Genomic DNA, 52,223 nt, shown 5'->3' on the forward strand with positions numbered 1-52,223 from the left:
ATCGGCGTGAGCCTGATGGCGACCCTCCGCTACGACACTCCGTTCACCCTGGTGGCCGTGTACATGTTCGTCCTCGGCGCCGGCCTCGGCATGGTCATGCAGAACCTGACTCTCATCGTGCAGAACGACACGGCTCCGCAGCAGCTGGGCGCGGCCTCGTCGAACGTCAACTTCTTCCGCACGATCGCCGGCACCATCGGCGTGACCGTCATGGGATCGCTGCTGTCGACGAGTGTGGCCGACTTCATGAAGGACGGCCTGAAGGGCTTCGTCCCGACCACGCCCGACGAGATCAGTGCCCTGGAGCGCCTGGGCTCCGGAGACGTGCCGAAGGTGGGCGAGCTGCCCGACACGATCCGCACGATCGTCGAGAGCGCCTACGGGCACGGCATCGCGGACGCGTTCATCCTCGCCATCCCGCTGGCCGTGATCGCGATCATCGCGATCGCGTTCATCAAGAACAAGCCGCTGTCCACCAAGAACGCCGCGGAGCAGCTGCGCGAGCAGGCCGAGGAGTCCGTCATCGAGGTCTCCGAGGCCGAGGTCGGCGCCAACCTCTCGACGGGGACGATCCGCACCGGGCAGGCCGGACCGGCGACCACCACCGGGTCGGTGAGCGTGCTCGAGCGCGACGATCGGAAGCAGGAGCGCTGACATGATCGCGTCCGAGGCGGTCGGCACCCCCGACGTCGACACGGCCCTCAGCGACCTCCAGGCGCATCTCAACCTGATCTTCGCGCGGACCCGGTCGCTGTGGAAGGAATCGGCGTCCCGGGTCCACCCGGAGCTGCAGGTGGCGGGGTACAAGCTGCTCACCTTCATCGAGCGGGCGGGCGCGGCCAGCGCGCACGAGCTCGCCGAGCGGTTCGAGATGGACAAGTCCGTCGTCAGTCGCCAGGTGCGGATGCTGGAGGACCTGGGTCTGATCGCCTCCGTGCCGGACGAGCGCGACGGCCGGCTCCGGGTGCTCACCGCGACGCCCGCCGCGTGCACCGCTCTCACCGAGGTCCGGCAAGAATACGGCACCCGGCTCCGCGCCGTGATCGACGAGCTCACTCCCGCCGAGATCGACGCCGCGTCCAAGGTGTTCCGGCTCCTTGCCGAGATCTGAACCCGGCTCCGCGACCGCCTGCGGTCGCGGGGCTTCGCCGTACACTGGCGATATGAGCGCCTCGTCCGACGATCCCGCCGACGACGCTCCCCTCGACGATCTCGACCAGGCGGTCGCCCGCGTCGAGCATGAGCTCGGCCGTCTGTTCGCCCGCATCCGCGTCGGGTGGCGCGAGGCTGCCGCCACCGTGCATCCGGACCTCCAGCCGCTCGGGTACCAGGTGCTGACCTCGATCCTCGCCGGACGGGCGACCTCGGCGGGAGCTCTCATCGAGCGCCTGCAGACGGACAAATCCGCCGTGAGCCGGCAGGTGCGTCAGCTCGAGCAGCTCGGGCTCGTCGAGAGCATCCCCGATCCCGAGGACCGCCGCGCCAGGGTGCTGGTGGCGACCCCGCTGGCCGAGGAGCGCGTCGCTCTCGCCCGCTCCCGGTACGAGGGGCGCATCGGCGAGCGCCTGCGCGGCTGGACGGCCGCCGACCTCGACCACTTCGCGAACCTCGTCGCCGATCTGGGCGGTTGATACACCGGAACACCTGGTCGATTCACGGGAATACAGCGGCCGGCCGCGTCCTTGGTCCCTCTGTGACTCTCTACGACTCCGCCGACTTCGGCTCGCTGCACCTGTCCAACCGCGTCGTCATGGCGCCGCTCACCCGCACGCGTGCGGACGCCGACGGCGTGCCGACCGCGATCATCGAGGAGTACTACCGTCAGCGTGCGGGGCAGGGGCTCATCATCTCCGAGGGCGTCTGGCCCGTCCTCGAGGGCAAGTCGTACCCCGGGCAGCCGGGAATCGTGACCCCCGCGCAGATCGACGGATGGCGTCGTGTGGCCGACGCCGTGCACGCCGAGGGCGGCACCATCGTCATGCAGCTCATGCACGGCGGCCGTGTCGGGCACCCGGACATCTCGGGCGAGCCCCGCGTCGTCGCGCCGAGCGCCCTGGCGGCACCAGGGCAGACGCGCACCCTCAAGGGCAAGGCCGACCTGCCCGTCGCGCACGCCCTCACCCTCGACGAGATCCCGGTGGTCGTCGAGCAGTTCGTCCGGGCTGCGCGCAACGCGATCGCGGCCGGCTTCGACGGCGTCGAGGTGCACGGCGCCAACGGCTACCTCGTCCACGAGTTCCTGTCTCCCGTGTCCAACGTCCGCGACGACCAGTACGGCGGCTCGCCGGAGAACCGTGCGCGCTTCGCGGTCGAGGTGACCTCGGCGGTCGCGGCAGCCGTGGGTGCCGACCGCACCGGGATCCGCCTCTCGCCGGCCCACGGCATCCAGGGCGTCATCGAGGACGACGCCGCCGACGTGCTCGCGACCTACACCGCGCTCGCCGAAGGGCTCGCGCCTCTGGGGCTGGCCTTCGTCGATGTGCTGCACCCCGAGCCCGCCGGAGAGCTCGTCCAGGCCATCCGCCGGGCGGCGGGCGCTCCGCTCATCGTCAACACCGGCTTCGGCGTCGAGACCACCCGTGCGACGGCCGAGGAGCTGGTGGCCGAGGACTGGGCGGACGCGGTCGCGGCCGGGCGTCCCGTCATCGCCAACCCCGACCTCGTGGAGCGCTGGCGGACCGGGGCCGAGCTGAACGAACCGCGCCCGGAGCTGTTCTACGGTTCGACCGCCGAGGGCTACATCGACTACCCCTCGCTGGAGGTCGCGCGCTCCGGCGATTGATGCGGAGCGCCCGCTGTCACACGACGATGTCGTCGGCCGTGTGCAGCGGGCGCCATCCGGTCTCGCGGATCCCGCGTCGGGGGAGGACGTCGGCGTCGGGCAGCGGGCCGAGGTCGACTCCGGTGAGGGCGGTGATCTCGGAGACCGGCACCTGGAACGTGCGGAAGGCTCCGAGCGACGCGACGGCGAGGGCACCCTCCCGGGTGTCGACGAGTTCGGTCTGATCGAGGAGGAACGCGGCGGCGGCGAGTCGGCCCTCGGCATTCCAGGCCGCGATCTTCCAGTACCGGAGGGGGACGCGGATGCCGCGGTACGGGGGGTCGGTGTCGTCGAGCACGGGGGCGGTGAACACCGTGAGGCGCTGCGCGGTGGTCTCCGCATACGCGAGCACGTGATCCTCCAGTCCGAGCCAGAGGTCTTTCGACTGGTTGAACACGGCGGCCTGCGGGGCGGCGTTGGGGTACGTGAAGGTCGCCTCCATGGCCGCGCGGGCGTCGGCGAGCTCGCCCCAGCCCGGATCGCGGCGGCGCACGAGATGCCCGCGGTCGAGGTCGTTCCGGGCGTACACGGCGGGCCCCGCCTGCTCCTCCGCCGGTACCCGGGGATCGAGGCGCCACTCACCTGTCCGGGGGAGGTCCCGCAGGCGGGCGCCGTCGATGGTGACGGCCGTCACCGCGGCGAGCCGCCGCTCAGGGTCCAGCAGCACCGTGAACCGCGGAGCCGGCAGGGTGCGCACCGCCATCGGAGGCACGGGGAGCGGGAGCGGGATGCCGAGGAACCCGGGGTCGTAGCCGTCCGTCATGCCCCCATCGTGCCCCGGCCCGCCGACATCGGGGGGCCGTATCTCAGGCGGACCCGTTGTCCTCGGCGCGCCGTGCCGCGGCCTCCCGCACGCGGCGGCGGATGCGCAGCGCAATGAACACCAGGAGCAGCAGGATGAGCAGGCCGACGACCACGTCGGAGATCACACCGCTCCACTGCTCGAGGATCGGCCGGATGGCGGGGCCGAAGGCGAAGCCGAGGCCGATCCAGATGCCGTTCCAGACCGCCGAGCCGACCAGGGTGTACATCGTGAACTTCCACAGGGCCATGCGCTCGATCCCTGCCGGGATCGAGATGAAGGAGCGCACGAGAGGCACGCAGCGGCCGAACAGCACCGCGCCGCCGCCCCAGCGCGCGAAGAACGCCTCCGCCTTGTCGAAGTCGTCGTGGTCGAGGAGCGGGATGCGTCCGACGATGCGCCGGGTGCGGTCCCGGCCGACCGCGGCGCCGAGCGCGTACCAGAGCCACGCACCGACGAGCCCGCCGATGGTGGCTGCGGCCCAGGCGCCCCAGGCGTTCATCCGGCCGTCGTAGGCGAGGAAGCCCGCCGCGGGCAGGATCGCCTCGGACGGGATCGGGGGGACGAACGTCTCGATGAGCACCGCGAGACCGACACCGACCTCGCCGAGGGTCTCGATGAGGCTGAGCACCCAGCCGATGAAGCCGTCGTAGCCGGGGGCGGAAGCGGCGAGGGGCAGGGTGCCGGGGGTCATCGTGTCCTCTGTCGGGGGATCGCGGTGATCGTGCGGAGAGCGGGTCCATCGGAGCGGACGTCGCCTCTGCACGGTATCGCCCTTCCCTGGACTCCGCCTGCGTGCGCAGGGAGCGGGAGGAGCCGGCATTGTCAAGGTGCTCGCCGCCGCCGGACGGTGCGGAGATCATGGAACCCCATCGACCGAGGAGGCAGCATGACCGATCCGCGACAGGACGAGACGACCGGATTCCACGGGGAGCCCCCGACCGCGAACAACGGCGACGGCGACGCGCCGGAGGTCGACGTGACCGATCTGGAGCCGGAGGAGATCGAGGACGGCGTGGAGGTCGACGACCGTCCCTGAGCGGTAGGGGAGATTTTGACATAGGTCAAAATCTCCCCTACCGTCGAGTCATGGGCACGGCGGAGAGCAGAGACGGCGAGACCGATGCGATCAGCGGTGTCACCGCCGCGGAGATCTCCGAGAGCGTGCGCGACCTCGTCGAGCGGGGGACGCTCGTCGCCGGAGACCGTCTGCCGCCGGTCCGCACTCTCGCCGAGAGGCTGGGCGTGAATCGCAACACCGTGCTCGCCGCCTATCGCGCACTCGTCACCGCCCGCATCGCGACCACCGGCGGGCGCACCGGGACGACCGTGCTCGGCCCTGCAGCCACGCCGGATGAGGGCTTCACGCCCGGAACGGCACTCCGCGACATCGCCAACGGCAACCCGCAGGCCGCCTTGCTCCCCGACCTCGTCGCCGCTCTCGCGACCGTGCGTCCCCATCCCGTCCTCTACGGCGAATCCGTCATCGATGCCGAGCTCGCCGAGTGGGCGACACGATGGATCGCGGAGGATCAGCCTCGTCCCTTCCGGCTCTCGGTCACCGCGGGCGCGGTCGACGCGGTGGAGCGCCTGCTCGCCCAGACGCTCGTGCACGGCGACCGGGTGGGCCTGGAGGATCCGTGCTTCCTGTCCAGCATCCAGACCGCGCGGTTGGCCGGCTACACCCCGGTCGCGATACCGGTCGACGAGGAGGGGATGACGGTGGAGGGCGTCCGTGAGGCCCTGGAGAGCGGCGTGCGCGCGATCGTCTGCACGCCTCGCGCCCACAACCCCACCGGGGCCAGCATCACTCCCTCCCGCGCCGAGGAGCTCCGCGAGGTGCTCGCTCCGCACCCCCACGTGCTGGTGATCGAGGACGACCACTTCTCGCTGCTCTCCCCGACCCCGTACGCCACCATCATCGGGCCGGCCCAGGAACGCTGGGCGCTGGTGCGGTCGGTCTCCAAGTTCCTCGGCCCTGACATGCGGTTGGCCCTCACGGCGTCCGATCCGGTCACCGCTGAGCGCCTTGCCCTCAGGCTCAGTCCCGGCACCATGTGGGTGAGCCATGTCATGCAGCAGCTCGCGGCGACGATGCTGCGCGACGAGGGAGTGCACCGGCTGGTCGCGGAGGCAGGCGCCCGGTACGCCGCGCGCAACAGGTCCTTCGCCGCGCTCGCGTCCGCTCGAGGGCTGGACGTCGCTGCGGAGAGCGGGTTGAACGTGTGGGTCGACGTCCGCGAGGATGCGGGGGTCGTCGCCGCGCGGCTCGCGCACCGCGGATGGCTCGTGCGACCAGGGTCGGAGTTCGCGCTGGAGGACGAATCCGCCAGTGGACACCATCTGCGGCTGACCGTGCACGACCTCGATGACGCCGACCTGCGACGCCTGGCCGACGACGTGGCCGCCGCCTCCGGCCCGGCACCGGCCGAGGGGGACGGATGACGACCGGAGATGCCGGGACCGCGTTCCGGGTCGGGCGATCCTCGCGTCTCGACGGCGTGCTCTACGACCTGCGGGGCCCGGTCGCCGCGCGTGCCGCCGAGCTGGAGTCCCGCGGAGAACGGATCCTGCGCCTGAACATCGGCAACCCGGCGCCGTTCGGGTTCGAGGCGCCGCCGGTGATCGTGGAAGCTCTCCGCGAGGCGCTCCCGCATGCCCACGGATACTCGGAATCCCCGGGGCTGCCGGAGACGAGGGAGGCGATCCGCGCGCACTACGCGCGGCGGGCAGGGTTCCCGTCCCTCGGAATCGAGGCGGTGACCGTCGGCAACGGCGTGTCCGAGCTGGTGGGCCTCACGCTGCAGGCGCTGCTGGAGCCGGGCGACGAAGTCCTGATCCCGAGTCCCGACTATCCGCTGTGGACCGCATCGACCGTCCTCGCCGGGGGTGAGCCCGTGCATTACCCCTGTGTGGAGGAGGCAGGGTGGCTTCCGGACCTCGACGCCATGGCGGCTGCGATCGGCCCCCGGACCGTCGCTGTCGTCGTCATCAATCCGAACAACCCGACCGGCGCCGTGTACCCCAGGGAGACGCTGGAGGGCATCGCGGAGCTGGCCCGTCGCCACGGTCTGCTGCTGCTCTCGGACGAGATCTACGACCGGGTCGTGTACCCCGGATTCACGCACGTCTCCACTGCCCAGGTCGCCCCCGATGTGCCCTGCGTCACCTTCGCCGGACTGTCCAAGACCCATCGCGTCGCCGGGTACCGGGCCGCCTGGGCGCTGACGACCGGGTTCGCTGCGGACGATCCGTTCCTCTCCGGTCTGCGGCTGCTCGCGTCGATGCGGATGTGCGCGTCCGTGCCCGCGCAGCATGCGATCACGGCGGCTCTGGAGCACGACACGTCGCTCGATGCGCTCGTCTCGGCGGACGGGCGGCTGACGGCGCAACGCGACGCCGCCACGGCGGCGCTCCGCGCGATCCCCGGCGTCGACGTTCACGAGGCGGGCGGGGGGCTCTACCTCTTCCCCCGCCTCGACCCTGAGGTGTACGGCATCCGTGACGACGAGCGCCTGGTCCTCGACTTCCTCGATGCGGAACGCATCCTCCTAGTGCACGGTCGCGCCTTCAACGGCGCCGACACCGACCACGTGCGCATCGCCTTCCTGCCCGAGACGGAGACCCTGGTCGATGCGGTGCAGCGCTTCGGCCGCTTCCTGCAGGGGTACTCGCCGCCCGGCGCGTGAGGACACCTGACCCGGTGGAGTGACCGAGTGGCCAGGTCGCGGTCCGCAAGACCGTGTACGCAGGTTCGATTCCTGCCTCCACCTCCGATCCGGCTCTCGACGAGCCGTTCCCGACGAAGGGCATCTCCATGCAGAAGGACTTCATCCCGGCCGCCGCGCCGCTCATCGGCGACGACGAGGTGGCAGCCGTCGAACGGGTGCTCCGCAGCGGGATGCTCGCGCAGGGCCCCGAGGTGGCGGCGTTCGAGCGCGAGTTCGCGACCCGGTTCGTGGAGGGGCGCACCACCGTCGCGGTCAATTCCGGGACGAGCGGGCAGCTCCTGGGGCTGCTCGCCGCCGGTGTGGGGCCGGGCGACGAGGTGATCGTGCCGTCCTTCACCTTCGCGGCGGTCGCGAACTCCGTGGTGCTGGCCGGAGCGACGCCGGTGTTCGTCGACATCGAACCGACGCACTTCACGCTGGATCCGACCCGGGTCCGTGCCGCGGTCACCGCCCGCACGAAGGGCGTCATGCCCGTGCATCTGTACGGGCACCCGTTCCTCGTGGACGGTATCGAGGAGGTCGCCAACGACCACGGTCTCGCCATCTACGAAGATGCTGCGCAGGCCCACGGCGCGGCGTGGCGAGGAAGGCCGGCGGGGACCATCGGCACGTTCGGCATGTTCAGCCTCTATCCGACGAAGAACATGACGGCGATCGAGGGCGGCATGGTGTCCTGTGCGGACGAGCAGGTGGCGCGCCGTATCCGTCTGCTCCGCAACCAGGGCATGGAGACGCAGTACGCGAACGAGGTCGTCGGCTACAACAACCGGATGAGCGAGGTGCATGCCGCGGTTGGTCGGGTGCAGCTCGGGCGGGTCGCCGCCTGGACCCGGCGGCGACAGGGGAACGCCGCGTTCCTCGACGCCGCGCTCGCCGGCATCGACGGGCTCACGGTGCCCGCGGTCGCGGAGGGCGCCGAGCACGTCTACCACCAGTACACGGTGCGGATCGCGGCGGGGGAGCGCGACCGGGTACGCGACGCTCTCCGCGATGAGCACGGGGTGGGTTCCGGCGTCTACTACCCGATCCCGAACCATCGGCTGCCCTCGCTGGCGCGCTTCGCTCCGACCGATGAGCTGCCGGAGACGGAACGCGCGGCGCAGGAGGTGCTCTCCCTCCCCGTGCACCCTTCGCTCACGGCCGGCGATCTCGACCGGATCGTGACGGGGGTCGCGGCGGTGATGTCGGCCGGCGGCTGACTTCAGGCGGCGAGGCCGAGCCAGGCGCGCGGCGAGCGGCCGAGACGCTGGGTGAACGCACGGGAGAAGGCAGAGGCGCTCGCATAGCCGAGGTCGGCGGCGACAGCGCTCACCGACATCCCCGCGCGGAGCTGCTCCTGAGCGATCGTGAGGCGCCACTCCGTGAGGTAGTCCCCTGGGGCGCGGCCCACGACGTCCTTGAAGCGCGCCGCGAAGGCGCTGCGCGACATCGTTGCGGTCCGCGCGAGGGAGTCGAGCGTCCACGGTTCGCCGGGCGCCTCGTGCATCGCCACGAGGGCCGGGGCGAGGCGCTCGTCGGCCAGGCCGGGCAGCAGCCCCGGCGGCAGGGCCAGATCACCGGAGTGATCGAGCATCCAGCGCAGGAGCTGGATGAGGACGACCTCGAACATGCGGTCGGCCAGGAGGGGGCGCCCGCAGCGCACGTTGTCGACCTCGGCGAACAGGAGGTCGAGTGCTGGGCCGAGGGTGGACACCTCGTCGAGCGGAAGGACGATCACGGACGGGAGGGTGCGGACGAGCGGATGCGTCGCTCCGCCGTCGAAGTCGATCGTCGCGCAGGCGAAGTCGGACTCCTCGGTCGGGGCGTTGAGGAAGGTGTGATCGATGGGGCGGGGGAAGAACAGCAGGCTGGGGCGGGTGATCGTCTCGCGCTCGATGCGGCCGTCCGGGCGCTGGTGCGTCACCTCCATCTCGCCGCGACGCAGCACGTGAAGGAAACCGTGGCCCGCACTCGCGGCGAAGACCGTGGTCCCGCACAGGGGTCCGGTGTGGAACAGGCGGCTGCGCACCCGGAAGCGGTCGAGCAGCGGGGTGAGGCGGTCAAGCGGCGGCATGCTTCCATTCTTCTGGACGATATGTCACGAACGCAAGATCAAATGATGCGTATCGTACTGCGCGGCGAGCAAGACTGAAGGGGAAGCCGAATCCGGCCCGTCCCGAAACACAAAGGAGCAACCCATGCCCAACGTCCCTCTCGTCGACCGTGAGACCGCCACCGGCCCCGTCAAGGAGCAGCTGGAGCAGATCGGCTCCGCCTTCGGCGCCGTCCCCGCCATGTTCCGCGCGGTCGCGAACTCGCCCGCCGCGCTCACCAGCATGTGGAGCGCTTTCGGCGCTTACGGTGGGGGCACGCTCGGCGCGGCCCTCAGTGAGCAGATCGCGGTCGCGGTCGCGAACCGCAACTCCTGCGGCTACTGCCTCGCGGCGCACACCGCGCTCGGCAAGAAGGCGGGCCTCACGACCGAGGCGCTCGCCGAGGCTCAGGCCGGCAACTCCGACGACCCCCGCACGGCGGCACTGCTGGCCTTCGCGCTCAAGCTCGTCGAGGAGCGGGGTCAGGTGACCTCGGCCGACGTCGACGCCCTCCGCGCGCACGGCTGGAACGACGAGCAGATCGTCGAGACCATCGGCCAGGTCGCGCTGAACCTCTTCACGAACTACGTGAACATCGCGCTCGACGTGCCGATCGACTTCCCGACGGTGCCGCTGCGTCGCGCCGCCTGAGGTCGAGGGGAGCAGAGGCCGGATTCGCTGGGGGTCCGGCCTCTTCCGCTGCCCGGGCGTTCGCGCTAGACCTCGACCGCATCCAGCCAGTCGGTGAGGACGCGGGTGGCGAGAGTCTCGAGCCGCGGGCCGAGCGTGCGTGCCTGTTCGCGGATCGATCGCGGGTCGATGCCGTGGTGATGCAGTTCGTGGGCGTGGCCGATGAGCCAGCGCTCGATGGCGCGGTGGTCGGCTTCCAGGTGGAACTGGAGGCCGAGAGTGCGTCCCACCGCGAAGGCCTGATGCGGGAAGCCGGGCGTGTGCGCCAGGGACTGCGCGCCGGCGGGGATCGTGAACTCGTCCCCGTGCCAGTGGAGCACGGGCTCGCCGTCGAGAGGGGCCAGGACGGACTCCCGGCCCTCGGGGGTCAATGCGAGCGGGCCGAAGCCGATCTCGACCGCCCCGGTCGGCCGGACCTCTGCGCCCAGGGACTCGGCCAGGAGCTGCGCGCCGAGGCAGACACCGAGTGTGGTGCCGCCGCTGTCGAGTCGCGCCGCGACGGCGGTCTTCGAGGAGCGCAGGAACGGGTAGCGATCGTCGTCGTACACCCCGATCGGTCCGCCGAGGACGATGAGCAGGTCGGCCCCGGCGACGGCGTCCGCGTCGAGCTCGTCGATGCCGGCATCGAGAAGGGTGGTCTCGTAGCCGCGCTCCGCCAGCAGGGGAGCGAGGATGCCGAGGTCTTCGAAGGGGACGTGGCGGACGGCGAGGGCCGTCCGGGGGGTGCGGGACGCGGACATGCACTCTCCTCGGTTAGATTTGACCTATGCCAAAAATAGCACACGAGGTTCAGGGTGCCGAGGTGATCGTGCGCACGGCGGGGATCCTGTTCGACTGCGACGGCGTGCTGGTGGATTCCGTCCCCTCGGCGGCGATCGCGTGGGGCGCCTGGGCCCGTCGGTATGCCCCGGGATTCGACTTCCTCCGAGACGCCCCGCACGGCATGCGACCGAGTGAGGTGGTCGCGACGCTCGTCGAGCCGGAGCGGGCGGACGAGGCGACGGCCGACCTCCTCGCGCGTGAGCTCGCCGTCGCGTCGGCGACGGCGGGGATCCCCGGGGCGGCCGCTCTGCTCGTCGCGCTGCCGGGTGACCTGTGGGCGGTCGCGACGAGCAGCAACAGGACCGTCGCGACCGCGCGGATGCGCGGAGCGGGCATCCCGGCGCCCGCCCTGCTCGTCGCCGCCGAAGACGTGGACCGCGGCAAACCCGCGCCCGACCCCTACCTCCGAGCCGCGCTCCTGCTCGGGCGGGACCCGGGGGACTGCGTGGTCTTCGAGGACTCGGCGCCGGGGATCCATGCGGCGAGGGCAGCCGGAGCAGGGCTCGTGGTCGGGGTGGGCGCAGCCTCTGCGTCGGCGCACCCCGACCTGATCGTGCGCGACCTCTCCCGGGTGCGTTGGAGCGGCGGAGCGCTGCGTCTCCCGGTGCTCAACGGAGCGCGCTGAGGGCCTCGTCGATCACGTCCACCGCGACGTCGAGCTGCTCGTCCGTCGTCGTGAGGGTCGGCAGGAAGCGGATCACGTTGCCGTCGCTGCCGGCGGTGAGCAGCAGGATCCCGCGCTGGGCGGCGAACTCCGCGACCATGGACGCGGCCCCGGCCAGCGGTCGTGTCGTGCCAGGGGTGCTCAGTTCGAAGGCCTGCATGGCGCCGATCCCGCGGACGTCGCCGATCACGGCGTGGCGGGCGCGCAGCCCCTCGAGTCGCGCGGACAGGTGGGCGCCGATCCGACGGGCGTCCGCGAAGAACGTCCCGTGCTCGAGCTCGTCGAACACCGCGAGGGCGGCGGCGATCGAGACCGGGTTTCCGCCGAACGTGCCGCCGAGGCCGCCCGGGTCGGGCGCGTCCATGATCTCGGCGCGGCCGGTCACTCCCGCCAGGGGCAGCCCGCCGGCGATGCCTTTCGCCGTGAGCACGAGGTCCGGAACGAGGCCGAAGTGCGTGCTCGCGAACCATGTCCCGGTGCGCCCGAGGCCCGTCTGGATCTCGTCGGCGATGAACACGACACCGTTGCGGGTGCACCACTCCTGCAGGGTCGACAGGTAACCCGCGGCAGGGACGACGAAGCCGCCCTCGCCCTGGATGGGCTCGGCGATGACGGCGGCGAGGTCGTGGACGCCGATGCGCTGTTCGAGATGGGCGATCGTGCGCGCCGCGGCCTCGGTACCGTCGAGTCCGTCCCGGTAGGGGTAAGAGTTGGGGACGCGATGGATGTCGGGGGCGAACGGACCGAACCCGGTCCCGTACGGCGCCGCCTTGTGGTTCATCGCGAGCGCGAGGTTGGTGCGCCCGTGGAACGCGTGGTCCAGGGCAGCGACGACGCGACGCCCGGTGTGCCGTCGGGCGATCTTCACCGCGTTCTCGACGGCTTCCGCGCCGGAGTTCGCGAAGGCCGTGCGGGTCTCGTGGGTGCCGGGGACCTTCTCCGCGAGCAGCTCGGCGAGGCGCACGTACCCCTCGTAGGGGGTGACGGTGAAGAGCGTGTGCGTGACCCGGTCGAGCTGCTCCGCCGCGGCGGTGACGGCGGCGAGGTTGGTGTGGCCGATCGTCGTCACGCCGATGCCGCTGCCGAGGTCGAGGAAGCGGTTGCCGTCGACGTCGGTGACCCAGGGTCCGTCGGCGTGCTCGATGTAGACGGGGAGCACGCTGCCGACCCCGCGGGGGACGACGCGTTGCCGGCGCTCGTGCAGCGCGCGACTCCGCGGCCCTGGCACCTCGGTGCGCAGGCGCGGAGCCGTCAGTGCGGTGTCGGAGAACAGGCCGGGTGCGGACATGGGCGGCTCCTTCGTGAGGGGGCGTCGGCGGGCGCGCGACGTGGTCCCGAAGCTATGTTAGATTTTGACCTATGTCAAAGTTCGAACCCGCGGAGGACGGTGCTGACCGCTACCCGACGGCGTTCACCGTCGCCGACTTCCAGGCCAACGTCGCGGCGGTACGTGCGCGCATCGACGCCGCCGCCGAGCGGGCGGGACGCGAACCCGGTGCGGTGCATCTGCTCCCGGTGAGCAAGACCGTCCCGACCGATCGCGTGCGGGTGGCGATCGGCGCCGGCCTGCGTCGGCTCGGCGAGAACAAGGTGCAGGAGGCGGTACGCAAGAACCGGGAGACGGCTGACCTGGACGTCGACTGGGTGGTCATCGGCCACCTGCAGACGAACAAGGCGAGAGACGTCGTCTCCTTCGCCGCCGAGTTCCAGGCGCTCGACCGGCTCCGGGTCGCGGAGGCCCTCGACCGGCGTCTGCAGGCCGCGGGGCGCAGTCTCGACGTGTACGTGCAGGTGAACACCTCGGCGGAGGACTCGAAGTTCGGGATGCCGCCCGAGGAGCTCCCGGGCTTCCTGAAGGCCCTGCCGACGTACGGCGCCCTTCGCGTCCGCGGTCTGATGACCCTGGCGCTGCTCACACCGGACGACGCCCGGGTGCGCGAGTGCTTCGCGCTGCTGCGCACCCTCCGCGACAGGGCCCGCGAAGAGACTCCCGAACTCATCGGCGACGGCGCGGTGTCGATGGGAATGTCCGGCGACTACGAGATCGCCGTCGAGGAGGGGGCGACGTGCGTGCGGGTCGGGCAGGCGATCTTCGGCGCGCGATCCGTCCCCGACAGCCACTACTGGCCGGAGGGCTGACCGCCGCTCAGTCCTCGGTGCGGAACCCTGCCGCCTTGTGCGTGCCGTCGCAGAACGGCTTGAGCGCGGAGAGACCGCAGCGACAAAGGGCCACCGTGCGTCGGCGCGGGTCGATCACCGTGCCGTCGCTCGCGTGCAACTCGATCTCGCCCCGCACGAGCAGGGGGCCGTCCGGGTACGCCGTGACGGTCACCGGCTCCTCGCGACCGCTCATGCCGTCGTCCTCTCCCGCAGTGCCGAGCGGCCCTCGGTCCAGGCGTCCAGGGTGTGGGCTCCGGCCCAGCCGTCGACCGTGAGGCACGCGGCCGCGCCGAACAGGATGTCCGCCAGCAGTTCCGGACGGTCCTCGGCGAGGCTGCCCGCGAGGTCACGGGCGGCGATCTGCTCGTGCACCGCGTCGGCCTCCACATGCTCTTCGAAGTACGCGGCGACCTCGTCGGCGAACCCCAGCCGGTGCAGGCCGTCGGCGTAGAACCGGCAGGGGATCGACGAGGTCATCTCGTACGCGGCGAGGTGGCCGACGATCGCGCCGACGAGCCGGCGGTTGAGCCCGAACAGGCTCATCATGTTGTGCGAGGCGAGCGTGATCGCCGGGGCGTCGTCGACATAGGCGCCGTACGTGTCGTCGAGTCCCGCGGCGCGCAGGGCCCGCGCATAGAGCTCTGCATGCACCCGCTGGGGGCGCCCACCGCCGTACTCGTCGGACTGGATCTCCACGAGCGCGGCCTTGGGACGGCCGGTCAGCCGCGGAATCGCCCAGGAGTGCGGATCGGCCTCCCGCAGGGTGTACACGGATCGCAGGATCAGCGACTCCTCCGCCTGCTCGCGGGTGGCCTTCCTCGCGATGTGCCGCGACAGGCTGGGGCCGGTGTCCGCGGCGGCGAGGGCGAACAGGGCACGACCCACGGCGTCGACCGTGGGTTCGGGAAGCTCGGGCACCGGCACGGTGTCACGCAGTGCGGCCTCGAAGGCGTCCTCGAGGACGCGGCGCGCCGTGACCACCCCGGCATCCCACTCGAGACTCGCATCGAGCTGCGGAAGCGAGCCGTAGGAGGACGCGTAGAGGACGAACAGGGCGAGCTGGATGTCGTCGTCCCTGACCGCATCGTCGCTCGCGGCGACGGCTGCGGCGGCGAGGTCGGGGAGGGTCGCGGCGTCGTCACCGCGACCCGTGAGGACGCCGAGGACGGCGCTCGACAGGGGGCCGCGCGGCGAGAAGGCGACGGCGGTGTCGGCGTCGAGAGTGGAAACGGTCATGAGGAGGGGCTCCCATCGGATCGATCACCCGCATCCTCACCCGCGCGAGCGGCGACCGCCAGGGACTTGACGCCGAGGCGCTCGCCAGGCAAGCGCCTCCGTCGTCAGGGGCACCCGGCGAACACGTACCCTTCATCGTCCGGAGTGACGAGGTCGCGATCGCGGAGCACTGTCGACGCCGGGGTGTCCGGGTCGGCGCACAGCTCCGCGAACGGCCGCGGGAGCTGATCCGTGTACTCGATGTCGATCACGTGGGGCCCGTAGACCCCGGTGTACGTGCCGCACTCCGCGTACGCGGCGCATTCCTCCGTCACGGCGAAGTCGAAGCCCGCGCGCTCTTTCAGGGCGTCCGCATGCTCGGCCGCGTTCTTCTGCCCCGCAGCGAGCCCGACGCGGTGCGCCGCGTCGACGAGCAGGTCCGCGAGCGCGAGGTTGTCGTCCAGGCGCAGAGCGCCGCCCGAGCGCGAGAACGAATCGAGGTTGTCGAACTCGACCGCCTGGAAGTCGGCATCCGCACAGCCCTCGATCCACGGGACCACGATCTCGGCGATGCGGGACCGCTGCTCCGCGCTGCCGGTGTCCAGGAGGGCTTCGTCGGGCCAGTCGGGGTCGAAGACCACCTCGTCGCCGTCGTGCAGGAGCAGGTCGTCGGGCCAGGTGTCCAGCTCGCCCGGCTGGGTCTGGAAGCCGTTGACGTAGCAGACGGAGTAGAGGCCGGCGGCGGGCTCCGCGCTGCGGTCGCGGCCGACGATGCCCACACCCTCGGGCGGATCGTAGGCGCCGCCGAGCTGGTAGTCCGGAAGGGCGCCGGCCGGGGGAAGCGCGACAGTGGCCGACGACCCGGTTCCCTCAGCGGGGAGAGCGGGTGGCGCGCTGCAGGCGGAGAGGGCGAGGACCCCGACGGCGATGAGGGCCGCCGGCGCCGGGGAGTGGCGTGTCGTCCTTCGACCGCGCTGGGGACGAGGGACGCTCATCGCGGCTGAGGCGTCGGCTGCGCGGGGGCGTCGACGGGCGGGGCCGCCGCCTCCGAGGGGTTCCGGCGGATCCCGATCCACGACACGACGCCGCCGAGCACGAGGAGCGCCGCCGTGACCCAGGCCGCGTTGTGGAACCCGTCGAGGTCGAGCGTGCCCCCGACGATGGTCGACAGCATCGCGACCACGAGCAGACCCGCGACGCGGGAGACGGCGTTGTTCACGGCGGAGGCGATGCCGGAGTGGTTCTCGTCGATGGCCCCGAGGATCGCGGCCGTCAGCGGGGCGACGGTGAGCGACAGGCCGAGGCCCATCACGATCATGGCCGGGAGCACCTGCGCCCAGTAGTCGAAGGTGGCGTTCACGGTCAGCAGCATCAGCGCTCCGACGGCCATGATCAGCGGTCCGATCGTCATGAAGATGCGCGGGCCCCAGCGCCCTGCCCACCCGCCGGCACGCGAGCTCAGCAGGATCATCAGGATCGTCATCGGCAGGCTCGCGAGCCCGGCCGCCGTCGCGCTCAGTCCCGCCCCCTGCTGCAGGTAGACGCCGACGACGAAGCCGTTGAGGGAGAGCGCGGCGTACACGAAGAGCGTGGCGAGGTTGCCCCACCCGAAGTCGCGCACCCGGAACAGCCAGAGCGGCATGAGCGGCGTGGCCGAGCGGCCCTGGCGCCACAGGAAGACGGCGAAGAGTGCGGCCCCGGCCACGGCGGGGATCCAGATCGCGGGGGAGGCCCACCCGAGGTTCGGCTGCTCGATGAGGGCGAAGACGACGGCGCCCAGTCCCAGCGCGCACAGTGCACCGCTCCACCAGTCCACGCGGACGCCCCGCGGGTGCTCCGGCAGATGCAGGCGGGCGAGCAGCACCAGCGTCACTCCGATGGGGAGGACGTTGATGAGGAACACGAAGCGCCAGGACAGGAAGTCGACGAAGAGCCCGCCGAGCAGGGGGCCGACCAGTTGAGCCGCCGTGGTGAAGGCCGTCCAGACGCCGATGGCCCGCGCCTGCAGGTCGCCGCGCATGGTCGCGGTGATGAGCGCGAGGGAGCTCGGGACGAGCAGGGCCCCGGCCGCCCCCTGCGCCCCGCGAGCCACGATGAGCATGAGCGGGTCGATCGCGGCGGCGACCGCGACGGACGCGATGCCGAAGGCGATGAGGCCGATCCGCATCACCAGCACCCGTCCGTAGGCGTCGGACAGGGAGCCGGCGAGCAGGATCAGCGCGCTGAGGGTGATGAGGTAGGCGTCGACGACCCACTGCTGCGTGGTGATCCCGCCGCCCAGCTCTTCACTGATGGCGGGAAGGGCGACGTTCACCACTGTCCCGTCGAGGAACGTGACGAACGAGGCCAGCACGGCGATCGCGATGACGAGCCGCTGGAGCGGGGCGAAGGATGACACAGGCCGACCCTACTCCGGGCGACGGACGCGAGGGCCCGTCAGGCGGCCGGTGTTCCGGTACCTTCCTGCAGGAGCCGTCGGAGCCCGGGGAGCCCGTCCCGCGCGTGCGCCGCACGCTGTCGCGCCGCACCGGTCCCGTCGGCCCGTATCCGGGCGAGGCCCGCCCGCACCGCGTCCGCATCGCCGAGGACGTCCAGCACCGGCCCGATGTCGTCGACCAGGTGCTCCGCCACGGTCCAGGCCGGGCAGACCTCTCCGGTGAGCGGATCCACGATGCGGGCCGTCATCCCGGCTCTCGACGCCATCCAGATCGACGCGTCGATCGTCTCCGTCTCGTCGGCGATGATCCGCTGCCCGGACGCCAGGGCGATCCCGCGGGTCAGCAGCGCGGAGAGGACGGCGTCCTCCGCGGTGAGCTGCGTGTCCGCGACGCGCGCCTCGACCGTCGGGTAGCGCTCGGAGAGACGCACCGCCCAGGAGAGGGATGTCGCCTCGCCGATGGTCCCGAGGGCCAGGAGCTGGTCCACGCGCGCCCGGTAGTCGTCGACGTCGGCGAACCGGGGCGGACACCACGACGAGGGGAGCCGGCGGATGAGCATGCTCCGCCAGCTCGCGAATCCCGTGTCGAGACCGTTGCCGAACGGGCTGTTCGTGCTGAGGGCGAGCAGCAGCGGCAGCCAGGCGCGGAGACGGTTCAGGGCGCGGACCCGCTCCTCCTCGTCCGGCACCTCGACGTGCACGTGCAGGCCGTTGACCTCGTGCTCGCGGGTGAGGTGCGCCAGCCGTCGCGCGACGTCGTCGTAGTGCGCCGACGGCGAGAGGCGCGGCGAGCGGAGAGTGGTGAACGGCGCGCCGGTCGGTGCCGCGATCGCGCGCCGGGCGCGTGCCTGCGTGCCGATGGCCGTGCGCAACGCCGACAGCTGCTGGACGGCCGCGGCGCCGGTCCGCACCGGATCGGTGAGGGCCTCGACCTGCGAGGCCAGGTACTCGGTGGTGACGCGTCCGGCGATGACGTCATCGCCGATGCGCTCCAGGATGTCACCGCTGAGGGCGACGGGGACGAGCGAATCCTCATCGAGCAGGAGGAACTCCTCCTCGATCCCGAAGCGCGTCATCCGGGTCAGTGGTTTCGCAGTTCGGAGATGAGCTCGGCCTTGCGCTTGCCGCTGTAGCCGGTGAGACCCAACTCCTTCGCGCGCTTCCGCAGCTCGGGAACGGTCCAGTCCTCGTAATCCCCGTGCTTCCCGCCGCGGCGACCGACCGAGCTGCGGCCGTCTCGTGCGGCGGCGTTCGAGATGCGGGCGGCCTTCTCCTTCGAAGCCCCGTCGTCGCGGAGCTCTTCGTACAGCTCCGGATCCTTCAGGGAGTTGTTGCGTCGTCCTGGCATTGCTCTGCTCCTTCGCGCATCGGGAGGGTCGAAGTCAACCCCCTCCAGGGTGGGTGTGGTTCGGGTCTAGCGTGGTCTCACCGCAGTCGGGCGCCCGCGCCCCCAGAGAAGGGAAAGACCGATGAACATCCTCCTGATCATCGTCATCGTCATCGCCGTGATCCTCGCGATCACCGGAGGACTGGTGCAGTCGCTCCAGTTCCTGCTGTGGGTCGGTCTGGTGCTCCTGGCCATCGCCGTGATCGCCTGGCTGATCCGAGCGATCACCGGCAGCCGCAAGGTCTGACCCGAGTGCGGAGGGGGAGGCTCGCCATCGGCGAGCCTCCCCCTCTTCATGGGTTCAGCGGGTGGGGGATCAGCGGTTGAACGCGTCCTTGACGCTGTCGCCGGCCTTGCCCGCGGCGTCCTTCACGTTCTCGCCGGCCTGCTTCGCGTCGGCCTTCACCTGATCCGCCTGGCCTTCGGCCTCGAGCTTCTCGTTGTCGGTGAGCTTGCCGAAGCCTTCCTTGACCTTGCCACCCAGCTTCTCAGCGGAATTCTTCATGTCGTCTGCGCCACTCATAAGAGGCTCCTCTCCTGGACGGATCGATTGCTCTTCGAGCGTCGCACCGGCGTCGCGGTCCGTCCACGGGATTGACATTCACCGACGGGCGTGTCAGCGTTCCGCCCCCATCGACTCCCGCCCGCACAGGGGTTAGCCTGGCGCCAGGCGGGTGTCCTGCCCGTCGTCCTCGACGAAGGGAGCGGTGTGCGATGGACGCGATGGTGATGGGTGCCATGTCCAAGAACATGGAGTCGATGCCGGACATGGCGATGATGGACATGTCGGTGCTCCAGGCCTGTATGGACGCGTGTGCCGCCTGCGAGCAGGCCTGCACGGTGTGCGCGACCCAGGAGATGGACTGCACCCCCGCGTGCATGAACTGCGCGGACATGTGCCACACGATGATGCGATCGATGCTCCGCATGCAGGGGATGACCCCGGCCACGATGATGGCGATGCTGGACGCGTGCATCGCGATGTGCCAGATGTGCATGGACGAGTGCATGCAGCACGCCGATCACAGTGACGTCTGCCGCCTGTGCGCACAGGCGTGCCAGGCCTGCATGAACGCGTGCATGGCGGTCCGCGACATGATGATGGCGAGCGCCTGACCCGGAGGGATCAGGCCCTCGTCACACGACGGCGACGTTGAAGCGGGTGCGCCCGACGGCGAGGACGGCGTAGTCGAGGTGGAGGGCGACCGGGCTGCCGATGGCGGCCTCCAGTGCGGCGCCGGAGCCGTTCCACAGCGTGTGCGTGGTGCCGTCGAGCGTGCGGACGGCGAGGTCTCCGGCGACCGGATCCGCCGCGGTCACGAACGCGTCCGCCCATCGCGCCGGGGTCGCCGCGGCGAGGCGCTCCTGGATCAGGTGCAGGGCGTGGCCGGGGGCCGAGGAGGAGCAGCGGCCGCCGTTCCGGCACATGCACGTCGCACGCTCACGCACCTCGAGGGGCGGACGGCGGTGCAGCGGCGTGGACACGGGGACTCCTTCGGATCGGCGTCCGGCCAGAGTACGTCGATGAGGTCGGGATCCCGCGGCCCTCCCGACACGCGACGAAACAAACGGGTGTAGGCTCGCCGGGTGCTGTCGTCGATGAGCGCCCTCGGGGCGCGGAGCGGAGCTGCAGGCGCGTTCAGCGCCGCAGGCAGAGGCTGAGGACCGGCCGGAGGCGGAACCCCGTCCCCGGCGCTGCGTCGTACCCCGGCATCGTCCGGGTGATCCTCCGATCCGTCTCGCCGACCCGGCGATCACACCGAAAGCTCTTCTCTCATGCGTCCCATCGACGAGCGCGCCCTGCGCGCCTCCTTCTGCAACGCCTCCCGCAAGGAGGTCTCCGACATCACTCTGCCGCCCGACTTCGCCGAGACCGACTTCGAAAGGCTCGACTACCTCGGGTGGATCGACCCGAAGCTGCCCCGGCGCGCCTATGTCGTCGTGTGGATCGACGACGAGCCCGTGGGCGTCGTGCTGCAGCGCGCCGAGCAGCGCGTGCTCGCCCGTGCGCAGTGCTCGTGGTGCGAGGACGTGACGCTCCGCAACGACGTGCAGCTCTACGTGGCCCGACGCGCCGGTGCCGCCGGTCGCAAGGGCGACACGGTCGGCGTGCTCGCGTGCGCGGAGTTCGGCTGCAACGCGGCGGTGCGCAAGCTCCCGCCGCTGGCCTATCCGGGGTACGACCGCGAGCTCGCGCGCGAGATGCGGATCCTGCGGCTGCAGGAGCACGTGACCGGATTCGTGCGCGAGGTCGCCCGGACCGACTAGGCCGTCACGGCTCGCACGTGAGCCAGGGCGGGTGCCTCCCACGCCGCCGACAGCCGGGCGAACGCCTCGAAGCTGCGTCCGCCCGGCCAGTCGGCCGGCAGCATCGCCGGGGGCAGCCCCGGATCGGTGTAGGGCAGCACCCGCCACCGGTCGATGAGGTGCACGTAGGCCGGGAAGGGCTCCTCGGGCAGGGCCGTGAGCGAGGCCTGGAAGGCTTCGTGCTCGCCGCGCAGCGCGTCGAGGTCCCACCACGTGGCGGCGGCCTCGGCCAGCGTGCCGGCCGGGGCGGGGGCCGACGCGTCGAACAGCGTCGCCCAGCGGCGGGCACCGAGTTCGTCGAGGATCTGCTCCGCCTCCGCCCTGAGGTGCCCGGGACAGATCCACAGGGCGGGGGAGACGACGCCGGCGCCGATCCAGTGCAGTCGACGGCGCAGTTGATGGCGCACGCTGCGCGCGCTCTCCGGGATCGAGAACGACACCAGGCACCACGGATCGTCGTCGGCCATCTCCTGCATCCGGAAGATCCGGCGGTCGCCGCGCTCCAGCATCGGCACGGCCGCCGGGCTCAGCCGGTAGCCGACGGCGTCGCGGCGCTCCGGCAGGAGCAGGCCCTTCTGCTTGAGACGGGCGATGCCCGTCCGGGCGGGAGCGGCGGGGATGCCGAGGTCGGCGGCCAGCGCCACGAGGTCGGCGGCCGAGATCCAGCCTCCGAGTGGGCGCAGATACAGGCCGATCAGGGTGCGCAGGAGCGAGGCGGTGCTGCCGGGGCGCGCGTCGATGTCATCGAGCACGACCGGCGCCGCGGGGTCAGGAGACACCGGACTCCAACGCATCCCTGACCGCGAGCACCCCGGCGACGGTCTCGGCATGCGAGGTGCTCAGCGGCGACAGCCCGAGCCGGATCCCGTCCGGGAAGCGGAAGTCGGGGATGACGCCGTCGGCCCAGAGCTTCCGGGTGACCTCCCGGAAGTCGGGGTGGCCGATCGTGATGTGTCCGCCGCGTCGCGCCGGGTCGCGAGGGCTCAGCAGGCGCACGTCCAGGGGCGCGAGCAGCTCGTCGTACGCTCGGACCGCGAGCGCGGTGAGCGACTCCGACTTCGCGCGCACGCCGTCGATGCCCGACTGCTCGATGAGGTCGATCATGCCCTGCATCGCGAGCATCGAGGTCACCGGCGGCGTGCCGCTGAGGAGCTGACGGATGCCGTCGGCGGGGACGTACTCCGGGCCCATGGCGAAGATGTCGGCCGCGCTCCACCACCCCTGGATCGGCTGCCGCAGCAGGCCCTGCAGGTCGTGGCGGAGGTAGGCGAACGCGGGCGATCCCGGGCCGCCGTTGAGGTACTTGTAGGTGCAGCCGACGGCCATGTCGACGCCCCAGTCGTCGAGCTGCATCGGCACGACGCCCGCCGAGTGGCAGAGGTCCCACATCATCAGGGCCCCGGCCTCGTGCACGACGGCGGTGATGCCGGGCATGTCGGCGAGGGCGCCGGAGCGGTAGTCGACGTGGCTGAGCGAGACGAGCGCCGTCCGCTCGGAGACCACCGCCGCGACGTCGTCGATCGTGACGCCGTGTACCGGATCGGGCGTGATCCAGCGCAGCGTGGCCCCCATCTCCGCCGCCGCGCCCTCGGCGAGGAACCGGTCGGTGGGGAAGTTCCCCTCCTCGATCACGAGCTCCGTCCGCCCCGCGGGTCCCTGAGTCGCGCCCGTGGGTCCCTGAGTCGCGCCCGTGGGTCCCTGAGCCTGTCGAAGGGCCCCCCGCATCAGCTTGTACAGCAGGACGCTCGTGGAGTCCGACACGACCGTCTGCCCCGCGCCCGCACCGAGGGCGACGGCGCCGATGCGGTCTCCGAGCTCCATCGGCAGGGCCATCCACTGCTCGTCCCAGGAGCGGATGAGGCGGGTGCCCCAATCCTCGCGCACGAACGCGGCGAGCTTCTCCGGCACGTCGCGCAGCGGACGGCCGAGCGAGTTGCCGTCGAGGTAGGCGGTGACCCCCGGGGCCTCGACGAACGCATCGAGATGCGCGGCGAGCGGGTCGGCGGCGTCCAGGGCGCGGGCGGCGTCGAGGAGGGCGGTGTCGGCGGAGCGGTCGGTCATGTCACACCTTCAGGTCGGCGGGGGTGAGGGGGCGGGCGGCCAGGGGATCGGCGGATCCCGGTGGCAGCAGGAGGAGGAGAGAGCGGGGATCGAGCGGGTCGACGGGCGCGAGGGCGCGGAGGAGGGCGTCGTCGTCGAGCCCGGCGGTGCGGAGGGCGGCGACCTCGGCGGGGTTCAGGTCGACGGGGGTCGGGCCGTTGCCCATATCGGTGCCGTAGCGGACGGTGCCGCCGGCGGCATGGAAGCGGGCGACGTTGTCGATCGCGATGGCCCTCGTGGCGGGGTCGTGGATGGCGAGGGTGCTGATCCAGGAGGTGCGGGCGGTCTGCTCCGCGATCTCCTCGTCGTCCAGGCGCTCGGAGAACGGGGCGTGGGCCAGCTGCGTCGCTCCGAGGCGGACGACGCGTTGCGCTTCGCCGGAGCCCTCCGCATGGGCGATCACCGGGAGGCCTCGGGCTGCGGCGAGGTCGGCGATCGTGCGGAAGAGGGCGTCGGAGAAGACCGGGCCGGCGGTGCTGTTGCTCGCGACCTTGATGCCGGAGACACCGGCCGCCACCAGCTCCTCGATCACGGTCGCGGCCGCCGTCGAGTCGGCGATCTCCCGGACGGAACCTGTCGGCGCCCACGCGCGGTCCGAGGGGTAACCGCCGGGGGGAGTGAGGAACGCGCCGGCGAAGTCGACGGTTCGCAACTCAGGAGAATCCGGCCCAGCTGCACCCGGAACCGCCTCGGAAGCGCCTCCGCCGATCGAAACTCCTGAGTCGTGAACGGCGATCCGCGCCACCGTGGACGGATCGCCGCCGAGGTCGACCACTCGTCCGAGGCGCGATGAGGCCAGGAGCGTGTGGTCGACGAGCTGCAGGTGCACGTGGTGGTCCGTGAAGCCTCCGACGATGCGGCCGGAGAGGACCGGGGCCCCCGGCGCGGATGTCTCCTCACTAAGCCGGGGGAGCCCGTCCTCGCCGAGTCCGACGACGCCGTCCCGCCAGCGCTCGCCGTCGAAGAACGTCGCCGTGAGCATCAGGAACCGATCTCGGTGCGGACGGTGTAGAGCTCGGGGAAGAAGGTCAGGTCGAGGGCGCGCTGCAGGAAGCCGACGCCGCTCGATCCACCGGTGCCGACCTTCATCCCGATGGTCCGGGACACGGTCTTGAGGTGACGGAAGCGCCAGAACTGGAAGTTGTCCTCGAGATCTACGAGGTCCTCGCAGGCCTCGTAGAGATCCCAGTGGGTGCGCGGATCCTGGTAGATCGCACGGATGGCAGGTACGAGGGCCGGGGTCTCGCGGTACGGCTCCCGCACGTCCCGGTCGAGGATCTCGCGGGGGATCGGGAGGCCGCGGCGAGAGGCGTAGCGGAGGAACTCGTCGTACAGCGTGGGCTTCTCCCACTCGGCCGTGAGGAGCGCGAGGTTCGCCGGGTGGTCGCGGAAGACGCTCAGCATCTTCTCGTTCTTGTTGCCCAGCGCGAACTCGACGGCCCGGTACTGCACCGACTGGAAGCCGGACGAGTTGCCGAGGGCGCCGCGGAACTGGGCGTACTCCGTCGGGGTCAGCGTCGCCAGGACCGACCACTGCTGCGTCATCACATCCTGGATGCGCTTGACCCTGGCGATGCGCTTGAGGGCGTCGCGCAGGTCGTCGGCTGCGAGCAGCTCCCGCGCCGAGCTGAGCTCATGCAGCAGCTGCTTCAGCCAGAGTTCCGTCGTCTGGTGCTGGATGATGAACAGCATCTCGTCGTGATGCTGCGGGTCGCTCACCGGATGCTGTGCCGTGAGGAGCTGGTCGAGCGCGAGGTACGAGCCGTAGGTCATGCGGCCGGAGAGGTCGGTGACGATGCCGGACTCGAGTGCGCGTTCGTTCTCGGTGTGCATCCCGTGAACATATCACTTCCGTGCCGGTCGTCACAGACATGTTATGTCCGGGCCGGAGCGCCGGGCTCGGACGAAAGGGGCCGGTTCAGCGAGTGTGTGCGTCGAGGAAGGCGATGGTGTCCGCGAGCGCCTTCCGGGCCTCGGGGAGATCGAGGTGGAACTGGTACTCGTGCGGGAGCTCCGGCTCGCGCGGCGCGGGCCAGAACACCGGAGTGACCTCGACGCCGAGTTCCTGCAGCCGCTTCGCCATCGGGATCGACTGGAGCCAGGTGAGCCCGTCGCCGTTGCCGCCGGAGATGTACGTCGCGGGGAAGTCGGCCGTGACCCAGTCGACGGTCGACATCGTGGCACCCGTCGAGTCCTCCGCCCAGGTCTTCGTGCCGGAGTACGCCCACATCGCCGACTTGAAACCCCATCCGGCGACCCCGTCGAGTTCAGCCAGCGCGGCGAGGTCGTAGACGCCGCAGTTCAGCACGGTCGCGACGAGCTGGTCGGCGCGGAGCGACGGGCGGATGCCGAGGATCTCGGCGTAGTCCGGATTCGTGATGAGCGTCGCCATCTGGCTGGCGAGCTGCGCCCCGGCGGAGTCTCCTGCCAGCACGATGCGTCGCGGATCGACGCCCAGCTCCGCCGCGTGCGCGTCGATGTAGGCGAGGGCCTCGTCGAGCTGGTGGACGGCCAGCGGGTACACGCCCTCGGGTCCGCGGGTGTAGTTCACGCCGATGGTCGTGTATCCCTCGGCGGCGAGGATGCGGAGGTACGGATCGACGTCCTCCTTCGAGCCCGAGATCCAGGCGCCTCCGTGGATCCACACCACGGTCGGCAGTGCGCCGTCGGCGGAGGCCGGGCGGAAGACGTCCATCGTCGTGTCCGTTCCGGCATCTCCGTAGGCGATGTCCCTCCGTTCGTCGAGCGCGGCGTCAGGGACGTGCTTCGTCATCTCCGCCGCGGTCTCGTCACCGCCCTTCGTGAACACGGAGCGGATGATCATCGCGGACGGCCACGGGGTGAGCGCGCCGACGATCGCGACGACGGCGGCGACCGCGGCGAGGGTGCCCACGGCGATCTTCGTGCGACGCCAGGGCCTCTGGGCGGTCTTCGCGGCCACGGTTGCGGCGGTGCTGCGGGAGTCTTCCACGGCCTCAGTGTGGCAGCATCCGCCGTCGCGGACCGGGAATGACGGGCGTCCTCACCCGGCGAGGCTCGCGAGGAGACGCCGGAGGCCGTACTCGAAGGCGCGGTCGACGTCACCGCCGAGTCGGAACGCCCCGGACAGCTCCATCTGCAGGAACCCGGTGGCCCAGGCGGTGAAGAGACGCGCGGCGTCGAGAGCGTCCGCCTCGCCCACCGCGGTGGCGCAGGCGCGGATGACGGGGGCGGCGGAGCGTTCCAGCGCCTCGTGCGGGACCGCGGCGTTGAACATGAGGCGGAAGCCCTCCGGGTGCGCGTGAGCGAAGGTGCGATAGGTCCGGGCGAGGGTGGAGAGGTCGTCGCCGGCCGCCTCGAGCTCGGTCGCGAGGGCATCGACGGATGCCGTGGCGACCGCGACTCGCAAGGCCTCCCGATCGCGCACGCGCTTGTAGAGGGAGGGGGCGCGCACGCCCACGCGCTCCGCGACCGCCTGCATCGTGAGTCCCGCAGGGCCGTCGACCTCGATGATCTCCTGGCCGGCCGCGACGATGGCATCGATCGACGTGCGTTCGGGAGTAGGCATGGATCCTCCTCGATGGCTATTGACAGTAGCCATGATAGCTACGTAACGTAGCCATCGCAATCGTCCGAGAGGATCATCATGAAGCTCGCCCCCCACCTCCACCGCCTCGGCAACGACATCGTCGCCTCGTACCTCATCGACCTGCCCGAGGGCATTACCCTCGTCGACGCCGGGTTGCCCGGGCACTGGCATGACCTTCAGCGGGAGCTCGCCGTGATCGGCCGCCCGCTGTCCGACATCCGCGGACTCGTGCTGACCCACGGCGACAGCGACCACATCGGATTCGCGGAACGACTGCGTCGCGAGTCCGGGGTTCCGGTGTTCATCCACGGCGCCGATGCCCACCGCGTGCGTACCGGGGAGAAGCCGAAGACCCCGATGGGCCCTGCCCGGCTCGGTCCGATGCTCGGCTTCCTCGCCTACGGCCTCCGCAAGAGTGCGCTCCGCACACGCCACGTCGCCGAGGTGTCCGAGGTCGCGGACGGTGACGTGCTCGACCTCCCAGGGGCGCCGGTCGTCGTGGGTCTTCCGGGGCACTCGCCGGGGAGCATCGCGGCGCACGTCCCGGCGGTCGGCGCGGTGTTCGTCGGCGACGCCCTGACCACGCGGCATGTGCTCACGGGGGAGGAGGGCGCGCAACCCGCCCCGTTCACCGACGAGCCCACGGAAGCCCTGGCCTCGCTCGACCGCCTCGCGGCGCTCGACGCCGAGTGGGTCCTTCCCGGCCACGGTGCTCCGTGGCGCGGAACTCCCGCCGACATCGCCGCCGCGGTCCGCGCGCACGCCTGACGCTCGCCCCTGTCGGGTCCAGTGACGCTCCTCGCCGCGTATGCCGAGGTGCACTTTCCGTCCCGCCCGAACGCCACAGCACGGTGCCGGATCGATAACGCACCCCAGTCGCGCGGTAGAGGTGCGTTTCGCGTCCCGCGACGGGGAGTCCGTGCGGGATCGAAACCGTGCCCGGCGGACCCTCGCGAGGGGCGGAATGCGTCCCGCTGGGAGGGCCTGCCGGCGTGCGGGATCGAAAACGGGCGGGAGACGGCGTGCGGAGGTGCGATTTCCGTCCTGCACGGGCGCGGGCGCGGGCGCGGGCGGGGGGAGGGGTCAGGGGGAGAGGAGGGTGGCGGTGTCGGTCACGGTGATCTGCGGGGGATACAGGGACATGACCTGCACGGCGGCGGCGTGGTTCTCGATCGTGGAGCCGGCGCAGGCATCCGCCGCGAGCGTCACGCGTGCCCCGGCGTCCGCGGCGGCGAGCGCGGTGGACACGACGCAGCAGTCGGTCGACACCCCTGCGAGCACGATCCGGCCACCGTGCCCCACGATCGCCTCCAGTTCCTGGCCCCACTTGCCGAACGTCGGGAGGTCCACGGTGGGATGAGGAGACAGGCCTTCCGCCTCGGGGACGAGCGCGTACAACGGGTCGTCGGCGGGGCGGTCGGCGAACGGCCACGCGGCGAAGTACTCGCCCCAGGAGGTCGAGCGGTCAGCCGTCGGCAGCCACCGGGTCACGAGCACGCGCTCGCCGAAGGCCTCCGCGAGGCGCCGGATGTTCGTCATCGCGGCGGCGAAGAACGGCGAGCCCCAGGCGGAGTCGGGGGACGCGAAGATCACCTGCGGATCGACCACCACGAGCCAGCTCTCGTCCGCGGAGCCTGCCGCCCCCTCGGCCCCTGAGCCTGCCGCCCCCTGGGTCCCTGAGCCTGCCGCCCCCTGGGTCCCTGAGCCTGTCGAAGGGCTCACGACTCCTGCCGCCGGATCTTCCCCGCCCGGGCGAACCAGGTCACGAGGAACGACAGCACCAGCGCCACGAACACCCCGAGGTTCGCATAGGCCCAGTCCCCGTCCGTCCCGCCGACGAGGAACAGGAGGTACCCCTGCCAGTTGTTCCACGGCGCGGCGTCCGCGAAGCCGTTGAGGACGAGACCCCAGCCGATCACGCTCGCGACGACCATGGTGCCGATCGACGTCCAGTCCCAGGCGCCGTAGCGGCCGCGGCTGTCGAAGAGGGCCTCGTCGTCATAGTCCTTGCGACGGCGCAGGATGTCGGCGATGAGGATGCCGGCCCAGGAGGCCAGCGGTACGCCGAGGGTGATGAGGAAGCTCTGGAACGGGCCGAGGAAGTCGGTCGCGAAGAACACCACGAAGATGGTGCCCGCCGTGAGGATCGCGCCGTCGATCGCCGCCGCCGACGGCCGCGGGATGCGGATGCCGAGGCTGAGCAGCGTCAGGCCGGAGGAGTAGATGCCGAGCACCGCGCCGGAGACGAGCGCGAGCACGGCCGTGAACAGGAACGGCACGAGGACCCACACCGGCAGGATGCTCGCGAGCGCGCCGATCGGGTCCGCGGCGATCGCGTCCATGAGCTCGGCGTCCGATCCCGCGAGGAGCAGACCGAAGACGACGAGGATGACCGGTGCCACCGAGCCGCCGATGGTGTTCCAGGCGACGATCGCCCCGTCGGACGCGGTGCGCTTCTGGTAGCGCGACCAGTCCGCGGCGATGTTGATCCAGCCCAGCCCGAACCCGGTCATCACCATGACGAGCGCGCCGACGACCTGGCCGATGCCGCCGTCAGGCCGGGCCAGCACCGCGGCGAGGTCGATGCTCGGCGCCGCGAGGATGATGTACACCACCGTCACGACGCCCGTGATCCAGGTCAGCACCGACTGGAGCCGCATGATCGTGTGGTAGCCGAGCACCGAGGCGGCGACGATGAGTGCCGCGACGATCACGGTCGCGAGGATCTTCAGCCAGAGGCTGTCCCCGTCGCCGCCGAGCTGCGTGATGACCGTCGCCGTCGCCAGTACCGCCATGATCGCGAGGAAGGTCTCCCAGCCGATCGACGTGAGCCAGGACACGATCCCTGGCACCTTCTGCCCCTGCACGCCGAACGCGGCCCGGGAGAGCACCATCGTCGGCGCCGACCCCCGCTTGCCCGCGATCGCGATGAGGCCGCACAGCAGGAACGACACGACGATGCCGACGACCGACACCACCGTCGCCTGCCAGAACGAGATGCCGAAGCCGAGCACGAACGAGCCGTACGACATTCCGAACACCGAGACGTTCGCCGCGAACCACGGCCAGAACAGGTCGCGGGGCTGGGCGGTCCGCTCGGACTCGGGGATGATCTCGATGCCTGCACGCTCGATGAGAGCCGGCCTGATGTCGGTCATCCTCACATCCTGGCACTCCGGGGGCGCACTCCGCGCGGCCCGATTCAGCCGGCGAAGAAGGCCCCGGCCACGCGCGTCAGGTCGTGCAGGTCCGAGACCCCGGCGAGCTCACGCGCGGAGTGCATCGAGAGGATGGGGATGCCCACGTCGACCGTGCGGATGCCGAGCCGGGTCGCGGTGATCGGGCCGATCGTCGACCCGCACGGCACGCTGTTGTTCGAGACGAACTCCTGCGTCACTACCTCGGCCCGATCGCACCAGTTCCGCCAGGACGCGGCGCCGACCGCATCGGTCGCGTAGCGCTGGTTGGCGTTGAGCTTGAGGATGGGTCCGGAGCCGAGCACGGGCTGCACGACGGGGTCATGCCGGCCGATGTAGTTCGGGTGGACGGAGTGCCCCACGTCGCTGGACAGGCACCACGACGACGCGTACGCCTGGCGGCGGGCGGAGCCGTCGGCGCCGAGCCCCGCGTAGAGCCGCTCCAGCACGTCCTCGAGGAAGGGGCCTGCGGCGCCGGAGCGCGACTCGGAACCGAGCTCTTCGTGGTCGAACGCGGCGAGGATCGCGACGGGCGCGCCCGCGGCGGGTTCGTGTGCCGCAAGGGCCACGACGCCCGCGTGCACGGAGGCGAGGTCGTCGAGTCGGCCGGAGGCGAAGAACGCATCGTCCTTGCCGAACACGGCGCCCCGTGCGGCGTCGGCGACGACGACGTCGTAGCCGCGAATCTCCGCGACGGCCACTCCGGCGGAAGCGGCGAGCTCGCCCAGCACATCGGCCTCGGTCGGATCCCCCAGACCCCACACCGGCTGCGTCTCGGTCTGCTTGTCGAGCGCGAGGCCGTTGTTGACCCCGCGATCGAGGTGGATGGCGAGCTGGGGGAGGCGCAGCAGGGCTCCGGTGTCGGCGAGGACGACCCGTCCGTCGGCGAGGGCGAGTCGGCCGGCGAGGCGCAGCTCCCGGTCGAGCCAGGAGTTTAGCAGCGGACCGCCGTACACCTCGACGGCGGCCTGCAGCCAGCCGCGGGCTCCGGTGGTCGGCTGCGGCTTGAGCTTGAAGCCGGGGGAGTCGGTGTGCGCCCCGAACACGTGCACGGGCGTCGTGGCGGTCGCATCCTCCGGCACCACCCATGCGATCGTCGCGCCGTCGCGGACCACGAGGTACCGGCCTCCGGGCTGCGCGGGCCAGGCGTCCTCCTCCTGCAGCCGCGTGAAGCCGGCCTCCTCCAGGCGGCGGGCCGTCTCGGCGGCTGCGTGGTAGCTCGACGGGGAAGCGGCGACGAAGTCGGCGAGGTCCTCGGCGTGGGCGAGGGCGTCCGGGGTGACGGGCATGGCAAGACCTTCCTGCGCGGGGTGTGCTTCGAGCGTAGTCGCGCCCGGTCACCGCACCCTTCCCGGTCGGGGATAGGGTGGTGGCGATAGCGCCTAGGGTTCCGGGGTCTGCACCCGTCTGGTCCGAGCGGCGCCACGGTCCTCCTCCGCAGGAGGGCCGTCATCTGACAGGACAAAAGCCCGGAGGACCCGATTCGTCGCGCCCGCGGCGGAGGGAAGGGTCTGCCGTGTCCGCTGTCGCTCTCGTCCTCGTCCTCGCCGCTGCGATCGCCCACGCGTCGTGGAACGTCATCGCGCACGGCATCAGCCGCGCCGGCTCGCCGTTCCTGTGGTGGGGTGCGGTCGCCAGCACCGCCGTCTGGATCGGCGCCGTGCCGTTCACGGGCGGACTCGGTGCGGCCGACCTCGGCTCGTTCGCGCTCGGGGTCTCCGTCTCCGCGGTCCTGCACGTCGCCTACATGGCCGTGCTGCAGCGCGGCTACCGGGAGGGCAGCCTGTCGACCGTCTACGCGACGGCGCGGGGCACCGGGCCGTTCCTCTCCGTGATCGTCGCCGTGCTCCTGCTCGGCGAACGCCCCTCGGCCCTGGCGCTCATCGGCGTCGCGGCGGTGATCGTCGGCGTGGTGGCGATCGGGTTCGTCGACCGCCGTCCGGCGGGGAGCGGGCGCCGCGTCGACCCCGGGCTGTTGTTCGGCGCCCTCACCGGCGTGGCGATCGCGGTCTACACGATCTGGGACGCCCACGCGGTGCGGGAGTGGGAGCTGTCACCGGTGGCGTTCATGGTGGGGACGACGCTGCTGCAGGTGCCGTTCTACTCCGTGGCGGTGCGCGGACGATGGGGTGCGGTCCTGGCGCTGGGGCGCACGCAATGGCGCCGCATCCTGGCCTTCGGCATCCTGTCGCCGCTGTCCTACATCCTCGTGCTGACCGCCATCCAGATCGCTCCGGTGGCGCTCGTGGCGCCGCTCCGCGAGGTCAGCGTCGTGCTCGTGAGCCTGTTCGGCGCCTTCGTCCTGCGCGAGTCCCGGCCGGGATGGCGGATCGGCGCCTCGCTGGTCGTCCTCGTCGGGATCGTGCTGCTCGCGCTCTGAGGCCCCGGCTCAGCGGAAGGTGACGAGGCCGGCGTGGGCGGCCGTGACGAGGATCTGCACGCGGTCGCGCAGGTGCCACTTCGACATCATGCGACCGAGGTGGGCCTTCACGGTCCCCTCCGAGACGATGAGCGCCTTGGCGATCTCGGCATTGGACATGCCCTTCGCGAGGCACTGCAGCACCTCCTCCTCGCGCTCGGTGAGCGGTTCGAGGGTCTCCGCGGCCGCGGTGGGAGTGGAGTCGCGCACGTGGCGGATGAGCATCGACGCGATGCGGGGCGACAGCGAGCTCGCTCCCGCGAACACCTCGCGCACACCCGTGACGATCTCCTCCGCACTGGAGTCCTTGAGCAGGTAGCCGGAGGCGCCGGCGCTCAGCATGGGCAGCACGGTGTCGCTGCCATCGAGCGTGGTCACGGCGAGGATGCGCACGTCGGGCCACCGTTCGGCGATCGCCGCGGTCGCCTCGATGCCGTTCATCTCCGGCATCTGGACGTCCATCATCACGACGTCCGGCTTCTCGCGCTCGACCGTCGTGAGGGCCTCCCGGCCGTCCTCTGCCTGCGCCACGACCGTGATCTCGGGCGCGCGCGACACGAAGTGCGACAGCGCGGAGCGGACCAGAGGATCGTCATCGACGATCACGACGCGGATTTCCTGCATGGAGGAAGCCTAACGGCGTGAAGCGGGCGCTCTGAGGATGTAGACCTTTGGCTATCGAGGTCTGGACGAAGGCCAGATGTGCGCTCCGCGCGCCGCCGAGAAGATGAATACAGACATCGACAAACGGCACTAGGACGGAGGTGAATGTAATGACTTTCTGGCAGCAGGTTAGCAAGTTCTTTGGTCTCGTCCGCTAGAGTACCTGGCGAATAGGAGATAGTGAACCATGGCCTTCGACCATTCGATTCGCGGTTCTGCGGATTCGCTCCGACTGGTTCGAGGCGAGAAGCTGAGCGCCGTCGAGCGCATCGTTGTTCTGGTGATCGTCTCCATCACCATCGTTGTGGACCTCATCGGCGTCATCACCGTCCCCGGTGCCAACCCGGCAGTCGTGGTGGTGAGCGTCTCGTCCACAGCTGTGTTCGCCCTCTATCTCTGGAATCCCCTCCTTGCGACATGCGCCCTCGGCGTGGTGTTCGCGACATCCTTTCTCGTAGGCAGCGAGTACCAGGTCTTGACGGCCGCCGCAGTCGCGGCAGGTCTCGTCATGAGGCTCGGATGGACCTCGCTGATCCTCTCCTACGCCGGCGCATTTCTCGTCGCAGCAGCTCTCGTCGCCATCGGTGACGCGGACGCAGGCGTGAATGTCGCCATCTATCTCGTCTTCGCCGCGGTGGCGGGCGCCGTAGGGTTCGCCCTCAGACTGGCGTTCGCCCGCGGCAGCAGACTCGAGCGTCAGCTGGAGGCTGCGGCTGAGCAGGAACGGGAAGCCGTTCTCGCCGAGCGACGATGGATCGCCGGCGAGCTGCACGACAGCATCGCGCACCACCTCACGGTGGTCTCGCTGCACGTGCAGATGCTCGAAGACCCCGACACCAGCGATGGCTCCCGGGAGGCGATCCGTGTCGCCGCCCGCAAAGCCATGACCGACCTCCGTTTCGTGATCGACCTCGCCGACGACGGCCCACGTGCAGCGGGCATGCCGACGGGCGACCTCGTCGCCGCGGTCGAGGAGGCGCAGGCCGAGTTCGAAGCGGCAGGGCACGAGGTCGTCCTCGACGGAAACCCCGGCGACGAACGGATCCCTCGTGCCGTCGAGATCGTGCTCGCGCGCATCGTGCGCGAGTCGGCCACGAATGTTCTGAAGTACGCAGGCCCCGGCACCGTCGAGATCCGTCTCGCCGTTGACGACGACAAAGCCCATCTGTCGCTGCGCAGCCCGCTGCCCACGACGCCGCGTCGTGAGCTCTCCTCCAGCCGGACCGGGCTCGGGCGGATGGCCGAACGCGTCATGGGTGCCAGCGGCGAGTTCAGCGCCGGTGAAGTGGACGGGCACTGGCTCGTGTCCGCCGTGTTGCCGGTGGTGTGAGCCCCGCGTATCCTGAGATGAAGCCCGTGATTCCGGCCCCGAAGCCGTAGACGAAAGTCTACGAGTGTCTCGACATTCGGCACTTCAGCGGCCTCGCGGCGCCGACATATCCTGAAGGCTCCCCAGATAAAGCGTCCCCAGCGCTGCGATCGCGGGCGCGATCTTTCTGGCTTCTTAGACTCCCGCGCCCGCGGTCGCGAATCTGTCTCCGGGCCTCAGCCGCCCACCGCTCTCATGAAGTGCCCGTCCGTCGATATCCCGGACGCCGACACCGTGAAGCGCACCACCTCGCTGAGGTAGCGGTCCTCCGACGCCTCGAAGATGCGCCCCTCCGCGTCCCTGGACGTCCGGGTCAACCGCAGGATGGGCGTCCCGCGGGGCACGCGCAGGAGCGCCGAGTCCTGATCGTCGGCCGCCACGGCATCGATCACGTGCTGCAGGGTGACGATCGGATGCCCGACCGACGCGAGGTGCTCGGTGATCGAGACCGCGTCGAGGTCGACGTCGAACAGCCGACGGCCGACGTCCTCCGTGTAGGCCAGTCGCTCCAGCATGGTCGGCCGTCCGTCCAGCAGCCGCAGTCGTACCACGCTCACGATCGTGTCGTCGGGTCCGACGCCCAGTGCCGGGCCGAGATCGCCCGCGCGTCGCAGACTCAGCTCCTGCGTTTGCGCGCCCGGCGTGACGCCGAGATCCCGCGCCCAGCGGGTGAAAGGGACCGAGACGTCGACCGCCTGATTCGCCTTGCGCGCCACCACGCGGGCGGGGCGCCCCCGGCCGGTCTCGATCAGCCCCTCGGCGCGGAGGGTCGCCAGGGCGTTGCGGATCGGACCCCGCGACGTGTGCCACCGCTCCGCGAGCTCCGCCTCCGTGGGGACATCGTCCCCGGGCCGGAGCGTGCCGTCGACGATCCGCGCGCGGAGGTCGTCGGCGATCTGGGTGTACACAGGTTCGGCCACATAGGTACATTACTTCGTCTGTCGTGTCCGGGCCTGTGTGTTGTGGGGCCGTTCATCCAGAAGAATCGCGGGTGAACGCCGCCTGAACTCTTCCGAGATAGGTATACATGTCGGCCCGACGGCTGGGAGAGTCGTCCCTGGATCACTCCTCCCACCCTGAAAGGTCCTCATGAAGCTCCGCGCTCTCCCCGCCCTCGCCGGCGCTGCGATCCTCGCGTTCGGCCTCGCCGCCTGCTCCGGATCGGCCGATGCCACCGACGCCCCCGGCGACGCACAGTCCGCCGGCGGTTTCGCCGTCGACGAGAACACGCTCGTCTTCGGCGTCGTCCCCGACTCGGTGGACACCGAGACGAACTACCAGCCGCTCATGGACTACATCGCCGAGGTCACCGGCAAGACCGTCGAGTACCACGAGTCCACCGACTACGCGGCGCTCATCGAGGCCGCCGTCGCCGGCAAGGTCGACGTCGCCTCGTTCTCGGGGTTCACCTACGTCACCGCGACCAACAACGGCGCGAAGCTCACCCCGATCTCGTCCATCGTCACCGAGGAGGGCCAGGAGCCCGGCTACTACTCGCAGGCGATCGTGCCGGCGGACAGCGCCATCTCCAGCCTCGAGGACTTCGCGGGCAAGAAGGTCTGCTTCGTGGATCCCTCCTCAACCTCCGGCTACCTCTTCCCGTCGTACAACCTCCTCGAGGCGGGCGTCGACCCGAAGACCGACATCACGCCCGTGTTCGCGGGCAAGCACGATGTCAGCGTGCAGAAGGTCGGCGAGGGCGTCGAGTGCGAGGCCGGCTTCGCCGAGGACTCCGAGGTCGAGAAGTCCGACAAGGTGAAGGTCATCGCCGAGACGATGGTCCCGGGCGCTCCGCTCGTCTACTCCTCGTCCCTGCCGGACGACGTGGCGAAGCAGCTCGTCGACGCCCTCGGCGAGGTCACCATCGACGACATCATCGCGGCGGGCATCGACAGTGCGGACTCGGACGCGTTCCGCAGCGTGTTCTACGCGACCAAGCCGGTGGACGACGCCTACTACGACCTCATCCGCGACATCTGCGCCGAGACCGAAGCCGAGCAGTGCCAGGGCTGACGCCCCGCGCCTGACGACAGGAGAAGCCATGACCGCGGCATCCGACACCCTCATCCGCCTCGCCGGCGTCACGAAGACCTTCGGCAGCACCACCGCCCTCAAGGACGTCACGCTCGAGGTGGCGCGGGGAGAGATCGTCGTGCTGCTCGGGCTCTCCGGTTCCGGCAAGTCCACGCTGCTGCGGCATCTCGACGGCCTGGAGCTGCCCAGCTCCGGGTCCGTCGAGGTGCTCGGCGCGTCCGTGCCCGCGATGAAGGGCCGGGCGCTGCGACAGCTTCGCAGCAGCGTGGGCTTCATCTTCCAGCAGTTCGAGCTCGTGCCTTCGCTGACCGTCCTGGAGAACGTGCTGACCGGGTCGCTCTCCCGGATGCGCGGCCCGCGGCTCGGGCTGTGGAGCTACCCCCGCGCCGCGAAGCTCACCGCGCTGGAGCACCTCGACCGCGTCGGCCTCCTCGACCGTGCCTACCAGCGCAGTGACACGCTGTCCGGCGGGCAGCAGCAGCGGGTGGCCATCGCCAGGGCGCTCATGCAGAAGCCGGCGATCCTCCTGGCCGACGAGCCCGTCGCCTCTCTCGACCCGGAGTCGAGCGAGCAGGTGATGGCCCTCATCCGCGAGATCGCCGCCGACGAAGGCCTCACCGTCGTGTGCAGCCTGCACCAGGTCGACCTCGCGATCAGCTGGGCCGACCGGATCGTCGGGCTTCGGCACGGCGAAGTCGTCCTGGACACCCCGACGGACGGACTCACCAAGGCCGAGGTGATGGAGATCTACGGCCGCGTCGCGACGACCACGGCCGAGATGCGCGCCGTGCAGGTGGAACTCGTCGACGCCGTGACCACGGTGGCGGCGTCATGACAGCGGTGGGGGCCTCGACACGGGGCGCTTCGACGGGCTCAGCGCCCCAAGGCGCTTCGACAGGCTCAGCGCCCCAGGGACGGGCAAGCGTCGCGGAGCGGGCGCCGAAGCGGCCGCTCTCGGCCGAGCGCATCGCTGCCGGCCTCACGCTCGTCGTCCTCGTCGTGCTCGGCATCCTGGCGGTGCGCGACGTGGGTATCTCGATCCCCGCGATGGTGCAGAGCTGGGGCAACACCGAGAACTTCCTCGCCAGGGTCGGCGGACTCTCCTTTCCCGCGCCGGCCGACCTCGCCTGGCTCATCGCCCTGACCGTCGGCCTCGTGCTCGTCGGCACGCTGTTGGCGGCCGTGCTCTCCGTGCCCATCGCCTACCTCGCCGCCGCCAACACCACGCCGGGCGCAGGCTGGCGCGCGGCCGCCCGATTCCTCGGCGTCCTCACCCGCGCGCTGCCGGACGTCGTGCTGGCCATGGCGTTCGTGCTCATGTTCTCGCTCGGCACGCTGCCCGGCATCCTCGCGATCGGCATCCACTCGATCGGCATGATCTCCAAGATGTTCGCGGACGCCATCGAGCAGATCGACGAAGGGCCCCGTCTCGCGATCCGTGCCGCCGGTGGCTCGAAGCTCCAGGAGTTCACCGCCGGCATCCTCCCGCAGGTGCTGCCGAGCTGGGTGGCCACCGTGCTGCATCGCAACGACATCAACCTGCGCGGGAGCGTCGTACTCGGCTACGTGGGCGTCGCCGGCCTCGGGCTCGAGATGTCGTACGCGTTCAAGGCGCTGAACTACGGCAAGGGTCTCGGGATCGCGCTCGTCATCTTCGTGCTCTGCATCGTGATGGAGATCGTCTCGAGCACCGTGCGCGGTGCGATGCTCGGCGAGCAGAAGCACACGCGGTCGTGGATGGACCGGATCGTGCACCCGCGCCTGCGTCGGCGGTCGCACGCGCCCGCCGAGGGCCGCCCGGCGTGGGCGGTGAGCCCGGAGGCCGCGGTGCGTCGTCCGTGGACCGCGCAGCGCATGCGCCACACCGCGGCGGGGATCGTCACGGTCCTCGTCGTGGTCGGCAGCGTCGTCGTGAGCCAGATCACCTGGTCGGACCTGTTCACCTTCTGGGCGAAGCTGCCCGACGTCGCCGCCCGGTTCTGGCCGCCGTCGTTCGGCAGCTACGACACGGTCGCGATGCTGGAGGCCATGCGGGAGACCGTCGCCATCGCACTCGCCGCCACCGTCCTCACCCTCCTTCCCTCGCTGCTGCTCGGCTCGTTCGCCGCGCGCAACGTCGCTCCGCACGCGGCAGGGCGCGGCACCGCCCGTCTGCTGCTCGTCGGCATCCGCGGCATCCCCGAGCTGATCCTCGCCATCGTCCTCGTCGTCATCACGGGTCTCGGCGCGCAGGCCGGTGTCATCGCGCTCGCGATCGGCGGGATCGGACTGCTCGGCAAGCTCATCGCCGACTCCTTCGAGGAGGTCGACCGCGGGCCCGAGCGCGCGCTGAGGGCGGTCGGCGCCACACGGATGCAGACGTACACGTCGGCCACGCTGACCCAGGGCACCCGAGCGCTCATCGGGCACAGCTTCTACATGCTCGACACCAACATCCGCGCGGCCACGATCCTCGGCATCGTCGGCGGCGGCGGTGTCGGCTACTACCTGCTGAACGCCAGCCAGGGTTCGCGCTACGAGACCGTGACCGCGATCGTCCTGATGATCCTCGTGACCGTGCTCGCCGTCGAGGGTCTCGCGATGTGGATGAGGAAGGTGTTCCGATGACCGGGGCGAAGCAGAATCCGGACGTCGTCGTGGTGGGGTCCGGCATCGTCGGCCTCGGCGCCGCCTTCGCCGCCGTGCGCCGCGGGCTCCGGGTCGTCGTCGTCGAGCGCGGCGCCGCCCCGACCGGCGCCACGATCCGCAACTTCGGCCACCTCTGCATCGGCGCGCAGGGCGGAGAGGCGCAGCGGTACGCGGATGCGTCCCGTGAACTCTGGCTGCAGCTCGCCAGGGACGCGGGGTTCTGGCTCCGCGAGTCGGGCACGCTCGTGGCCGCCCGCCACGAGGACGAGCTCGCCGTGCTCTCCGCGGCGGCACAGGACGGGGGCATCCGGATGCTGGAGGCTGACGAGCTCCTGCGTCGTGCCCCGCTGCGCCGCGACGGGCTCGTCGGCGGTGCCCTCATCGAGGCCGACCTGCAGACGAACCCGCGCACCGCGGCGACCACGATCGTGCGCTACCTGACCGCACGGGGCGTCGAGTTCCGCTTCCGCACCGCGGTCACGGCCCTCGGCGCCGGCCGGGTGGAGACCACGCGCGGGGCGATCGACACCGGGGCGGTGGTCGTAGCCGTCAACCACGACATCGACCAGCTCCTGCCCGAGGTCGCGGAGCGTCACGGGGTGGTGCGCTGTGCGCTGGACATGATGCGGGCGGCCGTCTCCTTCCCTCGTCCGCTGACCGCGCCCCTGCTGACCGGCTGGTCCCTCATCCGATACGGGAGGTTCGCCGAAGGGCCAGAGGCCCGGGTCCTCCGTGAGCGCCTGCATGCCGAGCGCCCCGATCTCGCGGCCCTCGATCTCAATCAGATGTACACGCAGCTGCCCGACGGCACGCTCATCCTCGGCGACTCGCACGTCACCGATGCCGCCCCCTCTCCGTTCCAGCCGGAGGCCGCCTTCACCGCGTTCCTGAGCGAGGCCGAGGCCCTGTTCGAGGGGGCGGCGCCGCGGGTGATCGAGCGGTGGCAGGGCGTGTACGCGAAAGCCCCCGGCGAGTTCCTCGTCGACCGCGGAGACGACGGCGCCCTCGTGCTCGCTGCGACCACCGGCATCGGCATGACCTGCGGCCTCGGGTTCGCCGACCTCAACCTCACCGCCGCCCTCGGCGGCACCCCTGCTCTGGAAGGAACACCATGACCACTCCGATCGAACTCGTCGTCCTCGACATGGCCGGCACCACCGTCGTGGACGACGGCGTGGTGGAGCAGGCGTTCCAGCGCGCCGCCGAGCGCACCGGCGTCGCCGCGCGGCTGCCCTGGGAGGATGCCCTCGAGCACGTCAGGGAGACGATGGGGCAGTCCAAGTTCGACGTCTTCCTCCATCTCGCGGGCGGCGATGCGAGCGCGGCGCGGCAGGCCACCGCGGCGTTCGAGACCGCGTACGCCGAGATCGTCGCCGAGGACGGCGTCGCGGAGATCCCCGGAGCGGCGGACGCGATCCAGGGGTTGAAGGACGCGGGGCTCACCGTCGTCCTCACCACCGGGTTCGCTCCGGTCACGCGACAGGCGCTCATCGATGGCCTCGGATGGGGAGGACTCGTGGACCTCGCCCTGTCTCCGGTCGATGCCGGCCGCGGACGCCCCGCGCCCGATCTCGTCCTCACCGCCCTTCTGCGCACGGGAGCGTCCGCGGTGCAGGCGGTGGCCGTCGCCGGCGACACCGTGAGCGACGTCGAGTCCGGCCGTCGTGCGGGGGCCGGCTTCGTCGCGGGGGTCCTCACCGGGGCGCACGATCGCGCGGCGCTGAGCGGAGCGGGGGCTGACGCCGTGCTGTCCGACGTCACGGCGCTGCGAGCAGCGCTGGCGCAGCGCGAGCTCCTTCCTGCCGTCGCCTCCGTCTGAGGTTCGAACCATGGGAACGGTGCTGATCCGCCCACCCGGTCACCGGAGGGACGTCGCGCTGCGCCCCGCTGCCACCGCGATGGTCTGGATCGGCGAAGGCCACCCGCACGAGACCATCGCCGTCCCCGGGGTCGCGCTCGGTGACCGGGACGTGCTCGTCGCCGTGGAGATGTCGACGATCTGCGGATCGGACGTGCACACCGTGCAGGGGCGCCGGTCCGCGCCCGCGCCTCTCGTCCTCGGGCATGAGAGCGTCGGTCGGGTCATCGCGCTGGGCGACGACGGTGCGACAGCGGCGGACGGCACCCCGCTGCGCATCGGCGACCGCGTGGTGTGGTCGGTCACGGTGTCGTGCGGCACCTGCGACCGCTGTCGGCGGGGCCTCACGCAGAAGTGCCGGGATCTCGGCAAGTACGGCCACGACCGCGTCGGCGCCCACGGCGACCTGACCGGGGCGTTCGCCAGCCACGTGCAGCTGCGGGCAGGTACCGCGATCGTGCGCGTGCCGGAGGCGCTGCCGGCCGCGGTGCTGGCTCCCGCAGGCTGTGCGACGGCGACCGCATGGGCCGCCGTGGCGAGGGCCGCCCGCGACATCGATCTGGACGGCGCCGCGGTGCGCATCCACGGCGCGGGATTGGTGGGGATCAGCGCCGCGGCGATCGCGGCCGAGCACGGCGCCGTCGTCGAGGTCCGGGACCCGGACGACGACCGCCGAGCCGTCGCCTCCCGTTTCGGAGCCACCGCGCTCGACCGTGACCCGGACGTGGTCATCGAGGCATCTGGGCATGCGGTGGGGGAGGCCCTCGCCGGCGTCGCCGTCGGCGGCACGGTCGTCCTCGTCGGGAGCGTGTTCCCGGCGGCGCCCGTCCCGCTGGACGCGGAGGATCTCGTCCGCCGGCTGGTCACGGTGACCGGCGTCCACAACTACGGCGCCGACGACCTCGCGGCAGCGGTGTCGTTCCTCGCGGGTCGCGGGCGCGCGTATCCGTTCGCCGAGGCCGTAGGCGCCGTGCGACCGCTGCTCGACATCGACGCCGCTCTCACGGAGGCTGCGGCGCCGGGAGCCCCGCTGCGGGTGGGGCTGGTGCCAGGCCGCTGAGGCCTCAGTCGGACCCGGTGCGCCGTGGCCCTGCGGGGTGCAGCCCCTCGGCGTGGAAGGCGAGCAGTCGCACCGCGGCGTCGACGCTCGCCGCCAGGATCTCGTCCGGGTCACCGGTCAGGGCCAGCCTCCGGTGCCCGGCGTCGTCGGCGGTCGCCCAGCCGAGGTAGACCGTGCCCGCGGGATGACCACCCTCCGGACCGGGCCCGCCCACGCCGGTCGTCGAGACGCAGATGTCGGCGTCGAAGAGCTCCCGTGCGCCCCGGGCGAGCTGCTCCGCGCAGGCTGCGGAGGTCGGGTCGGTGCCCGGGGTGAGCCCCAGCACCCTCTCCTTGACCTCCGTGAAGTACGCGACGATGCCGCCGGCGAACCAGCCCGAAGCGCCCTCGCCGGCACCGATCGTGTTCGCGAGGCGTCCGGAGGTGAGCGACTCCGCCACGCTCACGCGCAGACCTCGACTGCGGGCGAGCTCGCCCAGGTGGTCGAGGTCAGGGGTCTCGTTCGGTGCGGTCATCGGGGCGCTCCTCTCGTCGGTTCCCCTACGCTACGGACCCCGCGGCGCCCTGTCGCAGGGGATTGACAACGGCGTCCGCGTCAAGCCCCTGGAGGGCCGTCCTCCTTGGCGCCATCGTCGAGGCGAGTCACACCGACGAAGGAGGCGGACATGACGGAGGATGCGCGGGACACCGCGGGAATGCGGGCGGTCTTCTGGATCTGGGCGGGGATCATCGGCGTCGGTCTCGCCGTGATGATCGGCCTGCCGCTGGGAGGGCGATGACGATGGGCTCGCGCATCAAGGACCACGCCCTCAGCCTCTTCTTCCTCGCCCTCTTCGTGCTGGCTCTGGCAGGCCAGGCCGTCGCCGGCTACCTCCGCAACAACGACGAGCTCCTCGATCATGGGCAGCCGACGATCGGCTTCGGAGACTTCCTCTGGTCGTCCGACTTCGCGGTCGACGTCGCCGAGAACTGGCAGTCGGAGTTCCTGCAGTTCTTCCTCTTCATCGCCGCGACGATCTGGTTCGTGCAGAAGGGCTCGCCGGAGTCGAAGAAGCCCGGCGACGAGGGACCGGGCAGCGACGCGGATCAGCTCGTCGGCGCGCACGCCCGCCCGGACTCTCCGCGGTGGGCCCGGGCGGGCGGGTGGCGATCGGCGGTGTTCGGCAACTCGCTGCTGCTCGTGATGGGGGTGGTGTTCGTGCTGTCCTGGCTCGCGCAGTCGCTCGCCGGGACAGTGGTGATGAACGAGGAGAATGCGATGCACGGCCTCGCCGCGATCACCTGGGGCGACTACGTGACCAGCTCGGATTTCTGGGACCGCACGCTGCAGAACTGGCAGTCCGAGTTCCTCGCGGTGGGGACGATGGTCGCGTTCGCGATCTACCTCCGTCAGCGAGGGTCAGCGGAGTCGAAGCCCGTCGGCACCCCGCACCATCAGTCGGCCTTGGAATCCGACTGAGACCGCTCGTCGTTGACGTCGGCCTGCGACAGCCGCTCGTCGTCGGCGTCGTAGCCCGCGCGCGCCTCCTGCAGCGGCTGGTCGGAGTACTCGCCGCCCTGGCGTCCGCCGAAGGGACGGCCGTGGTCGGCGAACTCGTCGCGGGCGAAGACCAGCTCCCACGGGCCCACCGTGAAGCGCGATCCGGTGCGCAGCGTCTCGGTGCGCTCGCCGGGGTGGGTCGCGTCGGCGTCGGGGTTGGAGTTCATCTCGCCGTCGGCGTGCAGGGTCACGACGTACTCGTCGCGGTCGTCATGCACGACCGTCGCGTGCACCGGCTCGGTGTCGGCGAGGCGCAGCTCGTTCCCGGCGGCCGATCCGATGCGGACCTCCTCCATGTCGAGCGCGAACTCGGTGCGCTCGTCGTCGCGCCGTACGCGCAGTCGCGGGTTGCCCGCGCCGCGCTCGGCGTGGGTGGTGCCGGGCGTGTAGCCCTCCTCGGGACGGTCGTCGATGTGGCGGTCAGTCATGGCGGTGCCCTCCTCGGGTGTCGATGATTCGAGGCTAATCGCCGCGCGGATCGCGCGCAGGGCCTTGACTTCGACGCGCGCATCGCCCTCCGAGGCTGATTTGCCGTGCGCCCCGTCCGAGGGCTTACCCTCTACCCATAGGCCGATCCCGGCAGTGTCCGCCGGGCTGAGGACCACCCGACCGAGGAGCATCACCCGATGGGCAAGTTCATCTACGAAGGCAGCGTGAAGACCGAGATCGAGGATCGGGCGCTCACGCACCTGCAGCTCGTCATCACGGCCAAGCTGCGTCGCGGCGAGCCGTTCCCGTTCAGCTGGCGCGAGGACGCCAGCGTCGGCGGTGGCCGGACCACCGTCTGGATCCAGCCGGGCAGCTCGCTCGTCTTCAAGTACTTCGGCAGCCGCCAGCCCGCCGTCAACCGGGCGTGGGTCGAAGCGCTCGCCTTCACCGCGAACTCCCCGAGCGGGCTCTACCTCGTCCCCGAGCCCGCCGAGGGTGCCGAGCCCCCGCACGGCGAGGTCCCCTCCGCGGGCTGACACCCGCTTTCGCGGAGACCGCCCCGGGCTGTCAACCCCCTGCCGTCCGCCCTCCGAAGCCGCGAGGCTCGATCACGACCCGATCGACAGCCCCATGACAGGAGGAGCGGATATGACCGACACCACCCGCGACGGCGGCCTCACCGACCCCCGACACGCCCACCACGAGGACGGCTTCCCGGCGCAGAGCCAGGACCAGCCGGGCCTGACCGAGAAGACGACCCCGGAGCCGGACCACGGCGAGCAGTCCTACGTCGGCCACGGGCGGCTCGAGGGACGGCGCGCTCTCATCACCGGCGGTGATTCCGGCATCGGACGGGCGGTCGCGATCGCCTTCGCCCGCGAGGGTGCCGACGTGGCCATCGTGCACATGCCCGAGGAGCAGGCGGACGCGGAGGAGACGCTCGCGCTCGTCCGCGAAGCCGGTCGCACCGGCGTCAGCATCCCGGGCGACGTGCGTGAGGAGGCCTTCGCGACCGACGCCGTGCATCGTGCGCGTCGCGAGCTCGGCGGCCTCGACGTGCTCGTGCTCAACGCGGCCTATCAGCACGACATCGACGGCTTCGAGAACCTCGATACCGAGAAGATGCGCCGCGTGTTCGACACGAACCTCGCCGGCCTCGTCTTCTCGGCCCGGGCTGCGTTCCCCGACCTCGAGCCGGGATCCAGCATCATCGTGACCTCGTCGGTGCAATCGGCGCAGCCCTCGCCGGGACTCATCGACTACGCCATGACGAAGGCGGCCCAGGTCGCGTTCGTCAAGGCGCTCGCGGAGGAGGCCGGTCCGCGCGGGGTGCGCGTCAACGCCGTCGCGCCGGGGCCGATCTGGACGCCGCTGATCCCCGCGACCGGATGGGGGCCGGAGCGCCTGGAGACGTTCGGTCAGGACACCCCGCTCGGACGCGCGGGGCAGCCCGCAGAACTCGCCGGTGCGTACGTGTACCTCGCCTCGGCGGAGTCGTCGTACGTCTCCGGCGCGGTGCTCGCGGTGACGGGTGGCAAGCCGCTCTGATCCGCGCGAGGACGGCGCAGGCGGCGGGGAGGCAGGGCCCCGCCGCCTAAGCTTGTCTGGTGCAGAGACCCGCGGCATCCGGACCCCTCGTGGGCGTCGCGCTCGTCATCGGATCCTGCCTCTCGCTGCCGTTCGGCGCCGCCGTGGCCGCACAGCTCTTCCCCGTCCTCGGGCCGTGGGGCGTGACGTCGCTCCGCGTCGCGATCGCCGCGCTGCTGCTGGTCGTCATCGTGCGCCCCCGGCCCCGCGCCTGGACCCGGTCGCAGTGGCTCGCCGCCGTGCTGTTCGGGGTGTCGCTGGCCGCGATGAACGGGTTCTTCTATGCGGCCATCGACCGCATCCCCCTGGGGCCGGCCGTGGCCATCGAGTTCCTCGGGCCGCTCGTGCTCGCCGCCGTGCTGACCCGTCGTCTCGCCGACGCGGTCTGGGTGGGCGTGGCCCTGCTGGGCATGGCGCTGCTCGGGGTCGACGGCCTCGTCGGCGCCGAACCCCTCGATCCGCTCGGCGTGGTCTTCATCCTCGTCGCGGCCGGATTCTGGGTCATGTACATCCGGATGAGCGCGCGCGTCGGCGCCCTCATCCCCGGCAGCAGCGGGCTCGCGATGGGGCTCGTCGTCGCGGCCGTGCTCCTCATCCCCGTGGGCGTGCCGGCGGCGGCGACGGTGGCGCTGGACCCGCAGCTCCTCCTGCTCGCGGCGGTCACCGCGGTGCTGTCGTCGGTCATCCCGTACAGCTTCGAGCTCGCAGCGCTCCGCCGGCTCCCGCAGCGGGTGTTCGGCGTGCTGCTGAGCCTGGAGCCCGCGTTCGCGACCCTCGCCGGGTGGCTCATCCTCGGACAGGACGCCACGCCGCTGCGGCTGCTCGCGGTGGCGCTCGTGATCGCCGCGAGCGTGGGGACGACGCTGGGCGTGCGCCGCGACCGGAGGGGCGACGGCCCCGCGGGGCCGTTCACCGCGCCGATCCCGCTTCCCGACTGACATCCCTCCGATCGGGCGGCTCTCACGCCCGGACGGCCACCGGCTCCGGCAGCGGGTAACGGCGGCGCAGGATCACCCGCTGCACGAGGGTCCACACCACCGTGACCGTGAGGTACAGCGCGGCGGCCAGGGGCACGAAGGCCGCGAAGACCGCGGTGAGGTAGTGCAGCGCCGACATCATCCGGAGCACGCCGGGGGAGCTGAGCGGGGAGTCGTCGCCCTCGACGGGGACCGGTCGGAACACCCGCCGGGTGACATCGGCGACGGCGATCATCACGGCCAGCAGCACGCCGAAGACCGCGAACGTCGCCGGGGTCGCGGTGCCGCCGAACAGCGCCGACACCAGGCTCGTGCCGAGCGGGGCGCCGAAGAGGTCGTGGGTGAGCAGCTCGTTCGGGTGCCCGGCGATCTCCGGTCGCAGGAACAGTGTGTAGAGCAGGCCGACGACCGGTGCCTGTGCCAGCACGGGCAGCATCCCGGCGAAGGGCGAGGTGTTCTCGGCGCGGTAGAGCGCCATCATCTCCTGCTGCAGGCGCTCCGGGTTCTTCCGGTGGCGCTGCTGCAGCGCGCGCAGCTTCGGGGCGAGGCGGGCCCTGGTCTGCTCGGCTCGGGCCTGGGAGATGCCGACGGGGATGAGGAGGGCGCGCACGAGGAGGGTCACGAGGACCACGGCGAGGGCGGCGGCGGAGGGTCCGGCGAGGGGTTCGAGAAGGGTGGAGAGGCCGTTCAGGGCACCGTAGGCGGCGTCCAGGAGCGCGGCGAGGGGAGGGAAGGCGAAGATGTCCACGGGCAGGTCCGTTCGATGAGGTCGGGAGGGGTCGGCGAAGGCCGCGCGGTCCCGGTCGGACGGGCTACGCGGCGGTCGAGGCTCCCGGCGCTCGCGGACGAGGGTGTCCCGCGGCATCCGGATCGCTCTGCGGGAGGAGCGTTCCGACATCGATCGCCCGCAGCGGGTGCGGGGCATCGGCGGAGGTCTGGTGGCGCACGCTCAGCGCGAGCGAGAGCGTGAGGACCGTGACGGCGAGCAGCGCGATCGCGAGGCCGAGCGCGGCGGCATCCGGCATCGTCACGAGGCCGATCGCGGCCGCGACGAAGCCGAGCATCTGCCCGAACCACTCACTCATCCCGCGAGCTTACCCCGTTCGAATCGCCCGAATTGCTGTATCCGGGCCGCCGATGGAGCCATTCAGGCGATTCGAAGGGCGTACGGTCGGGGTATGGCGACAGAACTTCTGGGAGTCGAGCATCCGATCGTGCTGGGACCGTTCGGGGGGAGCTCGTCGGTGGCGCTGACGGCGGCGGTGAGCGCGGCCGGCGGGCTGGGATCGTACGGGCTGTACGGCTACGACGGCGACCGGATCCGCGCTGTCGGAGCCGAACTGCACCGCGCCACCGACCGTCCGTTCGCCTTGAACATCTGGCTGCCCGTGGGGGACGAGGTCGCGCCGAACCCGCAGCACGCGGTCTTCGCCCAGGCGCTGGAGCCGTTCTACGAGGCCGTCGGGGTTCCGGTGCCGGCCCGGCCCGAGCGCTACGTACCCGAGCTCGACGAACAGCTCGACGCGATCTGGGAGGTCGCCCCGGCTGTGCTGAGCGTGGTGTTCGGGGTGCCGTCCGCCGCTCTCGTCGCCGAGGCCCGCGACCGCGGCATCCGCATCGTCGGCACCGCCACCACCGTCGCGGAAGCCGTCGCGCTCGCCGAGGCCGGAGTCGATGCGGTCGTCGCCTCGGGAGCCGAGGCGGCCGGGCACCGCGTGTCCTTCCTCCGTCCCGCTGCCGAGTCGCTCGTGGGCACCGTCGCGCTCGTGCCGCAGATCGTGGACGCGGTCGACGTGCCCGTCATCGCCGCGGGCGGGATCGCGGACCGCCGCGGGGTCGCTGCGGCCTTCGCCCTCGGTGCCTCCGGCGTGCAGGTGGGGACGGCGTTCCTCGCGACCGCCGAGTCCGCCGCGACGGCAGCGCACCGCGACGCCATCCGGACCACCGCCGCCGACCAGACCGTGCTGACCAGGGCGATGAGCGGACGCCTCGCCCGCGGAGCCCGCAACCGCGCGGTGCGGGCGATCGAGGCCAGCGGCACGATCGCCCCGTTCCCGATGCAGAACTGGCTCACCGGGCGCTTCCGCGCGGCGGCAGGGGAGCAGAACCTGGGCGAGCTGCAGTCGCTGTGGATGGGCCAGGCCGCCCCGCTCGCGCGCGGGACCACCGCTGCCGACGTCTTCGCGGAGCTCGCCGCCGGAGTCCCCGGCCGGTGAGGAACGCCAGGTTCCTGGCTAGAATGGCGTCATGTCCACGCAGAACGTCTTGGAAGCGCGAAACAACCTCTCGCGCCTGATCGCCGAGTCTCAGGCGGGTGAGGACGTGGTCATCACGAAGCGGGGCACTCCGGTCGCCCGTCTGGTCCCCATCGGTCCGGTCGACGTGGTGCGGAGCGGCCGCCTCCTCGTCGAGTGGATCGAACAGCATCCGCTTCCGCCCCGGCTCGCTCGGACCGCCGAGGAGCTGGACGCACAGGTCGCCGAGAACCGGGACGCCTGGGAATGATCTATCTCGACTCGTGCATCCTCATCTACGCCATCGAGGACCGCGGTCCGAGGGGCGATGCCGTGCGTCGGGCACTCCGCGACGTCGATGACGAGGTGGCGTCGAGTCCGCTGGCGCTCCACGAATGCCTCGTGCTCCCCGCCCGCGAGCGCAATCCGGAGCTCCGTGACCGGTACCTGGCTCTCTTCGAGCGGATGGAGATCGTGGCGCTCGATACGGCCGCGTTCGTCCGGTCGGCCGAGCTCCGGGCCGACTTCGGCCTGAAGACCCCGGACGCGCTGCACCTCGCCGCCGCCCAGCTGTCGGGGTGCACGGAGCTGTGGACGAACGACAAGCGCCTCGCCGCCGCGTCGCATGGGCTCGCCGTGGACATCCTCGACCGCTGAGCGGCCGGGCGCTAGAGGATGACGGTCGAGCGGCCGTGCACGATCACGCGGTCCTCGGCATGCCACTGCACGGCCCGGGCCAGCACCAGACGCTCGACGTCAGCGCCCCGGCTCTGCAGCTCTGCCGCGGACTCCGAGTGCGTGACCCGCGTGACGTCCTGCTCGATGATCGGCCCCTCGTCGAGGTCGGCCGTGGCGTAGTGCGCCGTGGCCCCGATCAGCTTCACGCCGCGCTCCTTCGCCCTGGCGTAGGGGTTCGCGCCGATGAACGCGGGCAGGAACGAGTGGTGGATGTTGATGACGGGGGCTTCGAGGCGCGTGATGAAGTCGTCGCTGAGGATCTGCATGTACCGGGCGAGCACGACGAGGTCGACGTTGCCGCGGAGGAGGTCGAGCTGACGCTCCTCCATCGCCTGCTTGTCCGTCGACGGGATGTGCACGAACGGCACTCCGAAGGAGCGGACGGCCTCGGCGAGGTCGGGGTGGTTCGAGACGACCATGGTGATGTCGATGTCGAGCTGACCCCGCTGCGTGCGCCACAGCAGCTCCATCAGGCAGTGGTCGTACTTCGACACGAAGATCGCCACGCGCTTGCGGCGGGCGACGTCGTGCAGCGACCACTCCATGCCGAAGCGCTCGGCGACCGTCGCGATGTCGGCCTCCAGCGCGGGGCGCGCGGCGGCCAGCCCGTCGAGGTGGATGACGGTGCGCTGGAAGAACCGCCCGCCCTCGGAGTCGGTCGAGTGCTGGTCGAGCGAGATGATGTTGGCCCCGTGCTGGGCGAGCACGCCGGCGACCGCGGCGACGATGCCGGGCTGGTCGTCGCAGGCGATCAGCAGGCGGGCGGTATCGGGCTGGGTCATGGCTGCTCCTCGGGGTGTGCATCGATTCTGCCGTGCCGCGCGGGTGGGGAGCGAATCGCCCGCGGCGTCGCTACCCTGAGACCGTGGATGCGAGCGACATCGGACTGGTGCTGATCCCCCTGCTGGCGGTGGCCGCGCCGTTGCTCGCCCGCGGGGTGCGTCCGCTCGTCCGGGTGCCGATCGTCGTGTTCGAGCTCGTCCTCGGCATCCTCGCCGGGCCGGCTGTGCTCGGCTGGGTCGAGCCCGGTCCGCTGCTGGAGAAGCTCAGCGACTTCGGGCTCGCTGTGCTGTTCTTCGTCGCCGGGTCCGAGATCGACTTCCGCCAGGTGGCCGGCAAGCCCCTCGCCCGGGCGTCGCTGGGCTGGCTGCTCAGCGTCGTGCTCGGCATCGGGCTCGGGTTCTTCTTCGCCCCTGGCGAGGGCATGGTCGTCATCGGGATCGCGCTGAGCTCGACCGCCCTCGGCACGCTGATGCCGATCCTGCGCGACGCGAAGGAGCTGGACACCCCGTTCGGCCGTGCCATCAGCACCATCGGCGCCGTGGGGGAGTTCCTGCCGCTGATCGCGATCTCGATCTTCCTCAGCACTCGGACGACGCCCTTGGCCACCGCGGTGCTGCTGACCTTCGTCGTGCTGGCGGGACTCGCCGTCCTCGTCGCGCACCGGGTGCCGCACGGGCGCCTGCACGGCATCGTGCGCGCGACCCTCCACACCTCCGACCAGTTCGGGGTGCGCTTCGTGATCCTCCTCATCGCGGCCCTCGTCGGCCTCAGCGTCATGCTCGACCTCGACATGCTCCTGGGAGCGTTCGTCGCCGGTGCGATCTGGCGCATCATCATGGCCAGGGCCCCGGAGAAGGATGCCGAAGAGGTCGAGAGCAAGATCGAGGGCCTGGCTTTCGGCTTCCTCGTGCCGGTGTTCTTCCTCTACACGGGGGTGACCTTCGACCTGCAGGCGCTGCTGACGTCTCCTTCGGCGATGTCCCTGGTGCCGGTGTTCCTGCTGGCGCTCCTGGTGATCCGCGGTTCGGCCGCCCAGCTCTCCGCCCCGGCGGGCGCGAGCGGACGTGACCGCGCCGCGCTCGGCCTGCTCGCGGCCACCGGGCTGCCGATCATCGTCGCGGTCACCGCGATCGGCGTGGACCAGGACATGCTCGACTCCGGGACCGCGGCCGCGCTCGTCGGGGCGGGCATGCTGTCGGTGCTCCTGTACCCGCTGATCGGGATGACGCTACGTGGCGATCGCGCTCAGGTCGCCGGCCCGCGCCTCGCCGACCAGACGACGCTGGGGGAGCTGTGACCACCGCCTCCGCCCTGCTGACCCAGGCCGTGCAGGAGCTCGCCGGTGCACCCCGCGAGGAGCTCGGAGAGGAGAAGGACTCGCGCTGGCGCGGGCGGCGGATCGTCCGTGTCGGCGAGGCCTGGCACCTCGGCGTCATCCTGCTCACCGACACGCATACCTTGGCGACGGCGGAGGTGCTCCGCGCGGCGGACCCGGGGCGTCGGGGATACACCGCCGAGTCGGCACGCGCACGGGCCGAGCGCCGGGCCCTCGCCCTCCGCGGCGGCTTCCGCGAAGGGGATGTCGTGCACGTTGGCTGGAGCGTGATCGACGTCGATGCGGTCGACGCCGGAGGCTCCTCCGGTCCGCTCACGCTCCTCGACGGCGTGCCGTCGGTGCGCTGGAGTCAGGCGGGCGGTTTCATGCCGCTGGACGCCTACCTGCGCGAGCGCATCCCGCTGCTCCGCGGCGACGCGCCGTCCTGATCTCAGCCGAACAGCTCGGCGAAGCGGCGGAGCAGGGCGGCACCCTCGGTGACCGAGGCTGCGAGGACCTCCTGCTGCACCGCGTCGAACTGCGCCGGATCGAAGTACCCCGTCGTGCGATAGAACGTCATCCGATCGGCGAAGTCGCGCGGCGTCGGCTCGGGATGG

At 71.2% G+C, this 52,223-nt stretch carries 62 protein-coding genes and 1 tRNA gene (2 of these 63 cut by a window edge); 33 read left to right on the plus strand and 30 right to left on the minus strand.

Going from position 1 to position 52,223, the window contains the following annotated elements; genetic code table 11:
* The 4 genes from KVS71_RS13285 to KVS71_RS13300 all read left to right on the plus strand — a co-directional run.
* Positions 1-654 carry the 3' portion of an MDR family MFS transporter gene (locus KVS71_RS13285; RefSeq protein ID WP_060922712.1) on the plus strand. It extends 1,074 nt beyond the left edge of the window, so 654 of the gene's 1,728 nt are visible here — the last part of the coding sequence; its start codon lies off the left edge, out of view; its stop codon occupies positions 652-654.
* 1 nt (position 655) lies between these two features.
* The gene (locus KVS71_RS13290) at positions 656-1,111 is read left to right on the plus strand and encodes a MarR family transcriptional regulator (protein WP_217584786.1); all 456 of its coding nucleotides are present in this window, start codon (positions 656-658) and stop codon (positions 1,109-1,111) included.
* A 52-nt stretch (positions 1,112-1,163) separates the two neighbouring features.
* A complete protein-coding gene (locus tag KVS71_RS13295; protein WP_102208798.1) occupies positions 1,164-1,631 on the plus strand; it encodes a MarR family winged helix-turn-helix transcriptional regulator in 468 nt (155 codons plus the stop codon).
* Between the two features lie 62 nt (positions 1,632-1,693).
* Positions 1,694-2,782, plus strand: a complete 1,089-nt coding sequence (locus KVS71_RS13300) for an alkene reductase (RefSeq protein WP_217584787.1) — start codon at positions 1,694-1,696, stop codon at positions 2,780-2,782.
* 16 nt (positions 2,783-2,798) lie between these two features.
* Here the strand turns inward: KVS71_RS13300 and KVS71_RS13305 are convergent, their stop codons facing one another.
* A complete protein-coding gene (locus KVS71_RS13305; RefSeq protein WP_217584788.1) occupies positions 2,799-3,584 on the minus strand; it encodes a DNA/RNA non-specific endonuclease in 786 nt (261 codons plus the stop codon).
* Between the two features lie 43 nt (positions 3,585-3,627).
* Complete coding sequence (locus KVS71_RS13310) at positions 3,628-4,317, minus strand: DedA family protein (RefSeq protein WP_060922976.1); 690 nt, start codon at positions 4,315-4,317, stop codon at positions 3,628-3,630.
* Positions 4,318-4,512: 195 nt separating this feature from the next.
* On the opposite strand from KVS71_RS13310, the gene KVS71_RS13315 reads away from it, so the two are divergent.
* The 5 genes from KVS71_RS13315 (at position 4,513) to KVS71_RS13335 (ending at position 8,553) form a co-directional block, all read left to right on the plus strand.
* Positions 4,513-4,662 (plus strand): hypothetical protein, encoded by a 150-nt coding sequence (locus KVS71_RS13315; protein WP_157547026.1) that lies wholly within the window; start codon positions 4,513-4,515, stop codon positions 4,660-4,662.
* A gap of 50 nt (positions 4,663-4,712) precedes the next feature.
* A complete protein-coding gene (locus KVS71_RS13320; RefSeq protein WP_144882229.1) occupies positions 4,713-6,068 on the plus strand; it encodes an aminotransferase class I/II-fold pyridoxal phosphate-dependent enzyme in 1,356 nt (451 codons plus the stop codon).
* A complete protein-coding gene (locus tag KVS71_RS13325) occupies positions 6,065-7,312 on the plus strand; it encodes an aminotransferase class I/II-fold pyridoxal phosphate-dependent enzyme (RefSeq protein ID WP_060922974.1) in 1,248 nt (415 codons plus the stop codon). Before KVS71_RS13320 ends, KVS71_RS13325 begins: the two co-directional genes overlap by 4 nt.
* A 13-nt stretch (positions 7,313-7,325) precedes the next feature.
* Positions 7,326-7,396 (plus strand) — tRNA-Cys (locus tag KVS71_RS13330).
* Between the two features lie 44 nt (positions 7,397-7,440).
* Entirely contained in the window at positions 7,441-8,553 is a 1,113-nt protein-coding gene (locus tag KVS71_RS13335) for a DegT/DnrJ/EryC1/StrS aminotransferase family protein (RefSeq protein ID WP_060922973.1), read from the plus strand.
* Between the two features lie 2 nt (positions 8,554-8,555).
* Here KVS71_RS13335 and KVS71_RS13340 read toward each other — a convergent pair whose 3' ends face one another.
* Positions 8,556-9,407 (minus strand): AraC family transcriptional regulator, encoded by an 852-nt coding sequence (locus KVS71_RS13340; protein WP_105950380.1) that lies wholly within the window; start codon positions 9,405-9,407, stop codon positions 8,556-8,558.
* A 124-nt stretch (positions 9,408-9,531) separates the two neighbouring features.
* On the opposite strand from KVS71_RS13340, the gene KVS71_RS13345 reads away from it, so the two are divergent.
* Complete coding sequence (locus KVS71_RS13345; protein ID WP_217584789.1) at positions 9,532-10,077, plus strand: peroxidase-related enzyme; 546 nt, start codon at positions 9,532-9,534, stop codon at positions 10,075-10,077.
* Positions 10,078-10,142: 65 nt separating this feature from the next.
* Here the strand turns inward: KVS71_RS13345 and KVS71_RS13350 are convergent, their stop codons facing one another.
* Positions 10,143-10,856 (minus strand): glutamine amidotransferase, encoded by a 714-nt coding sequence (locus tag KVS71_RS13350; RefSeq protein WP_217584790.1) that lies wholly within the window; start codon positions 10,854-10,856, stop codon positions 10,143-10,145.
* 26 nt (positions 10,857-10,882) lie between these two features.
* Here KVS71_RS13350 and KVS71_RS13355 point away from each other — a divergent pair, with 26 nt between their 5' ends.
* Positions 10,883-11,563 carry an HAD-IA family hydrolase gene (locus KVS71_RS13355; protein ID WP_217584791.1) on the plus strand — a complete coding sequence of 227 codons (681 nt, stop codon included), beginning with the start codon at positions 10,883-10,885 and terminating at the stop codon, positions 11,561-11,563.
* Here KVS71_RS13355 and gabT read toward each other — a convergent pair.
* Complete coding sequence (gene gabT / locus KVS71_RS13360; RefSeq protein WP_217584792.1) at positions 11,547-12,890, minus strand: 4-aminobutyrate--2-oxoglutarate transaminase; 1,344 nt, start codon at positions 12,888-12,890, stop codon at positions 11,547-11,549. The genes KVS71_RS13355 and gabT overlap by 17 nt on opposite strands.
* A gap of 71 nt (positions 12,891-12,961) precedes the next feature.
* Between gabT and KVS71_RS13365 the strand changes: the two genes are divergently transcribed.
* Positions 12,962-13,741 carry a YggS family pyridoxal phosphate-dependent enzyme gene (locus tag KVS71_RS13365; protein WP_217584793.1) on the plus strand — a complete coding sequence of 260 codons (780 nt, stop codon included), beginning with the start codon at positions 12,962-12,964 and terminating at the stop codon, positions 13,739-13,741.
* Positions 13,742-13,748: 7 nt separating this feature from the next.
* Here KVS71_RS13365 and KVS71_RS13370 read toward each other — a convergent pair whose 3' ends face one another.
* The 6 genes from KVS71_RS13370 to KVS71_RS13395 all read right to left on the minus strand — a co-directional run bounded on the left by KVS71_RS13370 (position 13,749) and on the right by KVS71_RS13395 (position 18,762).
* Positions 13,749-13,955, minus strand: a complete 207-nt coding sequence (locus tag KVS71_RS13370) for a CDGSH iron-sulfur domain-containing protein (protein ID WP_060922967.1) — start codon at positions 13,953-13,955, stop codon at positions 13,749-13,751.
* Positions 13,952-14,998, minus strand: a complete 1,047-nt coding sequence (locus KVS71_RS13375; RefSeq protein ID WP_144882247.1) for an iron-containing redox enzyme family protein — start codon at positions 14,996-14,998, stop codon at positions 13,952-13,954. The genes KVS71_RS13370 and KVS71_RS13375 overlap by 4 nt, the downstream gene beginning before the upstream one ends.
* A 104-nt stretch (positions 14,999-15,102) precedes the next feature.
* Positions 15,103-15,972: an endo alpha-1,4 polygalactosaminidase gene (locus KVS71_RS13380; RefSeq protein ID WP_060922966.1), complete on the minus strand. Its 870-nt coding sequence runs from the start codon at positions 15,970-15,972 to the stop codon at positions 15,103-15,105.
* Positions 15,969-17,375: an MFS transporter gene (locus KVS71_RS13385; RefSeq protein WP_060922965.1), complete on the minus strand. Its 1,407-nt coding sequence runs from the start codon at positions 17,373-17,375 to the stop codon at positions 15,969-15,971. Before KVS71_RS13385 ends, KVS71_RS13380 begins: the two co-directional genes overlap by 4 nt.
* A gap of 38 nt (positions 17,376-17,413) precedes the next feature.
* Complete coding sequence (locus KVS71_RS13390) at positions 17,414-18,490, minus strand: YbdK family carboxylate-amine ligase (protein WP_217584794.1); 1,077 nt, start codon at positions 18,488-18,490, stop codon at positions 17,414-17,416.
* A 5-nt stretch (positions 18,491-18,495) separates the two neighbouring features.
* The gene (locus tag KVS71_RS13395) at positions 18,496-18,762 is read right to left on the minus strand and encodes a Rho termination factor N-terminal domain-containing protein (protein ID WP_025102516.1); all 267 of its coding nucleotides are present in this window, start codon (positions 18,760-18,762) and stop codon (positions 18,496-18,498) included.
* 121 nt (positions 18,763-18,883) lie between these two features.
* On the opposite strand from KVS71_RS13395, the gene KVS71_RS13400 reads away from it, so the two are divergent.
* Entirely contained in the window at positions 18,884-19,048 is a 165-nt protein-coding gene (locus tag KVS71_RS13400; RefSeq protein WP_164498167.1) for a hypothetical protein, read from the plus strand.
* A gap of 69 nt (positions 19,049-19,117) precedes the next feature.
* Here the strand turns inward: KVS71_RS13400 and KVS71_RS13405 are convergent, their stop codons facing one another.
* Complete coding sequence (locus KVS71_RS13405) at positions 19,118-19,324, minus strand: CsbD family protein (RefSeq protein WP_025102515.1); 207 nt, start codon at positions 19,322-19,324, stop codon at positions 19,118-19,120.
* A gap of 191 nt (positions 19,325-19,515) precedes the next feature.
* Here KVS71_RS13405 and KVS71_RS13410 point away from each other — a divergent pair, with 191 nt between their 5' ends.
* Positions 19,516-19,917, plus strand: coding sequence for a hypothetical protein (locus KVS71_RS13410; protein ID WP_217584795.1), 402 nt, complete (start codon positions 19,516-19,518; stop codon positions 19,915-19,917).
* Positions 19,918-19,938: 21 nt separating this feature from the next.
* Here the strand turns inward: KVS71_RS13410 and KVS71_RS13415 are convergent, their stop codons facing one another.
* A complete protein-coding gene (locus tag KVS71_RS13415; protein ID WP_060922429.1) occupies positions 19,939-20,286 on the minus strand; it encodes a hypothetical protein in 348 nt (115 codons plus the stop codon).
* Between the two features lie 291 nt (positions 20,287-20,577).
* On the opposite strand from KVS71_RS13415, the gene KVS71_RS13420 reads away from it, so the two are divergent.
* On the plus strand, positions 20,578-21,069 hold the full coding sequence (locus KVS71_RS13420; protein WP_060922428.1) for an FBP domain-containing protein: 492 nt from the start codon (positions 20,578-20,580) through the stop codon (positions 21,067-21,069).
* On the opposite strand, the gene KVS71_RS13425 is transcribed toward KVS71_RS13420, so the two are convergent.
* The 6 genes from KVS71_RS13425 to KVS71_RS13450 all read right to left on the minus strand — a co-directional run bounded on the left by KVS71_RS13425 (position 21,066) and on the right by KVS71_RS13450 (position 26,755).
* A complete protein-coding gene (locus tag KVS71_RS13425; protein ID WP_082750071.1) occupies positions 21,066-21,887 on the minus strand; it encodes a PaaX family transcriptional regulator C-terminal domain-containing protein in 822 nt (273 codons plus the stop codon). The two genes, KVS71_RS13420 and KVS71_RS13425, sit on opposite strands and share 4 nt — an antisense overlap.
* Positions 21,877-23,169 (minus strand): aminotransferase class V-fold PLP-dependent enzyme, encoded by a 1,293-nt coding sequence (locus KVS71_RS13430; RefSeq protein WP_217584796.1) that lies wholly within the window; start codon positions 23,167-23,169, stop codon positions 21,877-21,879. The genes KVS71_RS13425 and KVS71_RS13430 overlap by 11 nt, the downstream gene beginning before the upstream one ends.
* Position 23,170: 1 nt before the next feature.
* Complete coding sequence (locus KVS71_RS13435) at positions 23,171-24,190, minus strand: hydrolase (protein ID WP_217584797.1); 1,020 nt, start codon at positions 24,188-24,190, stop codon at positions 23,171-23,173.
* Positions 24,190-25,041, minus strand: a complete 852-nt coding sequence (locus tag KVS71_RS13440; RefSeq protein WP_060922424.1) for a tryptophan 2,3-dioxygenase — start codon at positions 25,039-25,041, stop codon at positions 24,190-24,192. The genes KVS71_RS13435 and KVS71_RS13440 overlap by 1 nt, the downstream gene beginning before the upstream one ends.
* Before the next feature lie 85 nt (positions 25,042-25,126).
* Entirely contained in the window at positions 25,127-26,179 is a 1,053-nt protein-coding gene (locus tag KVS71_RS13445; protein WP_368874834.1) for an alpha/beta hydrolase, read from the minus strand.
* Positions 26,180-26,230: 51 nt separating this feature from the next.
* The gene (locus KVS71_RS13450; RefSeq protein WP_105950369.1) at positions 26,231-26,755 is read right to left on the minus strand and encodes a TetR/AcrR family transcriptional regulator; all 525 of its coding nucleotides are present in this window, start codon (positions 26,753-26,755) and stop codon (positions 26,231-26,233) included.
* A gap of 78 nt (positions 26,756-26,833) precedes the next feature.
* Here KVS71_RS13450 and KVS71_RS13455 point away from each other — a divergent pair, with 78 nt between their 5' ends.
* Complete coding sequence (locus tag KVS71_RS13455) at positions 26,834-27,544, plus strand: MBL fold metallo-hydrolase (RefSeq protein ID WP_217584798.1); 711 nt, start codon at positions 26,834-26,836, stop codon at positions 27,542-27,544.
* A 315-nt stretch (positions 27,545-27,859) separates the two neighbouring features.
* Here KVS71_RS13455 and KVS71_RS13460 read toward each other — a convergent pair whose 3' ends face one another.
* From KVS71_RS13460 to KVS71_RS13470, 3 genes are all read right to left on the minus strand, one after another.
* On the minus strand, positions 27,860-28,387 hold the full coding sequence (locus KVS71_RS13460; protein ID WP_217584846.1) for an isochorismatase family protein: 528 nt from the start codon (positions 28,385-28,387) through the stop codon (positions 27,860-27,862).
* Positions 28,388-28,494: 107 nt separating this feature from the next.
* The gene (locus KVS71_RS13465) at positions 28,495-29,934 is read right to left on the minus strand and encodes a cytosine permease (RefSeq protein WP_217584799.1); all 1,440 of its coding nucleotides are present in this window, start codon (positions 29,932-29,934) and stop codon (positions 28,495-28,497) included.
* 44 nt (positions 29,935-29,978) lie between these two features.
* Positions 29,979-31,262, minus strand: coding sequence for a M18 family aminopeptidase (locus tag KVS71_RS13470; RefSeq protein ID WP_217584800.1), 1,284 nt, complete (start codon positions 31,260-31,262; stop codon positions 29,979-29,981).
* A 227-nt stretch (positions 31,263-31,489) separates the two neighbouring features.
* Here KVS71_RS13470 and KVS71_RS13475 point away from each other — a divergent pair, with 227 nt between their 5' ends.
* A complete protein-coding gene (locus tag KVS71_RS13475; protein ID WP_060922417.1) occupies positions 31,490-32,353 on the plus strand; it encodes an EamA family transporter in 864 nt (287 codons plus the stop codon).
* Between the two features lie 9 nt (positions 32,354-32,362).
* Here the strand turns inward: KVS71_RS13475 and KVS71_RS13480 are convergent, their stop codons facing one another.
* Entirely contained in the window at positions 32,363-33,016 is a 654-nt protein-coding gene (locus KVS71_RS13480; RefSeq protein ID WP_029989098.1) for a response regulator transcription factor, read from the minus strand.
* 226 nt (positions 33,017-33,242) lie between these two features.
* Between KVS71_RS13480 and KVS71_RS13485 the strand changes: the two genes are divergently transcribed.
* On the plus strand, positions 33,243-34,385 hold the full coding sequence (locus tag KVS71_RS13485; protein ID WP_025102499.1) for a sensor histidine kinase: 1,143 nt from the start codon (positions 33,243-33,245) through the stop codon (positions 34,383-34,385).
* 215 nt (positions 34,386-34,600) lie between these two features.
* On the opposite strand, the gene KVS71_RS20030 is transcribed toward KVS71_RS13485, so the two are convergent.
* Positions 34,601-35,344, minus strand: coding sequence for a GntR family transcriptional regulator (locus tag KVS71_RS20030; protein WP_368874840.1), 744 nt, complete (start codon positions 35,342-35,344; stop codon positions 34,601-34,603).
* A gap of 169 nt (positions 35,345-35,513) precedes the next feature.
* Here KVS71_RS20030 and phnD point away from each other — a divergent pair, with 169 nt between their 5' ends.
* Genes phnD through KVS71_RS13520 form a run of 6 tightly spaced genes read left to right on the plus strand, consistent with a single transcriptional unit; the run spans position 35,514 to position 42,004 of the window.
* Positions 35,514-36,437, plus strand: coding sequence for a phosphate/phosphite/phosphonate ABC transporter substrate-binding protein (gene phnD / locus KVS71_RS13495; RefSeq protein WP_025102497.1), 924 nt, complete (start codon positions 35,514-35,516; stop codon positions 36,435-36,437).
* A gap of 28 nt (positions 36,438-36,465) precedes the next feature.
* Positions 36,466-37,293: a phosphonate ABC transporter ATP-binding protein gene (phnC, locus tag KVS71_RS13500; RefSeq protein ID WP_105950365.1), complete on the plus strand. Its 828-nt coding sequence runs from the start codon at positions 36,466-36,468 to the stop codon at positions 37,291-37,293.
* Positions 37,290-39,065, plus strand: coding sequence for a phosphonate ABC transporter, permease protein PhnE (gene phnE / locus KVS71_RS13505; protein WP_217584801.1), 1,776 nt, complete (start codon positions 37,290-37,292; stop codon positions 39,063-39,065). Before phnC ends, phnE begins: the two co-directional genes overlap by 4 nt.
* On the plus strand, positions 39,062-40,201 hold the full coding sequence (locus KVS71_RS13510; RefSeq protein WP_217584802.1) for a TIGR03364 family FAD-dependent oxidoreductase: 1,140 nt from the start codon (positions 39,062-39,064) through the stop codon (positions 40,199-40,201). The genes phnE and KVS71_RS13510 overlap by 4 nt, the downstream gene beginning before the upstream one ends.
* Positions 40,198-40,905: an HAD family hydrolase gene (locus KVS71_RS13515; protein ID WP_060922818.1), complete on the plus strand. Its 708-nt coding sequence runs from the start codon at positions 40,198-40,200 to the stop codon at positions 40,903-40,905. Before KVS71_RS13510 ends, KVS71_RS13515 begins: the two co-directional genes overlap by 4 nt.
* Positions 40,906-40,915: 10 nt before the next feature.
* A complete protein-coding gene (locus tag KVS71_RS13520) occupies positions 40,916-42,004 on the plus strand; it encodes an alcohol dehydrogenase catalytic domain-containing protein (protein ID WP_217584803.1) in 1,089 nt (362 codons plus the stop codon).
* A gap of 4 nt (positions 42,005-42,008) precedes the next feature.
* Here the strand turns inward: KVS71_RS13520 and KVS71_RS13525 are convergent, their stop codons facing one another.
* A complete protein-coding gene (locus KVS71_RS13525; RefSeq protein WP_217584804.1) occupies positions 42,009-42,518 on the minus strand; it encodes a CinA family protein in 510 nt (169 codons plus the stop codon).
* A 266-nt stretch (positions 42,519-42,784) separates the two neighbouring features.
* Between KVS71_RS13525 and KVS71_RS13530 the strand changes: the two genes are divergently transcribed.
* Positions 42,785-43,462: a DUF6766 family protein gene (locus tag KVS71_RS13530; protein ID WP_217584848.1), complete on the plus strand. Its 678-nt coding sequence runs from the start codon at positions 42,785-42,787 to the stop codon at positions 43,460-43,462.
* Here KVS71_RS13530 and KVS71_RS13535 read toward each other — a convergent pair.
* Positions 43,438-43,971: an FHA domain-containing protein gene (locus tag KVS71_RS13535; protein ID WP_025102489.1), complete on the minus strand. Its 534-nt coding sequence runs from the start codon at positions 43,969-43,971 to the stop codon at positions 43,438-43,440. The genes KVS71_RS13530 and KVS71_RS13535 overlap by 25 nt on opposite strands.
* Before the next feature lie 198 nt (positions 43,972-44,169).
* Between KVS71_RS13535 and KVS71_RS13540 the strand changes: the two genes are divergently transcribed.
* From KVS71_RS13540 to KVS71_RS13550, 3 genes are all read left to right on the plus strand, one after another.
* On the plus strand, positions 44,170-44,508 hold the full coding sequence (locus KVS71_RS13540) for a hypothetical protein (RefSeq protein ID WP_025102488.1): 339 nt from the start codon (positions 44,170-44,172) through the stop codon (positions 44,506-44,508).
* Positions 44,509-44,620: 112 nt separating this feature from the next.
* Positions 44,621-45,520, plus strand: coding sequence for an SDR family oxidoreductase (locus KVS71_RS13545; protein WP_025102487.1), 900 nt, complete (start codon positions 44,621-44,623; stop codon positions 45,518-45,520).
* Between the two features lie 59 nt (positions 45,521-45,579).
* Positions 45,580-46,497 carry a DMT family transporter gene (locus KVS71_RS13550; protein ID WP_060922821.1) on the plus strand — a complete coding sequence of 306 codons (918 nt, stop codon included), beginning with the start codon at positions 45,580-45,582 and terminating at the stop codon, positions 46,495-46,497.
* A gap of 22 nt (positions 46,498-46,519) precedes the next feature.
* Here the strand turns inward: KVS71_RS13550 and KVS71_RS13555 are convergent, their stop codons facing one another.
* Together KVS71_RS13555 and KVS71_RS13560 are read right to left on the minus strand one after the other, a co-directional pair.
* Positions 46,520-47,284, minus strand: coding sequence for a membrane protein insertase YidC (locus tag KVS71_RS13555; RefSeq protein ID WP_025102485.1), 765 nt, complete (start codon positions 47,282-47,284; stop codon positions 46,520-46,522).
* A gap of 64 nt (positions 47,285-47,348) precedes the next feature.
* Positions 47,349-47,621: a DUF6412 domain-containing protein gene (locus tag KVS71_RS13560; RefSeq protein WP_144882279.1), complete on the minus strand. Its 273-nt coding sequence runs from the start codon at positions 47,619-47,621 to the stop codon at positions 47,349-47,351.
* Positions 47,622-47,714: 93 nt separating this feature from the next.
* Between KVS71_RS13560 and KVS71_RS13565 the strand changes: the two genes are divergently transcribed.
* Genes KVS71_RS13565 through KVS71_RS13575 form a run of 3 tightly spaced genes read left to right on the plus strand, consistent with a single transcriptional unit; the run spans position 47,715 to position 49,427 of the window.
* The gene (locus KVS71_RS13565) at positions 47,715-48,752 is read left to right on the plus strand and encodes a nitronate monooxygenase family protein (protein ID WP_025102483.1); all 1,038 of its coding nucleotides are present in this window, start codon (positions 47,715-47,717) and stop codon (positions 48,750-48,752) included.
* A gap of 31 nt (positions 48,753-48,783) precedes the next feature.
* Positions 48,784-49,041, plus strand: a complete 258-nt coding sequence (locus KVS71_RS13570) for a type II toxin-antitoxin system Phd/YefM family antitoxin (protein ID WP_025102482.1) — start codon at positions 48,784-48,786, stop codon at positions 49,039-49,041.
* Complete coding sequence (locus KVS71_RS13575; protein ID WP_025102481.1) at positions 49,038-49,427, plus strand: type II toxin-antitoxin system VapC family toxin; 390 nt, start codon at positions 49,038-49,040, stop codon at positions 49,425-49,427. The genes KVS71_RS13570 and KVS71_RS13575 overlap by 4 nt, the downstream gene beginning before the upstream one ends.
* Before the next feature lie 11 nt (positions 49,428-49,438).
* Here KVS71_RS13575 and purU read toward each other — a convergent pair whose 3' ends face one another.
* The gene (gene purU, locus KVS71_RS13580; RefSeq protein ID WP_062632982.1) at positions 49,439-50,290 is read right to left on the minus strand and encodes a formyltetrahydrofolate deformylase; all 852 of its coding nucleotides are present in this window, start codon (positions 50,288-50,290) and stop codon (positions 49,439-49,441) included.
* 83 nt (positions 50,291-50,373) lie between these two features.
* Here purU and KVS71_RS13585 point away from each other — a divergent pair, with 83 nt between their 5' ends.
* Together KVS71_RS13585 and KVS71_RS13590 are read left to right on the plus strand one after the other, a co-directional pair.
* Entirely contained in the window at positions 50,374-51,588 is a 1,215-nt protein-coding gene (locus KVS71_RS13585) for a cation:proton antiporter (RefSeq protein ID WP_217584805.1), read from the plus strand.
* Complete coding sequence (locus tag KVS71_RS13590) at positions 51,585-52,055, plus strand: glutaminase (RefSeq protein WP_217584806.1); 471 nt, start codon at positions 51,585-51,587, stop codon at positions 52,053-52,055. The genes KVS71_RS13585 and KVS71_RS13590 overlap by 4 nt, the downstream gene beginning before the upstream one ends.
* A gap of 2 nt (positions 52,056-52,057) precedes the next feature.
* Here the strand turns inward: KVS71_RS13590 and KVS71_RS13595 are convergent, their stop codons facing one another.
* Positions 52,058-52,223: the 3' end of a GMP synthase gene (locus KVS71_RS13595; RefSeq protein WP_217584807.1), read on the minus strand. It continues 551 nt past the right edge of the window; 166 of the gene's 717 nt are visible here — the last part of the coding sequence; its start codon lies beyond the right edge, outside the window; it ends in the stop codon at positions 52,058-52,060.

Origin of the sequence: Microbacterium sp. GbtcB4 (assembly GCF_019091465.1) — a bacterium.
In the GTDB taxonomy this organism is placed as follows: Bacteria; Actinomycetota; Actinomycetes; order Actinomycetales; family Microbacteriaceae; genus Microbacterium; species Microbacterium paraoxydans.

Excerpts from the sequence above, each read along its gene's own strand:
- KVS71_RS13290 (WP_217584786.1), top strand. The coding sequence starts at position 656 with ATGATCGCGTCCGAGGCGGTCGGCACCCCCGACGTCGACACGGCCCTC.
- KVS71_RS13295 (WP_102208798.1), top strand. The coding sequence starts at position 1,164 with ATGAGCGCCTCGTCCGACGATCCCGCCGACGACGCTCCCCTCGACGAT.
- KVS71_RS13305 (WP_217584788.1), bottom strand. The coding sequence starts at position 3,584 with ATGACGGACGGCTACGACCCCGGGTTCCTCGGCATCCCGCTCCCGCTC.
- KVS71_RS13310 (WP_060922976.1), bottom strand. The coding sequence starts at position 4,317 with ATGACCCCCGGCACCCTGCCCCTCGCCGCTTCCGCCCCCGGCTACGAC.
- KVS71_RS13315 (WP_157547026.1), top strand. The coding sequence starts at position 4,513 with ATGACCGATCCGCGACAGGACGAGACGACCGGATTCCACGGGGAGCCC.
- KVS71_RS13320 (WP_144882229.1), top strand. The coding sequence starts at position 4,713 with ATGGGCACGGCGGAGAGCAGAGACGGCGAGACCGATGCGATCAGCGGT.
- KVS71_RS13325 (WP_060922974.1), top strand. The coding sequence starts at position 6,065 with ATGACGACCGGAGATGCCGGGACCGCGTTCCGGGTCGGGCGATCCTCG.
- KVS71_RS13335 (WP_060922973.1), top strand. The coding sequence starts at position 7,441 with ATGCAGAAGGACTTCATCCCGGCCGCCGCGCCGCTCATCGGCGACGAC.
- KVS71_RS13340 (WP_105950380.1), bottom strand. The coding sequence starts at position 9,407 with ATGCCGCCGCTTGACCGCCTCACCCCGCTGCTCGACCGCTTCCGGGTG.
- KVS71_RS13345 (WP_217584789.1), top strand. The coding sequence starts at position 9,532 with ATGCCCAACGTCCCTCTCGTCGACCGTGAGACCGCCACCGGCCCCGTC.
- KVS71_RS13350 (WP_217584790.1), bottom strand. The coding sequence starts at position 10,856 with ATGTCCGCGTCCCGCACCCCCCGGACGGCCCTCGCCGTCCGCCACGTC.
- KVS71_RS13355 (WP_217584791.1), top strand. The coding sequence starts at position 10,883 with ATGCCAAAAATAGCACACGAGGTTCAGGGTGCCGAGGTGATCGTGCGC.
- gabT (WP_217584792.1), bottom strand. The coding sequence starts at position 12,890 with ATGTCCGCACCCGGCCTGTTCTCCGACACCGCACTGACGGCTCCGCGC.
- KVS71_RS13365 (WP_217584793.1), top strand. The coding sequence starts at position 12,962 with ATGTCAAAGTTCGAACCCGCGGAGGACGGTGCTGACCGCTACCCGACG.
- KVS71_RS13370 (WP_060922967.1), bottom strand. The coding sequence starts at position 13,955 with ATGAGCGGTCGCGAGGAGCCGGTGACCGTCACGGCGTACCCGGACGGC.
- KVS71_RS13375 (WP_144882247.1), bottom strand. The coding sequence starts at position 14,998 with ATGACCGTTTCCACTCTCGACGCCGACACCGCCGTCGCCTTCTCGCCG.
- KVS71_RS13380 (WP_060922966.1), bottom strand. The coding sequence starts at position 15,972 with ATGAGCGTCCCTCGTCCCCAGCGCGGTCGAAGGACGACACGCCACTCC.
- KVS71_RS13390 (WP_217584794.1), bottom strand. The coding sequence starts at position 18,490 with ATGACGCGCTTCGGGATCGAGGAGGAGTTCCTCCTGCTCGATGAGGAT.
- KVS71_RS13395 (WP_025102516.1), bottom strand. The coding sequence starts at position 18,762 with ATGCCAGGACGACGCAACAACTCCCTGAAGGATCCGGAGCTGTACGAA.
- KVS71_RS13400 (WP_164498167.1), top strand. The coding sequence starts at position 18,884 with ATGAACATCCTCCTGATCATCGTCATCGTCATCGCCGTGATCCTCGCG.
- KVS71_RS13405 (WP_025102515.1), bottom strand. The coding sequence starts at position 19,324 with ATGAGTGGCGCAGACGACATGAAGAATTCCGCTGAGAAGCTGGGTGGC.
- KVS71_RS13410 (WP_217584795.1), top strand. The coding sequence starts at position 19,516 with ATGGACGCGATGGTGATGGGTGCCATGTCCAAGAACATGGAGTCGATG.
- KVS71_RS13420 (WP_060922428.1), top strand. The coding sequence starts at position 20,578 with ATGCGTCCCATCGACGAGCGCGCCCTGCGCGCCTCCTTCTGCAACGCC.
- KVS71_RS13430 (WP_217584796.1), bottom strand. The coding sequence starts at position 23,169 with ATGACCGACCGCTCCGCCGACACCGCCCTCCTCGACGCCGCCCGCGCC.
- KVS71_RS13435 (WP_217584797.1), bottom strand. The coding sequence starts at position 24,190 with ATGCTCACGGCGACGTTCTTCGACGGCGAGCGCTGGCGGGACGGCGTC.
- KVS71_RS13440 (WP_060922424.1), bottom strand. The coding sequence starts at position 25,041 with ATGCACACCGAGAACGAACGCGCACTCGAGTCCGGCATCGTCACCGAC.
- KVS71_RS13450 (WP_105950369.1), bottom strand. The coding sequence starts at position 26,755 with ATGCCTACTCCCGAACGCACGTCGATCGATGCCATCGTCGCGGCCGGC.
- KVS71_RS13455 (WP_217584798.1), top strand. The coding sequence starts at position 26,834 with ATGAAGCTCGCCCCCCACCTCCACCGCCTCGGCAACGACATCGTCGCC.
- KVS71_RS13465 (WP_217584799.1), bottom strand. The coding sequence starts at position 29,934 with ATGACCGACATCAGGCCGGCTCTCATCGAGCGTGCAGGCATCGAGATC.
- KVS71_RS13470 (WP_217584800.1), bottom strand. The coding sequence starts at position 31,262 with ATGCCCGTCACCCCGGACGCCCTCGCCCACGCCGAGGACCTCGCCGAC.
- KVS71_RS13480 (WP_029989098.1), bottom strand. The coding sequence starts at position 33,016 with ATGCAGGAAATCCGCGTCGTGATCGTCGATGACGATCCTCTGGTCCGC.
- KVS71_RS13485 (WP_025102499.1), top strand. The coding sequence starts at position 33,243 with ATGGCCTTCGACCATTCGATTCGCGGTTCTGCGGATTCGCTCCGACTG.
- phnD (WP_025102497.1), top strand. The coding sequence starts at position 35,514 with ATGAAGCTCCGCGCTCTCCCCGCCCTCGCCGGCGCTGCGATCCTCGCG.
- phnC (WP_105950365.1), top strand. The coding sequence starts at position 36,466 with ATGACCGCGGCATCCGACACCCTCATCCGCCTCGCCGGCGTCACGAAG.
- phnE (WP_217584801.1), top strand. The coding sequence starts at position 37,290 with ATGACAGCGGTGGGGGCCTCGACACGGGGCGCTTCGACGGGCTCAGCG.
- KVS71_RS13510 (WP_217584802.1), top strand. The coding sequence starts at position 39,062 with ATGACCGGGGCGAAGCAGAATCCGGACGTCGTCGTGGTGGGGTCCGGC.
- KVS71_RS13515 (WP_060922818.1), top strand. The coding sequence starts at position 40,198 with ATGACCACTCCGATCGAACTCGTCGTCCTCGACATGGCCGGCACCACC.
- KVS71_RS13520 (WP_217584803.1), top strand. The coding sequence starts at position 40,916 with ATGGGAACGGTGCTGATCCGCCCACCCGGTCACCGGAGGGACGTCGCG.
- KVS71_RS13525 (WP_217584804.1), bottom strand. The coding sequence starts at position 42,518 with ATGACCGCACCGAACGAGACCCCTGACCTCGACCACCTGGGCGAGCTC.
- KVS71_RS13530 (WP_217584848.1), top strand. The coding sequence starts at position 42,785 with ATGGGCTCGCGCATCAAGGACCACGCCCTCAGCCTCTTCTTCCTCGCC.
- KVS71_RS13535 (WP_025102489.1), bottom strand. The coding sequence starts at position 43,971 with ATGACTGACCGCCACATCGACGACCGTCCCGAGGAGGGCTACACGCCC.
- KVS71_RS13540 (WP_025102488.1), top strand. The coding sequence starts at position 44,170 with ATGGGCAAGTTCATCTACGAAGGCAGCGTGAAGACCGAGATCGAGGAT.
- KVS71_RS13545 (WP_025102487.1), top strand. The coding sequence starts at position 44,621 with ATGACCGACACCACCCGCGACGGCGGCCTCACCGACCCCCGACACGCC.
- KVS71_RS13560 (WP_144882279.1), bottom strand. The coding sequence starts at position 47,621 with ATGAGTGAGTGGTTCGGGCAGATGCTCGGCTTCGTCGCGGCCGCGATC.
- KVS71_RS13565 (WP_025102483.1), top strand. The coding sequence starts at position 47,715 with ATGGCGACAGAACTTCTGGGAGTCGAGCATCCGATCGTGCTGGGACCG.
- KVS71_RS13570 (WP_025102482.1), top strand. The coding sequence starts at position 48,784 with ATGTCCACGCAGAACGTCTTGGAAGCGCGAAACAACCTCTCGCGCCTG.
- KVS71_RS13575 (WP_025102481.1), top strand. The coding sequence starts at position 49,038 with ATGATCTATCTCGACTCGTGCATCCTCATCTACGCCATCGAGGACCGC.
- purU (WP_062632982.1), bottom strand. The coding sequence starts at position 50,290 with ATGACCCAGCCCGATACCGCCCGCCTGCTGATCGCCTGCGACGACCAG.